Raw genomic sequence first — 56,878 nt, 5'->3', positions numbered from 1 at the left:
TCCTTGTCGAGGAGTTCTCGCACCTAGCGTTTTCATGCGCGGTCGAACCCTTGCGGATCGCCAATCTTGTGAGCGGCGAAGAACTGTACCGCTGGTCCTTTGTGTCCGAACATGGCGAGCAGGCCGTGTGCTCGAACGGATCCATCACGCTGGTGCATTCCGGCCTTCAGGGTCTGGCCAAATGTGATCAGCTGTTTGTCCTGTCGGGCATTCACATGCGTGACCACGTCACCCGCCCCCTGCTTGCAACCCTGCGTCGCGAACGCGCGCGCGGCACGAAAATCGGCGCCCTGTGCTCGGGGGCGTGGGTGCTGGCCGAGGCTGGCTTTCTCGACGGAATGCAGGCAGCGATCCACTGGGAATACCACGACGCGTTCATGGAAGCCTTTCCCGAGGTCAACCTGGTACGCAGCGTGTTCGTGGCCGATGAAAAGCACATTACCGCATCCGGCGGGACCGCAACAGCGGATCTGATGCTGCACCTGATCGAACGCGATCACGGTGAAGAACTCGCCATCGATGTGGCGGATCAGATGGTCTATAACGCGGTACGCAATGCCACGGCCAAACAACGGGTTTCCCTGCAATCACGCAACGGAATGCGCAATGCGCACCTCGCCAAGGCGATCACCATCATGCAGGACAGTATCGAAACCCCGGTTTCCCCCTCGTTCATTGCAGAAGAGCTGGGTATTTCAACCCGGCAGCTTGAGCGGCTGTTTGGAAAATACCTCAACACGTCGCCCAAAAAATACTTCATGGAAATGCGGCTGGAACGCGCCCAGAAACTGTTGCTTCAGACCGAAGCATCCGTCACCGAGGTTGCCGTGGCCTGCGGCTTTGAAAACCCGGGCCATTTTTCGCGCGTCTACCGATCAAGCTTTGGCGTCACCCCGCACGCGCAACGCAACAAGATCGACTGACAGTATCGGGTGGTGGACTTGCCGAAAACGATACGGCAGGGGATGCCGCGCCTTGTCGCCCCATGACGGGCCTGAACGGGCATCCCCCTAACCCTGCCGAGATACCCCCTCATTAAAACCGGACTAGTCAACAGATCGGCAGGATGATGTACCAATAGATTTGGATATTGGCATAAGTTTTGCGAGAACTTGTCATACATGCGATTCTTGTGCCCTTATTCGTTAATCTTTGCCTCAATTGGAGACTTTTGATTCAGCGAAGTCCGGCAACTTCAAAGATCATGACAACTTGTGAAAAGGAAATAATTTTTGGGTTTCGCTCATTGCTGCATTCAAGGACCACATTGAGGAGCAGTTTTTCCGCCTTGAATCCAGCGTGTTCGTTTTCTGCGCAGCCCCAGGCATGGGCGAAGCAGTCTTGGCTCAATTGCTTCGGTTGCGCGCTTCAATACGTCAAACGGGCGTTCACGCACCATCTCTAACGGAATTGCGTCATATCGAGACTGGGCGCGGCGCGCGTGATTTCGTGGGCGCTGGCCGCCGCGCCTGAACCGACGCGAACGTTCAGCTTCTCTGTCCCGCTGAACCGCTGGAAATACGCAAATTCCATCGTGGTCAGCGCATCCATATCCTGACATTGAACAACGTAGTCAGCCTGGAATTCCGAATGTTCGCCCGTTGCGAATGACGTGCCCCCCTCGCCCGCATTTTCCTGCTGCCCGGGAATATCATGCGTCAGGATCACGTTTGCAGATGCGGTAAAGCACACGGCCTCGGGCGGGACGACAAACAGGTCCAGCGGCTTGGACAGCTCGGAAATCGCGATGGCGACACGCGTGCGCTCGTCATCACTTGCCACCGGGGTCTCGAACCCAATGATGTCAATGCTTGGAACCCTAAGGGACAGCGTAAATTCCGTGCCCGTAAACACGATTTCCAATTGACCGGACCCATGTTGATGGGTGGGCGTGATCTGCGTCGCCTGAGCGGCAAGAGCTGCCGGAAAAAGAGACAACGCCAGAACAGAGCACTTCATTAACCAAAAACCGCCTTTAACAGAATCACAACAGTGATTTTACCGCGAATCACCTGCCACGCAACGTTAACCCTCGGATCGGAGCTCGCCAGATTTGGGGAGGAGCGTGGGATTCAACCATCATTACCTATATCCGACAATAAAACTCAGGTTGACATTACCGACTAAATCACTCAGTTATTTCTTCGCGAAACCCGCGGGGCATCCCCGCGCGATCCGACAGTTCTGACAGGAAAGCACCGAACTCTTATGACCAAGTTATTCACCACTGCCAGCGCCCTGACATTTTGCATGGCAACCGCCGCAATCTCGGGTGATGCCCCCACCAAGGCAGATGTACTGAACACCTATGCCAATATTGCGGAAGCCAAATTTGAGGACAGCCTGATTTCAGCCAGGAAATTGCAGGATGCGGTCAACGCACTGATCGCCGATCCCTCGGACGCAACGTTGAACGCGGCGCGCGCGGCCTGGGTAGCTGCGCGTGTCCCCTATCAGCAGACGGAAGTCTATCGCTTCGGCAATGCCATCGTTGATGACTGGGAAGGCAAGGTGAACGCCTGGCCCTTGGACGAAGGGCTGATCGACTATGTCGACGCGGCCTATGGCGGTGCGACGGACGAAAACGAATTTGCCGTGCTGAACGTCATCGCCAACCCCAGCTTCCAACTGTCGGGCGAGACCATTGATGCCAGCGAAATCACCCCCGAACTGCTGAGCGACACCTTGCACGAAGCCGATGGTATCGAGGCGAATGTGGCAACTGGCTATCACGCCATCGAGTTCCTTCTGTGGGGTCAGGACATGAACGGCCATGGCGCCGGTGCCGGCAACCGCCCAGCGACCGATTATGCGCAGGGCGAGAACTGTACCGGCGGCCATTGCGACCGTCGCGCGCAATATCTGAGCGCTGCGACCGAACTGCTGGTCAGCGATCTGGCCTGGATGGCGGATCAGTGGAAAGACGGCGGAGCGGCGCGCGCAGCCCTTATGGAGAACGAAGCAGCAGGCATCAGCGCGATCCTGACCGGCATGGGCTCACTCTCGTATGGTGAGCAAGCCGGCGAACGGATGCGCCTTGGCCTGATGCTGAACGATCCCGAAGAAGAACATGACTGCTTTTCCGACAACACCCACAACAGCCATTACTATGACGGGTTGGGCATCCAGAACGTCTATCTCGGCAGCTATACCCGCATAGATGGCACCCCGGTTTCGGGCGCATCTCTGGCCGATCTGGTCATCGCCACGGATCCGGCGCTGGATACCGAGATGAAAGCGAAACTGGCCGCCACCATGCAGGCCCTGGGCAAGATCAAAACAACAGCCGAGGCGGGATTTGCCTATGACCAGATGCTTGAGCGCGGCAATGAAGGCGGTGAAGCCCTGATCATGGGCGGCGTCAACGGCCTGATCGATCAGACCAAAACGATCGAGCGCATCGTAACCGCGCTGAAGCTGGACGGGGTTGCGTTTGAAGGGTCAGACAGCCTGGATAACCCGGACGCCGTCTTCCATTAATCTTCAAGCGGGCCGGAGAGGGTTTCTTCCCGGCCCGAGCAACCCTTTCTGATCGTCTGTAAAGGCGGCGAAACGAGCCAAGACCAATGATTGTCTGCCACTGCACCAACATATCCGATCATGACATCCGTGCCGCCATCGACTGGATGCGCACGGCGGATCCGCGGACCATCATCACCCCCGGCAAAATCTACCATGCCCTTGGCAAATCGGCGGATTGCGGCGGGTGCATGCCGCTGTTCCTAGACACAATGCGGGCCAGTAGTAATCTGGAAGTCCCCATGCAACTCCGCACTTTGCGTGCCGGAGCAACACAGGAGAAGGCTGATGAAAGGCGATCCGAAGGTCATCGAATATCTGAACAAGTCTCTGCGGCATGAGCTGACTGCCGTCAGTCAATACTGGCTGCATTACCGCCTGCAAGAAGACTGGGGCCTTGGCCATATGGCCAAGAAAAGCCGCGAGGAAAGCATCGAAGAGATGGGCCACGCGGACAAGTTGATCGAACGGATCATCTTTTTGGAAGGTCACCCCAACCTTCAGAAACTGGACCCGTTGCGGATCGGTCAGACGCCGAAGGAAACGCTGGAATGCGACCTGGCGGCCGAGATCGACGCCAGGGCACTTTACAAGGAAGCGCGCGAATATTGTCGGGAGGCCGGCGACTTTGTCTCCATGTCGCTGTTCGAACAGTTGATGTCCGATGAAGAGAGTCACATCGACTTCCTCGAAACGCAGCTCGACCTGTATGAAAGGATCGGCGAAGCCAATTATGCGCAACTCAACGCATCGAAAATGGACGAAGGCGAATAGCCTTCTTGCCTTGTCGGTGGTCGCCCTGGCGGCCACCCCCTGCCTGTCAGCCGAGCTGCGGGACCTGCATCTGAAATTCACCCCCCGCACCGACGAGGAACGCGCCCGCATTGCGGCCGTGACCACGCCCCCGCAGGATTATGGCGTGTCGCAGCCGTTCGAAGAACTCTCTGCCGGGGCGGCGACTGTCCGGGTCCGCAACGACGCGGATGCGTTCTCGCAACCCTCGGGCAATCTGAGCTTCGAGCAGGAGCTGGATTTCAAGGTCGGCAACGGGTTGTTCAAGAAAATCTGGGTGTCGTCACCATCATCCACATTGGCCTCTGACGGGTTGGGGCCGTTGTACAACGCGCGATCCTGCCAGCGTTGCCATATCAAGGATGGGCGGGGGCACACACCCAACGGCCCTGATGACAACGCGGTCTCGATGTTCCTTCGGGTCTCGATCCCCGGTGCGCCGGAAGACGGGTATGCCGGGATCGAAGACTACATCGCCACCCGGCCCGAACCCAACTATGGCGGGCAGATGCAGGATTTCGCGCTTGCGGGACATCCGGCGGAATATCGGCTGGATATCTCTTACGAAGAAGTCCCTGTTGAGCTTTCTGACGGCGAAACCGCGTCACTGCGCCGCCCGACGTACAGGGCCGCTGATCTGGGCTATGGCCCGCTGCAACCGGATGCAATGCTGAGCCCGCGGGTCGCACCGCAGATGATCGGGCTTGGCCTGCTGGAGGCGATCCCGGTCGAAGACCTGCTGGCCAAGGCTGATCCCGATGACGTGGACGGGGATGGCATCTCGGGCCGCCCGAACATCGTCTGGTCTGTTGAATACGGCGCCCCGATGATGGGCCGGTTCGGGCACAAGGCAGGCATGCCGACGGTCATGGAGCAATCCGCCGCGGCCTTTGCCGGGGATATCGGTATTTCAAGCCCGCTTTACCCGGCACCTCAGGGGGACTGCACGGATTTGCAGGTGAACTGCGTCGAGGCCCCGCATGGCGACACCGATACCCGCGCGTTCGAGATCGATCAGCAGGGCATGGACCTGGTGGATTTCTACAGCCGCAATCTGGGCGTGCCCGGCCGCCGTGATGTCGACGACCCCGAGGTGCTGCGCGGCAAAGAGGTGTTTCACACGATCGGCTGCGCATCCTGTCATACTCCGGCCCATGTCACCCACCGGCTGGAAGATCGACCCGAGCACAGCTTTCAGCTGATCTGGCCCTATACCGACCTGCTGCTGCATGACATGGGCGAAGGTCTGGCGGATCACCGCCCCGAGGCCCGCGCGACGGGGCGCGAATGGCGGACGCCGCCTTTGTGGGGCATAGGTCTGACCGAACGCGTCTCGGGCCACACGCAGTTTCTGCATGACGGGCGGGCACGCAATCTGCTCGAGGCGATCCTGTGGCACGGCGGCGAAGCCCAGGCAGCGCGCGATGCGGTTGTGTCGATGCCGAAAACTGACCGCGACGCCCTGATCCGTTTTCTGGAGAGCCTCTGACCCATGCGTATTCTTACCTTTGTTGCCGCGTTGATGATGCCGCTTGCCGCACAGGCGCAGGACCGCGCACCGATTCTGATGGACGTTGCCGAGACACATATCCTACCCAGGTTCGACAAGCTGCCGGAAACGACCGGGGCTCTGGTCAGTGCTTCGCGGGTGGATTGCGATCCGACCTCACCTGCGTTGCGCGCGGCTTATGATGCGGCCTTCGACAGCTGGATTTTCGCCAGTCACCTGCGGTTCGGTCCGACCGAGGTCGATGATCGTGCGTTTGCCATGGCGTTCTGGCCCGACACGAAAGGGTTCACCACCAAAGCCCTGTCCCAGCATATCGCAACCGAGGATGACGCCGTGCAAGACCCGGAAGCCTATGCCGAGACATCCATAGCGGGGCGCGGGTTCTTTGCGCTCGAACGGATACTGTTCGATCCCGCCTTTGCAGAGCAGGGCAATGCGGATTACCGCTGTGCGCTGATTCAGGCGATCGCGGCGGATATTGATGCCAACGCGCGGGCGATGGCCGATGACTGGCAAAGCTATGCCCCCAGCCTGACCCGGCCCGGCGAGAACGGCCGCTACCGAACGCAGGACGAAGCGATGCAGGAATTGTTCAAGGCTTTGTCCACGGGTCTTGAATTCACGGCCGACACTCGGCTTGGTCGCCCGTTGGGCACGTTCGACCGCCCGCGCCCGAACCGCGCCGAAGCGTGGCGGTCGAAGCGATCCTTGCGCCATGTCGAACTTTCGCTGATGGCCCTTCGTGATCTTGCATCGCGGTTGGCCTTTGATCATCCCGATATCGCCGCGGATCTGGATGCTGCTTTTGCGCGCGCCATCGAGAATGCCGAGGCCATTGACGACCCGGCGCTGGCGGGCGTTTCGGATCCGCAGGCCCGGTTCCGTATCGAGGCCCTGCAACAGTCCATCCACGATATTCGCGCCATTGCGTCGACTGAACTTGGCCCGGCGCTGGGCATCAGCGCAGGCTTCAATTCTCTGGACGGGGACTGACCATGACATCGCGCCGCCGTTTTCTTGCAGGGCTTGCTGCAACCTCTCTGCCTCCGATCCATGGATGGGCCTCGGTGGGAAGGCCGGAGTTTCTGGCCGCAGGGCTGTTTCCGGATGGTTCGTATCGACTGGCCGGGCTGGATGCACAGGGAACGCTCCTGTTTTCCGTGCCCCTGCCCGCGCGCGGTCATGCGGCGGCGGCACATCCGGTCAAGGCACAGGCCGTGGCCTTTGCGCGCCGTCCGGGCACCTTTGCCGTGGTGATTGATTGCGTGACGGGATCACCGATCGCGCGGCTGACGGCGCCGGAAGGCCGGCATTTTTATGGTCACGGTACTTTTTCAGCCGATGGCGCGATTTTCTTTGCCACCGAAAACGATTTCGAAGCCGGAGAAGGTATCATAGGCGTCTGGGACGCCGAAACCTTTGCGCGCTTGGGTGAATTCCCCTCCGGCGGCGTCGGGCCGCATGACATGCGGTTGATGCCGGGTGGGAAAACGCTTGTGATTGCCAATGGCGGGATCGAAACCCATCCCGAAACCGGGCGCACGAAGCTGAACCTGCCGACGATGAAGCCCAACCTGACCTACCTTTCCATGTCGGGCCTGGTTCAGGAACAGGTGTCGCTGGCGCCTGCGCTCCATAAGAACTCGATCCGCCATCTGGCGGTCCGTCGCGACGGGCTGGTGGGCTTTGCGATGCAGTGGCAGGGCAGCAAGGCCGAACATCCGCCCTTGCTGGGCCTGCACCGTCAGGGGGAAACCCCGCACCTTCTGTCAGCGCCTGAGCAGGATCAGAGCACGCTGCAAGGCTATGCCGGCAGCATCGCGTTTTCGGCGGATGGTGCAACCGTTGCCATCACCTGTCCGCGCGGCAATGCGCTGCATCGGTTCGACGTGGCCAGTGGCACATTCAGCGATGCGTTCGAGCTTGAGGATGTCTGCGGGCTTGGATCGGGCCCGAACGGCTTGGTTTTCACCACCGGAACCGGTGTGTTCGGCGCGTTGGCCACTGCGCACCCCGTGATCCGGACCCGCGCGAAGTGCCAGTGGGACAATCATCTGGTCCCGATCACCCCAGCGGCATGAAACTCGGATTTTTCCGTCACATAGTTTAGGCTTGGAAGAATCAAACAGCTGCCGTATTGGCGGGCGCGAAACTGGCACCCCTACGTTAAGGACCGACTTGATTGAAACAGACGCCCGACGCACCGCATTCCATCTACGGAGTTGAGAAATGGGGCAAAGGCCTCATCGAGGTGACGGAGCAGGGCGAAATCGGTCTGCGCAATCCCTTGGCTCCCGAGGTTGGCGCGATCAGCCTGCCCGGTATTCTCAGCGATCTGGACGACCGCGGCATCAAGGCCCCGATGGTTCTGCGCGTGTCTTCCTATCTGGAACACGAGATCGCCCATCTGAACGAAAGCTTCCGCGAAGCCATCGCCCGCGTCGGATACAGGGGCAGCTATCGCGGTGTGTTCCCGATCAAGGTGAACCAGCAGGCCCAGGTCGTCGACCGGATCGTCGAATTCGGCAAGAAGTACAACTATGGGCTCGAGGCCGGGTCCAAACCCGAACTGGTGATCGCGCTGGCACATCGGCTGGCCAGCGAAGCTCTGATCGTCTGCAACGGCGTCAAGGATGCCGAGTTCATCCAGCTGGCCATCCTGTCCCGCAAGATCGGGTTCAACACGGTGATCGTTCTTGAAAGCCCGAAAGAGGCTGACACGGTGATCGAAGTTTACGACCAGCTGGGCATTGAACCGCTTATTGGTGTGCGGGTCAAACTGACCAACCAGATCAGCGGCAAATGGGAAGAAAGCTCGGGCGACCGCTCGGCTTTCGGTATGAACACCGATCAACTGGTGGCCACGGTGGACAAGCTGCGCGACGCGGGCCTTCTGCATTGCCTGAAGTTGCAGCACTCGCATCTGGGCTCTCAGGTTCAGGACGTCAACGACGTGCGCCGCGCGGTGGGCGAGGCCTGCCGCTATTACACCGAACTGACGCGCGAGGGCGTGCCGCTGACCCATCTGGACCTCGGCGGTGGTATGGGGGTGGACTACACAGGCGAGAAGAAGGCGGCGGAGAACTCGATCAACTACACGGTCGAGGAATACTGCGCCAATGTGGTGGAAACCGTGGCCTATGCCATGGACGAGGCTGCGGTGGACCACCCGACGCTTGTCACCGAAAGCGGCCGCGCGGTGGTGGCGACGTCGTCGATGCTGGTGTTCAACGTGCTGGAAAGCACGCTCTATGATGCGCCCAACGGCCCCGAGGTTGAAGCCGACGATCACCACATGGTTTCAGACCTTGCCGCGGTGCACGGCTATCTCAGCAAAGACCGTCTTCAGGAATGCTGGAACGACGCCACCTTCTATCGCAACGAGTTGCGCGCCCTGTTCCGCCGTGGGTATGTAGACCTGCGCCAGATGGCCCGGGCCGAACGGATCTACCTGTCGCTGATGGCCCGCCTCAAGGCGCTGGTGGCCAGTGACGATCTGGAAACCGACGTGGACGACCAGCTTGAGAAAGTGGCCGATATCTACCACTGCAACTTTTCTCTGTTCCAGTCCTTGCCAGACGTCTGGGCCATTGACCAACTGCATCCGATCGTGCCCTTGCAGGGCCTGAACCAGACACCCGACCGCCGCGCAGTCCTGTCCGACATCACCTGCGACAGCGACGGCAAGATCGACCGGTTCATCCTGGCCGACGGTGTTTCACCCAGTCTGCCGGTGCATACCCTGCCCGAAAATGATGATTATTTCATGGGCGTCTTTTTCGTCGGCGCCTATCAGGAAACGCTGGGCGATCTGCATAACCTGTTCGGCGACACCAACGTCGTCACCATCGACCTGCGCGCTGACGGAGGGTTCGACCTGCTGCACGAACAAGAGGGCGATACGATCAGCCAGGTGCTGTCCTATGTCGAATTCGACCCCACCGACTGTGTCGCCGCCTTCCGCAAGATGGTGGACGAGGCGATCTCGACCGGTACTCTGAAAGCCAAGGACCGCAAAACCCTGATGAGCGCCTATCGCGACTCGATCAACGGCTACACCTATTACGAATAACCCCCTGTGAGAGGAGATTGCCCCATGGGAAAAACACTGGTTGTCGGCGCGGGCGGCGTATCCCACGCCGCGGTGCACAAGATGGCGATGAATTCGGACATCTTTACTGAAATCACTCTGGCCAGCCGGACCAAGTCGAAATGCGACGCCATCGCCAAATCGGTGAAAGAGCGCGTGGGCGTCGACATCGCCACCGCCGAACTTGACGCCTACAAGGTCGAAGACACGGTCAAGCTGATCAAGGAAACAGGCGCGGAAATCCTGGTGAACCTGGCCCTGCCCTATCAGGACCTGGTGTTGATGGACGCCTGCCTCGAGGCCGGGTGCCACTATCTCGACACTGCGAACTACGAGCCCGAGGACGAGGCCAAGTTCGAATACCATTGGCAATGGGCCTATCAGGACAGGTTCAAACAGGCCGGCCTGACGGCGATCCTCGGCTCGGGCTTCGATCCGGGTGTTACATCCGTCTTCGCCAAGTGGCTCAAGAAACACAAGCTGGACACGATCCGCCAGATCGACGTGCTTGACGCCAATGGCGGCCAGAACGATCAGGAATTCGCCACCAACTTCAACCCGGAAATCAACCTGCGCGAAGTTCTGGCTGAAGTGCGCCACTGGGAGAACGGCGAATGGAAGCACTCTCCCGCCATGACCCACAAGGTCGAGTTCGACTTCCCAGCCATCGGTCCCAAGAACATGTACCTGATGTATCACGAGGAGCTGGAATCGCTCAGCACCCATTTCCCCGAGATCGAGCGCGCCCGCTTCTGGATGACATTCGGAGATGCCTACATCACCCATGCCAAGGTGCTGGAAAACGTCGGCATGACCCGCATCGACCCGGTGGTGCATAACGGGGTCGAGATCATCCCGATCCAGTTCCTGAAAACCCTGCTGCCCGATCCCGGCGATCTGGGGGCGGAGACCAAGGGCAAGGCCTGCATCGGCGACATCGCCACGGGTCAGGCCAAGGACGGTTCGGGCGAAAAGACCTATTACATCTACAACATCTGCGACCACGAGGAATGCTATCGCGAAGTCGGCAGCCAGGCCGTCAGCTACACCACCGGCGTTCCCGCCATGATCGGCGCGGCACAGGTGCTGAAAGGCAACTGGCGCGAGCCGGGCGTGTGGAACATGGAACAGCTCGACCCGGATGATTTCATGGACATGCTCAACACCCACGGCCTTCCCTGGCAGGTCCACGAACTCGACGGCCCCGTCGACTTCTGATCCCTCGGGGCGGTCCGCGCGACCGCCCTGCTTCATCTGGCTAAAAATATCCCGGGGGTCCGGGGGCAGGGCCCCCGGCCTCTCCACCAATCGGAGACGCCGGACATGACTCAATTTATGCAGACACAGGCCGGAGATGCCGGCGCCTTCCGCCACTTCGACCTGACACGCGTGCCGTCACCCTGCTTCGTCGTCGACGAAAAGGCGGTGGAGCGGAACCTTGCGATTCTGGCCGATATCGGTGAGCGCTCTGGCGCGCATGTCCTGTCGGCGCTCAAGGCCTTCTCGATGTTCGCGCTGGCCCCTCTGGTGCGACAGTATCTCGGCGGCACCTGCGCCAGCGGCATCTACGAGGCCCGGCTGGGCCGCGAGGAATATGGCGGCGAGGTCGCGACCTTCTGCGCGGGCTACAAGGACACCGATATCGACGAAATCCTCGCACTGTCGGATCACATCATCTTCAACAGCCCCGCGCAGAAAGACCGCTTTCTCTCCAAGGCACAAGCCGCGGGGCGGCAGGTCGGGCTGCGCATCAACCCCGAGCATTCCGAAGGCGAGGTCGCGAAATACGACCCCTGCGCCCCGTGTTCACGCCTCGGCACCCCGGTCAGCCAATTGGACGCCAAGGCGCTGAAGGGTGTGGACGGGCTGCACATGCACACGCTCTGCGAACAGGGGTTCGAGCCGCTGGCGCGCACCTGGGCCGCGGTCGAACCGAAACTCGCCCCCTTCCTGAACGGCCTGAAATGGCTCAATTTCGGCGGCGGCCACCACATCACCCGCAGCGACTATGACCGCGACGGGCTGGTGGAGTTCATCAAGGCCATCCGCGCCAAATACGGCGTCGAGGTCTATCTGGAACCCGGCGAGGCGGTGGCACTGGATGCGGGCATCCTGGTGGGTGAAATCCTCGACCTGCCGCACAACGGCATGGATCTGGCAATCACCGACATCTCAGCCACCTGCCACATGCCCGACGTGATCGAAGCCCCCTACCGCCCCGCCCTGATGGATGAGGCCGAAACCGGCCACACCTATCGTCTGGGCGGCCCCTCGTGCCTGGCGGGCGACGTGATCGGCGACTACATCTGGGCGGAACCCCTGCGGATCGGGCAGCGTTTTGCCTTCCTCGATCAGGCGCATTACTCGATGGTCAAGACCAACACGTTCAACGGCGTGCCCCTGCCCACGATCGCGCTGTGGAACAGCGAAACCGACGCGCTGAAGATCATCAGGGAATTCGGCTACGACGACTTCAAAGAGAGGCTATCATGAGCATTTTCCTCGACAGCGAACTGACCGACGCCGAACGCAGCGAAGAGGCCCGGTTCCGTGTCATCCCGGTGCCGCTGGAGCGCACGGTCTCCTACGGCTCGGGCACGGCAAACGGCCCTGCCGCGATCATCGAGGCCAGCAACGAACTCGAACGCATCACCGGCCACGCCGAACCCTGCGTCGAAGGCATCTTCACCGAGCCTCCGCTGGATTGCGACGGCCCGCTGCCGGACGTCATGGAGCGCCTCGCCCAGCGCACCGAGGCCGCCGTCCGCGCCGGCAAGGTGCCGGTCACGCTGGGTGGTGAACACTCGCTCAGCTATGGCGCGGTCATGGGTGTGGCCCGTGCGCTAGGCCTGCCCGTCGGTATCGTGCAGATCGACGCCCATGCCGATCTGCGCAACGCCTATCAGGGCGAAAAACACTCGCACGCCTCGGTGATGCATCTGCTGGCCGAGGAAGGTATCCCACTGGCCCAGTTCGGCGTGCGCGCCTTTTCCACCGAGGAAGCAAAAAACCGTCTGAGGAACCGCGTCTTCCACGTGGATGCCGAAGAGTTGGTCACCGGCAACATCCATGCCGTCGACCTGCCCGAGGATTTCCCCGAACTGGTCTATGTCAGCTTTGACGTTGATGGGCTGGACCCGGCGCAGATGCCCGCGACAGGCACGCCTGTTCCGGGCGGGCTGGGATATTATCAGGCGCTTCGCCTCGTCGAACACGCCCTGAAGGGCCGACGCTGCGTTGGTTTCGACGTGGTCGAACTGGCCCCCGACGGCAATGCCGCCTGGGATTTCACCGCGGCGCAGATCGTCTATCGTCTGATGGCAAGCTGCTGAACAGTCAGGCGGGCCGGGCTGGCCCGCCTGATCCGGTTCCTAGCCGGTTTTGCCGTCATCGACGGTTTCGTTCAACTCCATATGGCCTTCGCCCCTGTTCAGGACGCGGCGCAACATGGGTTCGAAGAACTCCAGCGGCTTGGTCGGATAATTCGGGTCGAACGCCTTCTGATCGTATTCATGGCAGAAATAGCGACACTCTTCCCAATAAGGACTGTCGCGGTACTTGTCGCGCGCGTTGCGGTCGCCACCCAGGTGGTGGTTGTAGTAGTACCCCTGAAACACACAATGATGCTTGAGAATCCAATAGGTCTTCTCGCTGACGTAAGGCTTCATCATCGCCGCCGACAGCTCTCCGTGATTGTAGGGCGACAGAATATCGCCGGTATCGTGAATCAGCGCAGCCACCACCAGTTCTTCATCTGCACCGTCCTCGTAAGCACGTGTCGCGGCTTGCAGGCTGTGCTGGTAGCGGTTCACCGGATAGGGCGTCCATTCTTCGTCCAACGAGCGAATGGCATCGAGGATGCGGTCAGGCAGGGCTGCATTATACGCCTCTTCGTACTCCATCACGGCGTCCCAGTCGGCCTTGGTGGCTGTTTCGAAACTGGTCCAGGTGGGTTTGTGGCTTTTGTCCAGCATGGCTGATCCTTTGGCATGTGTCCTAAACGCAAGAGTAGTTCGAAACCAACCTCCAAAAAAATGAATTGATTTTATCACAATGATCAAAAAATACTTTCGACATGCAATTCAAAGCTCTGGAAACTTTTCTCTGCGTGGCCGAAGCCGGTGGCTTTCATGCCGCCGCCCGCAAGTTGAATGTGACACAGACCGCTGTCAGCGCGCGTATTCGCCTGATCGAGGAGGAAACCGGCAGGGCGCTGTTCACGCGCGGTGCCGGCGGAACGGCGCTGACCGAGTTCGGCCGGCAGTTCAAACCCTATGCGGAACAGATGTTGTCCCTTTGGGGCTTTGCATCGCGCGACCTGCCGGTACAGGCACAGAACCGCCCGGCGCTGCGGTTGGGCGGCCAGCTCAGCATCTGGGATCCGTTGCTGGTGGACCTGGCGGTTCGGTTTGAACAGCGCTTTGGCAAGTTGCTGTTGACGCTGAACTATGACCACGACCTGAACATGGTCGAAGCGGTGGCAACCCATGTGCTGGACGCGGCGATCACACATGAAAAGCCGGCGGACCGGCGTGTCACGTGGTACGCGCTTGAACCCGAGCTTTTGTCCCTGGTCCGGACGCCACAGGCTGACGGCACGGACGATGACATGATCTTCGTCAACCTTGAACTGGGCGAGGTCTATCAGGACCATGTCAGATCGGCTGCGCGACGGGCGTCGGGTCAGACAGTGTTTCTTGGCAATTGCATGATGGCGCTGCGATATATTCTGCACCGAGGCGGAAACGGCTATTTCCCCGATTACGTCATTTCCGAACATCTGGCCTCGGGTGCTCTGGAGCGGGTCGAGGACAGTATCAGCTTGCCGCTGCCCATGTATCTGGTCACCCGCGGTGATCGCGAGGAATTTGACGACATTCACAGCTGTTTGGTGGATCTTCGCGGCTAGAACTCAGGCCGGCGTCGGCATGATCTGGGACGCGCGCTGCCGTTTTCGCATCAGCGGCCGACCGGCAACAAGCAGGAAGAGGCCCGAGATCAGCACCCCTATGATTGCGGGAAGGTACAGCAGAAACCAAAGCTCCGGGTCATCGATCACCATTGGGGAAACAAACCCGCGCACACCTTCAAGCAGGACAAGAATGGTGAAGGCGCCCAATATCTGCGGCCACAATCCAAACCGGGAAAAACTTCCCAGCATCAGGGTTGAATACCCGGCCAGAGCCACGGCGATGCATATCGCGATCCACGAGAACCGCTGGTGCAGCTCTTCGATCAGCTTGCCTTGGCTGAACCCTTCCGTGGCTGAAACCTCATCCCGGTTGCGGATCAGGTCCGCCGTTGGAATAGCTTCGAGGCTGCGCCGGGCCATCGGATTTGTATTCGTCAGTTCCGAGATGTCGTAGGACGCGTCTTGGAACAGGGTCGATGACAACACTTTGCCTTCCTTGTTCAGGCGCAATGCAACCCCATCAACCATCACAAGGTGGATGCCGGCATCATTGTTGACCAGATAGGCGGTTACGCTTGAATAGCTGACCGCGTTTTCAGGATCGCGGCGGTCAGACAAGAACACTTCGCGCAGTGTGCCGTCCAGATCAATGTTGCCTATGTAAACCGTGACACCTTCGGCGGGGTGCAGAAACTCGCCTTCGTTCAGCAGTTGAGCCGTCACATCTCCGGCCACTTCAGCCTGCCGGATTTCCAGCTGTTCCACCGAGGCCGGGCGCAGGAACACGCTGATGATCGCCATCATCACCCCGGTAATCACACCGAACAGCAGCACCGCCCGGGCAAGCCGCCAAGGGCTGGATCCGGTGGCCAGCATAACCGTCAATTCACTTTCGCGGCTCAGGCGATTTGTGGCATAGACGGCGGCGGCAAACACCGCCATGGGCATGACCGTGCGGATCAAGGTCGGCAAAGTCAGCGCGGTGAATTCCAGAAAGACCATTGCCGACTGCCCACCGCTGATGACCCTGTCAAACAGGCTGACAGACCGGGTGATCCAGAACACACCGACAAGCACCAAGGTGAAAAAGCCAAACAGAATCAGCAACTGCCGCAGGAAATATCCATCAAAACGCGACATGGGGCCTCGTGCGTGTGTTCGTTTGCAGCGGACACTAGGGCATTAAGCCGGCAGAGGAAACAGGCATTGGACGTCAGGATGCCCCTGTATGCAACCTTGGCGCATACTGGCTTCATCGCACATCCCCGTTTTGGCATCAGAAGGGCCGGGAGATTACGCTTTGTGAAAACAGCGGCTCATGGCACATTTTACGGATTGATTAGAATGGAGTTTGAATAATGGCACTGTTTTTTTCCCGCCGCACCTATCACGCCCCGAAGAAAAAGTTCACGTTAAAGCCGGCGGCAAAGACCAGATATGTTCACATCACCCAGCAAAGCCCCGGTGGAAAAATTCGTAAGGGAAGTATTGTCAAAAAAGCCAAATGGCTGGATCTCGTGCGACAGGAGGGCGGGGATTCGGCCGTCCTGATCTATGTTCACGGGTTCAACACCAGCCAGAAGGACATGCTGGACCGGCTGGGAAAAATAGAAACCAATCTCAGGGGCAACGGGTATCAGGGCGCGGTCGTTGCCTTTGACTGGCCCAGCGACGGATCGGTGCACACCTACGACTCGGACCGCTCCGATGCCAAGGCGGTGGCACCGCATCTGGTGGGGGACGGAATCTTGCCGCTGTTGGGAATGTCGCCACGCCCCAAGGTGCATCTGATCGCTCATTCCATGGGGGCGTTGGTGGTACTGCGCGCATTCTCGGACTTCGGGGATTCGGCCGGGCCCGGCAACAAGATATGGTCGGCGGATCAGGTCATGTTTGCGTCAGCGGACATCGATTCAGAATGGCTGGAAAAGGGCGCATGGGGTGATCTGGTCCTGAAAAAACGGTGCAAGCGATTCACCAATTACTACAGCCGGAAAGACAAAGTGCTGGCCCTGGCCGGCGGGATTGTTCACGGCGGTCGGCGTCGCGCCGGTCGTGTCGGGATGCCGAAGCTGACCTCGAAAGGTCATTGGGATATTTTCTGTGACCACCAATATCAACGAGACGTCCCCAAAGGACAGCGCAAGATGATGAAGTCGCATCGCTGGTGGTTCGACAGCGGCGGGTTTTATGAGGACCTCGCCCTGACGATCGACGGCCATCCGGCAAAAACGATGCCGACCCGGCACAAGACAAATATCGGGGATCTGGCGCTGCTGGCCTGACCGACCGGCCGCCACACGCCTTTCTCTGGTGCAAAGTCCGATTTTTAGGGTTCTGCTCAAGTACCGCCTTTGGGCAGATTCTCTGCACGTTCTGACGGCGTCACTATGCGTTGCTGACCAGAAACGGAAAGGGCGCGCTCGACCACAAGCGCGCCCCAGTCACAAGGGAGAAACTGAAAACCTGCGTTCTGTGCAGAACCTGAACGCCAACTCTTTGACATCCTCAGATAACCAGACTTCCCGATGTCAGTCAGTGACGCTGTTCACACTCTGGGCCGGAATTTTTTGATTGCAAATAGGGTTTGGTTGCACTGCGGCTCACTATGCCTGCATGCGTCCTGATTGCCGGTTCGCCCCTGCCATAGTCGAAAGCCGCGCGCGCTGGAAACGCGCCAAGCACGATTGCCGATTGGTGTTTTTATGCGGATGGCAGGGGCAGCAGGGTTCGAACCCGCGACCTACGGTTTTGGAGACCGTCGCTCTACCAACTGAGCTATACCCCTGTGGTGAGCCCCAGATATGACAGCCGCGCGGCGGACTCAAGAGGCTTTTTCGAATTCCACACCACTATCTGAGCCGACAAACAAGTTGCGCAAAATGTGCAGTGCGCTAAGACAAGGCCCGGTCAGCAAAAGGAACCCCGTGTGAACCTCCGCAAGAAGATCGCAGACAGCGAAGCCGTGCTGAACTGGGTGGCCCGCCGGATCGCCGCTTACATCCGAATGGTCAACCGCAACACACGCTGGCAACGCATCGGATACGAAGAACTGGATCAGCTGGTCGAACAAGGTGAACCTGTCATCGTTGTGCTTTGGCACCAACGGTTGGCGCAGTCGCCCTATTTCTTCCCGCTGGACAAGGGGCGCATCTGTTCGATCACCTCTTCTGCCCGGGCGGGCAGCATGGTGGGGCGCGTACAAAAGCTGTTTGGCATGGACACGATCGCCATGGCCAGCAAGACACGCCACGTCGCCTTGTCACGCCAGGTTCTGGGCAAGATGAAGCAGGGTATCTCTATCGGGATCGCGGCAGACGGACCGCGCGGGCCGGAACGGGTTCTGTCGACGGTTCCTTTGGTTTGGGCGCGCACATCGGGCAAGCGCGTATTCGGTATCACCTTTTCCACGAAACATGGTCGCGAAGCGGGAACCTGGGATCACCTTCTGATGCCCCGCCCCTGGCGAAATGAAGGCGTGTTTCTGTGTCGGGAATGGACTGAAACAGTGCCCCGCAAGGCAAGCGAAGAGGAAATCGAGACCCTGCGCCTGAGCCTGGAGCAGCACATGAACGACATCACGGCAGAAGCTGACCGGATGGTCGGGCGCGAGCCCTGGTCACCTGACGCCTAACCGCCCCTGAGACGTTGCATCAGATAGACCTCGCTGCCTTCGGGAATCGGCTCGGTAAGCCCGGTGGCAATGACGCGCCCGTCGATCGCGATGGAGACCCCCGCATCAATGGGGGCCTGCAACTGCGGGTGGGCCCGGACCAGAGCCCGCAAAAGCTCTCCGGTGGTTTTGGCCTCGACCTCAACCACTTGCTGGCCCCCGGTCAGTGACCGGAGGCCGGACCAGAGGTGGACCTCAACCATTTTCCTTCAGGGCCGCCAGAATGCGCGGCGGAGACATCGGCAGTTGCTTCATCCGAACACCCGCCGCATTGGACACCGCATTGGCGATGGCGGCCAGGGGCGGCACGATGCCCGTCTCGCCCACGCCGCGCACCCCGAACGGGTGGCCCGGGTTGGGCACTTCGACGATCACCGTGTCAATCATCGGCAGGTCACTGGCAACGGGAATCCGGTAGTCAAGAAAGATCGAGTTCTGCAACCGGCCATCTTCGCCATAGATGTATTCCTCGTTCAGTGCCCAGCCGATGCCCTGTGCGGCGCCACCCTGAAACTGCCCTTCCACATAGGTCGGGTGGATCGCCTTTCCGGCGTCCTGAATGACCGTGTACCGGGTGATCGATGTCTTGCCGGTTTCCGGGTCGACCTCGGCATCGACGATATGGGTGCCAAAGGATACGCCCGCGCCTTCGGGGGTTGCTTCGAAATGGCCCGAAATCGGGCCTCCGGTCGATCCCATATCCGCCGTGATGTCGGCCAGAGGCATCGGGTCGAAATCCCCTGCATTGGGCCCCGAGGGCACCGCGCAGCCGTCTTCCCATTTCACCGCATCGACCGGGATGCCCCACTTGGCCGCCGCACGTTCGCACAGTTTCTCGACCGCGTGTCTTGCGGCCTTGATCGTCGCGAGGCCCGACGCGTAGGTCACGCGCGAACCATGGCTCACGTCGTTGTAACCCAGCGTCGCCGTGTCGGCGATGGTCACGCGGATGTTTTCATACGGAATGCCCAGAACCTCGGCCGCCATCAGAGCCATGGATGCGCGCGACCCGCCGATGTCGGGTGTTCCGACCATCAACTGCGCCGAACCATCCTCGGACAGTGCCAGTGAAACGCTGGTCTCTCCCCCGTGGTTGAACCAGAAACCGCAGGAAACCCCGCGCCCCTGCCCCGGCTTCAGCGGGGCCGAGTAATGGGGATGCGCTTTGGCGGCCTCAAGGGTTTCGACCAGACCGATGCGTTCGTAGGTTGGGCCATAGCTGGCCTTCGTGCCTTCATGCGCGGCATTTTCCAGACGCACATCAATAGGATCGAGGCCCAGCTTGTTGCAGAGCTCATCAATGACGGATTCAACGGCGAAGGCGCCCATGGGTGCACCCGGCGCGCGGTAGGCGGCCTGTTTCGGACGGTTCGACATCACGTCGTAACCGATCTGCTTGACGTTGGTCAGGTTGTAGGGCGCAAAGGCACACATGGCCGTCATGTCGCCCGGGGCGCCGGGGAAGGCCCCGCCTTGCAGGCGGAAGACACCCTGCGCCGCCGTGATCGTGCCGTCTTTCTTCATGCCGATCTTCACGTCCATTGACGCCGAAGAGGTCGGCCCAGTGGCCCGGAAAACCTCGGACCTGGTCATCACGATCTTGACCGGTCGGTTTGCCTTGCGGCTGAGCGCCAGAGCAACGGGTTCGATGAACACCGTGGTCTTACCGCCGAAACCACCGCCAATTTCAGACGCAGTCACGCGCAGTTGCGAGGTTTCGATCCCCAGCAACGCCGCACAGGTTTTCTGCGCGATCCAGTGGCCCTGAGTTGTGCACCACAGCTCACCCTTGCCGTCATTGCCCAGCATGCCCAGACAGGCATGCGGTTCGATGTACCCCTGATGGGTCGCCTCGGTCACAAAGCTGTCTTCGATGACCAGATCGGCCTCGGCAAACCCAGCCTCGACATCGCCGTGCCCGCTTTCGTGATAACGCACGACGTTCGGGTGCATCCCTTCCGGCACCGAATAATCCGCAGCACCTTCCCGGATCACCGGCGCATCCGGGGCCATCGCTTTGTCCACATCGGTGACGTGCGGCAGCACCTCGTATTCGACCTCGATCAGTTTCAGCGCGTCACGTGCCGCCAAGGCAGATGTGGCCGCCACCGCAGCAACCGCGTGCCCGTCATAGAGCGCCTTTTCCCCCGCCATGACGTTTTCCAGCACATTCCAGAATTCACCTTCGAGCCCGGGCTTGAATGGGACATCGGCGAAATCGGCACGGGTCACGACGGCTTTGACGTCCTTCGATGCCTCGGCTTTCGAGGTATCAATCCTGACGATCCGGGCATGGGCATGGGGTGAGCGCAGAATCGCGCCGTGCAACATGCCGGGGGCCGAGATATCCGCGCCGAACTTGGCCCGGCCCGTCACCTTGTCCAGACCGTCAGGGCGATCGGGGCGGGTGCCAACGAAGGTGAAATCAGTTTTGCGATCGTCCAGAGCCATTATGACGCCTCCCGCATCTCAGCGGCCGTGTCCATCACGGCGCGAATGATCTTGTCATAGCCGGTGCAGCGGCACAGGTTGCCCGCCAGCCAATAGCGCGTTTCTTCCTCGGTCGGATTGGGGTTCTTCTCCAACAGCGACTTCGCCGCCACCAGAATGCCCGGGGTACAGATGCCGCATTGAAGCGCGGCATATTCGATCATCTTCTTCTGCAACGGGTGCAGGATGTCACCATCCGCAATCCCTTCGACGGTCTCGATCTGCTTGCCTTCGGCCTCGACACCCAGCATCAGGCACGAGCACACAAGGCGGCCATCGACGGTGACCGAACACGCGCCGCAATCGCCGGTGCCGCAGCCCTCTTTGGCGCCGGTCAGGTTCAGCTTGTCGCGCAGACAGTCCAGCAGGGTTTCCCGCGGGTCGCACAGGTATTCGACTGCGTCCCCGTTCACGGTGGTGGATACGTGGAGCTTGCTCATGCGTTTTCTCCCTTCGCGCGGGCATAGGCGATCTTTGCGGCACGCTTGGAAAGAACGCCAGCGACTTCGGTACGGAACGCGATCGTACCTCGTTTGTCATCGATCGGATTGCAGGCGGCCGACGCGGCCGCGGCCAGTGCGTCAAGGGCGGCATCGTCCAAAGTGCTGCCGATGATCGCTTTGGCACAGTCTTCAACCAACAGAACGGTCGGTGCCACGGCACCCAGCGACACGCGCGCCTCGGTGATGACGTCACCATCCAGGCGGAGGTTCACACCAACGCCTACCACTGCAATGTCCATTTCGGTGCGGGGGATGAAACGCAGATAGGCGTCGCCCCCATTCGCACCACGGGCAGGGATGTTGATGGCCGAGATCAACTCGCCCTTCGCCAGCGAGGTCCTGCCGGGCCCGGTCGGGATGTCCTCGACCGCAACGTCACGCGTGCCATCGGGGCCGGTTACGGTGACGGTCACGCCTGCGGCCACCATGGCGGGCACGGAATCAGCCGCAGGTGAGCCATTGCACAGATTGCCCGTCAGCGTCGCGCGGCCCTGAACCTGAGTTGAACCGATCAGGTCCATCGCCTCGACCACACCGGGCCAGTCGCGGCCAAGCTCGGGGTGCTCGCTCATCTCGGCGCCGGTAACGGCCACGCCGATCGTCCAACTGCCGTCGGCATTGCGGGTGATGGCACGCACGCCGTTGATTTTCTTGATGTCGATGAGCGTATCGGGCGTCACCAGTTCCGAGCGCAGTTGCACCAGTACATCCGTACCGCCCGCCAGAAAACGTGTGATGCCCGTCGCGTTCGCGGCCAGAGCCGAAGCTTCGGCAAAGCTGGCGGGGCTGTGATAATCCATGAAGCTACCTCGTACCTGTTGGTCAGGAATATCTGGGTTCGCGGCGACGTTAATTCACCCCTCGTCCGGCGTCCATGGGCCGAGCGACCAAAATTCAACTTCCAAATGTCGCTTTTGGACAGGGTTCAGAGATCGATCTCGATCACCCCACCAGGTTCCGCCGCGCGGCTTTGGCACAGGATCATGGCGCCTTCGCGCTGTTTGCGGGACAAAACGAAATCCCGATGCTCGACCTCGCCCGAAATGACACCGCATTTACAGACGCCGCAGATGCCGTCAGCACATTTCACATCCACATGAAAACCGGATTCGTTCAGAACTTGCGCCGCGTCCTTGTCTGCGGGCACGGGCAGTGTCCGGCCCGAACGCGCAAGCTTGAGCTCAAACGCGTGGTTTTCATATTCAGGCGTTTCAGGAACCGAGAAATACTCCAGATGACGTGATTCTTCGGGAAAACCCTGCTGCTCGGCCGCCTGAATCACGCCGTCCATGTAACGATCCGGCCCGCAGGTATAGACATGCCATCCATCCCGGTAGCCGGACAGAATCACATTCAGATCAGCGCGGGTGCCTTCATCCGAGAAATGGTAATGAACGCGATCCGCCCAGGGCATGGCGGCCAGGTCATCCAGATACCCCGCCCCGCCCCGTGTGCTGGCCGAATAGTGCAATTCGAACTCGCGTCCCAGCGTATGCAGGCGATGGGCAAATGCGATCATCGGGGTGATTCCGATGCCGCCGCCCATGAGGAATGTTCTGGTTGCCGTTTCATCCAATTCAAAGTGGTTGATCGGTTTGGACACGAAAACCTTTCGGCCCTCGGTGAAGATGCGATGCAGCAGCGCGGACCCGCCACGCCCGTCATCCTCGCGCAGCACGCCGATCTGATAGGTCGTACGATCCGATGGGTCGCCCGACATGGAATATTGCCGCAGAAATTCCGGCGCGACCAGGACGTCCAGATGTGCGCCCGCTGTCCATCCCGGCAGGGGCGCACCGTCCAGCGATGCAAATTCGTATTTCGTGACATCCGCCGTCATCTTTTCAACCTTGGTCACGGCGACCCGCATCACAGGTGCATCACCGGCGATCTGATAGCGATGGATGATCGACATGTCCCCGCTTGCCTTGCGGGCCTTGTACTCGTCGGCCGTCACCATGGCCTCATAGGCTGCAATCCCGGCCTCTCGGTCCATTGCAAAGGGATAGGGCCAGGGGTGCGGAGCCAGATAAGCGGGATAGACGGCCAGGGTCTGATCCTCGTATTTCAGGTCCAGATCCTTTTGCAGATCGCGCCGGTTCAACGGGTGCGTCGCGGGGCGATAGGCGCCGTCGGGCTGCAACTCGATATCCCACCACCATTTCTTGATGTCGTTCAGCCCACCATTGCCGACCGCATCGTCCAGCCTGGCCAGCGCGGGCGCGGCGGCGGGGATGTGCATCGCAGCCCAGCGGAACGGGCGCTCGGCGAAGAGACCTTCGAGGTTCCACGGGCAGGTCTTCATGCAGCGCCCGCACATCGCACCGCCCGGGGTCGTCACACGGTACGTGGCGCATTTCTGGCTGTCGGATTTCCAGATTTCGTAACCGTTGAACATCAGCTTCGGTCCGGCGGTGATCGCGCCCGAGGGACATTCGCGGGCGCATTTGTTGCAGGATTCGCAAAAGGTTTGCAGGCCGAAATCGATGGGTTTGTCATGCGCCATCGGCATGTCGGTCGTCACCGCGCCTGATTTCAGGCGCGGGCCCAGATAGGGGTTCAGGATCACTTCTCCGATCCGGCTGACCTCGCCCAGGCCGGACAGCAACAAAAGCGGCGGTTGCAGCACCTCGCCATCCATCACCGTATGCGCCTTGGCCTTGTAGCCCAGGTTGCGGATCTGCTGGGCAATCACGCCGCCCAGCAGCGAAAAGCGCAGATAGGCGCGCATGGATTGGGCGACGCTGATCCAGTCGTCACCGCTGGCCCCTTCCATCGTTTCATAGCCCTGATCGATGATCATGCTGATGGCCTGATCATGCGGCGGCACGATTTCTTCGCCCGTGGCGTCATGAGAATACCACGCCCATTCCGGGCAGCGGCTGAGGCCCAACGCATCGACCCCCAGGAAATAGGTCGCTGCCTTGATGTTCGCCGCATTGCGCTCGGCATCGGTGGGTCCGGCGACCTCAACGCTTTCACCATCCTGCAACAGAACGAATGCACCCAGCGCGCGACGCTGAGCAAAGCTGGGCGCGGCCTTGCGCACGTAGTACCCGCCTTTCGCGGCGTCCTGCAATGACTTGCCCATGTCGCCGAACTGGGCGCGGGCGAACATGTCGGCGCGCTTGGGAACGCGGGCAACATTCTCTTCGTCGATATAGGTTGTCGGAGCCTCGACCCGTTTGAGCTTTTCGAAGGGATGGGCCCCGTCCACATAGCGTCGTTTGGCAAATGGGTCACGGTTGAGGGCGTTCTTGGCAAATCCCGTGCCCAGCCACCATGCCGGACCTTGGGTCCGAAACCACGGCTGTTGCGCCATGGGCCTCAGCGGCCGGTCATGCGCGATGGGCATCTCGGTCGTCACGGCTGCAAGGCCAAACCGGGTGCCCAGCCAAGGCGCAACCAGCTGGTCGCCCTCGACCGAGGCCAGACCGGCAGCCACGGCCAGCTTGCCCAGATCAACTTCGGTCGACATCACGCTGTGCGCGCGGGCGTCAAGACCAAGCAGTCGGATATAGTTGGCGATGACGACGGCATTCTCGGCGGCCAGCAGGCAGGCACGGTGATCCTGCGCGTCGATGATCCAGTCCGCACCGGGTTCGGAAGGGTCAGGGTCGCGATTGTGTTCGTAAAGAAAGACGATGGCGTGACGGTGGTCGTCAATCGGTTTGGGCGCGGCCTCCATACTGTCTTTCAGATCGGCCATGATGAGATCGATCCCAGAGGCCAGCGTTTTGGTCTGGCGCGTGCGCAGCGCGTGGGCAAGCCGGTCGATATCGGGGTTGCGGCGTGGTTCGTCCAGCAGTGCATCCGACGGCAACGGCCCGCAGCCCATCATCGATGCGTCGTTGAAATACCCAAATGCCTTCAGATGGTTGGCGCGCTCCTGCGGATCCGAGGGGATCTCGGATGCAATCGGGTTCACCAACCCGTCGCGGATCGCGTCCAGCATCGCCTGAAACTCGCCCATGGCGTTGACGATGCTGTCGGGCCGCTCCGGCCGGTGGAAACTCAGTTCGCCCATGGCGGGCGCGCGCGACAAATCCGGCATGGTATCTTGTCGGGTCAAACGCTCCAACGGGTATCGCCCCATGTGAACGGGCCGGTTCTTGTCCGAGAAAAAGCGGATTCCCATTATGCGCCTCCTGTTGCCATCCATCCCCTACCCCGTCATGGACAGCGAAACCATTCATGCATAATCATAAGTAATATGAAGAAAATCGATTTCACCGATCTCGACGGCAGGGTTCTGCGCACCTTTCTGACCATTCTCGAGGAAAGCTCGGTTTCGAAAGCTGCGGATCGGCTGGGCGTCACGCAATCGGCCATCAGCCACACGCTGGCCAAGCTCCGGCTGGTGCTGGGCGACCCGTTGTTTGTTCGGTCCGGTCAGGGCCTGACCCCGACCGAACGCGCCTTGTCCCTGAAGGAGCCCGCGCAAAAGGTGCTGGACGGAATGCGGGCGCTGACCGAAGGGCGGCCGTTCGACCCGCAGTCTGAACAGATCAGGATCCGCATCGCCACCAATGACATGCCACGCGAGTTGATCTTTCCGCAGCTGCTTCGAGAAACACGTGCCGAAGACGCAGGTCTGCGGCTGGAATTCATTCCTTCAGGCGTTCCCGACCCCGAGCTGCTGCGCAGTGACAGATGCCAGTTGATGCTGACCCCGTTGCCGCCGGACGGGCCGGACATCTTTCAAAAACACCTGATGACCAGCCCGCTGATGCTGTTCTATGACGCCACACAGCGCACGCCACCGGACAGTTGGGACGCCTATTGCAACAGCGATCATGTCGAGGTTCGCTTTGCCGATGGCCGCAATGCCCGCGCCGTCATGCGTGGCGTCGATCAAAGCCAGATCCGGCCAGCGGTGGTGACCTTGCCGCATTTCAACGCCATCCCGGCCTTCATACTGGGCAGCGACCTGATCTCGACCGACACGGCGCTGATGAAACAGGGCCCGCTGGCCATGCTGGATTGCGCGCCACTGCCCTTCGAATGCGCGCCGGTGTCGATCTACATGGTCTGGCACCAGAGGTCGGCCAATGATCCGGCACATCGCTGGGTGCGGGCCCGGATCGAGGCGATCGCCGCGTCTCTTCAGACCTGAGACAACAGCCAGTCGCGCATGATCCTGACCAGTTGCGGCTGGCGCGGCTTGCGGGGCGCAACCACGTAAAACCCCAGATCTGCAAGCAGGACATCCGCAAGCGGCTGAACAAGACGGCCCGAGGCCACCTCGGGCGCGACAAGAGGCGCATTGGCCAGTGCTATCCCCTGCCCCGAAACTGCGGCATCGATAGCAAGGCTGGTCTGGCTGAAGCTCATCATTCTGGGCTTTCCGCTTGCACCCACCCGTTCAAGGAACAAGGGCCACAATCCGTGGGTATCGTTCAGCAATACCTGCTTCATCAAGTCAGAAGGGGTGCTGATTCCGCCCGCAACAGAAGGGCTGCATACCGGGATGAATTCGGTCGAGAACAAAGGCACCGCCTCCAGTTCCGCCGCAAACGGCGCCCGACCCTGCCTGACCGCAAGATCGACGCCATCCGAACTGAAATCCGCCAGACGCTCGCGCGCATCCACCTGAACCGAGATGTCCGGATACAGGTCCGTGAAGCCCGACAAACGCGGCACCAACCATTTCGAGGCAAAGCTGGGCGTGACCGACAACGTGATCCGCCGGTCCGGAGACAGGTCGGCCACAGCCTCTTCGATCAACCTGAAAGCACGCCGCAGGGGCGCGTGAAACCGCCGCCCGGCATCCGTCAGGCGCAACCCGCGCGGCAGGCGGTCGAACAGAACCTCGTTCAATCGCGCCTCAAGCCCGCGCACCTGCTGCGCCACGGCGCCCTGCGTCACGCCCAGCTCTTCGGCGGCCAGTCGAAAGTTCAAGTGACGGGCAGAAGCCTCGAAAGCGCGCAAGGCGTTTAGGGGTGGAAGGGCGGTCATACTGTTATCCTGTAGATTTTCTACAGAATAGAGGCAGCAGAACTGATTGGTCAAACCACTGTCCGACGGCCATCTTGGGATCAACTGAAAACGGAGATGTCAGATGGAAAAAGTAGCACTTATCACAGCGGGCGGCAGCGGCATGGGGGCGGATTCCGCCCGGAGGCTGGCGGCAGACGGTTTCAAGGTCGGCATTCTGTCCTCCTCGGGCAAAGGGGAAGCTTTGGCAAAAGAGCTGGGCGGCGTCGGCACTACCGGCTCGAACCAGTCCACCGAGGATTTGCAGAAACTTGTCGATGCCGCCATGGCCCATTGGGGGCGAATTGACGTTCTGGTCAATTCTGCCGGTCACGGCCCCCGCGCCCCGATCCTTGAACTGACGGATGAGGATTGGCACACCGGCATGGATGTCTATTTCCTGAACGCGGTGCGCCCAACCCGGCTTGTGACCCCGATCATGCAGACGCAGGGGGGAGGCTCGATCATCAACATCTCGACCTTTGCCGCGTTCGAGCCGGATCCGGTTTTCCCGACGTCGGGCGTGTTCCGCGCCGGGCTGGCCGCCTTCACCAAGCTGTACTCGGACAAATATGCCGCCGCGAATATCCGCATGAACAACGTTCTTCCGGGCTTCATTGACAGCCTGCCCGAGAAAGAAGAATTCCGCAGCCGCATTCCGATGGGTCGTTATGGGCGCAGCTACGACGAGATCGCTTCGGTCGTCGCTCTGCTCGCCTCGGAGGGCGGCGGTTACATCACCGGACAGAATATCCGGGTGGACGGCGGTATCACCCGGTCTGTCTGAGCTTAGAACCGCGCCTTTACAAGATGCGTCAGCGCCGCGCCGGATTCGAAAAAGGCGCGGCGCACGCGCGTCCAGTTTTCGCGGTGTTCCGACACGGCGGGAACCGGCAGAAGCGAGGGATCACCGGCCAGAAGACTTTCGGCCATCATGCGGCCGAACACAGTGCCCGGGCCGATGCCGCGACCGGAATACCCGTGTGCGGCCAAAGCGTTGGGGCCGATCTGCGTGATCTTTGGAATATGATCCGATGTCATTGCGATCCGCCCGTGCCACCCGTGTTCCAACGGCTGGTCGGCCAATTGCGGATAGAGCTCGGCCAGCTTGCGCCGGACCCAACCGGAATGTGCAACCCGGCCGGCATGTCCCAGATCCCCCATGCCGCCAATGATCATCCGACCCGCCTGATCCAGCCGGAATGACGTCATGATCAGCCCGGTATCCCAGCACCCTTCTTTCCTTGGCAGGATACTGGCGCGCAAATTGTCGGTCAGCGGGGCCGTGGCATACTGGAAATAGTAGACCGGCACATAGGCAGGCGCGGTATCCGGCAGCGCAAGATGATAGGCATTCGTCGCCTGAATGACCGATCTTGCCCGAACCGTCCCGCCCGGTGTCACCAGAACCCAGTGCCCGCCCTCATATGTCATGGTCTGCACGGGGCTTTGCATGTGTATCCGCGCCCCGGCCTGTGACGCCGCGCGCGCCAAACCCACCGCATAGGCCAAAGGCTGAATGGTTCCTGCCCGTGGATCGAACAAGGCACCGTGAAAGGCCTGGCTGCCGGTGCGTTCACCCGCCTGGTCCGCCGACAACAGCTCAACCGGTGCTCCGGCTTCGCTCAACTGCGCATGACGCGTATGCAGGTCCTTCAAACCCGACGCGGAATGAGCGCAATGCAGGGTTCCGTTGCGCATGGGCTCACACGCAATGCCATATTCATCGATCAAGGCAAACACATCCGACGGCGCCTTGGCCAGCAAGTCGATCAAACGGTTCCCCGGTTCAGCACCGAGATGCGTGCGGATGTCGTCCGGCGGCAGCCACAGCCCCGCATTGACCAGACCGACATTGCGCCCCGAACCGCCAAACCCGATCTCCTGCGCCTCGAGCAGGCAGACCGACGCGCCGGCGCGGGCTGCGGTCAAAGCCGCTGAACAGCCGGTGTAGCCACCTCCGATGACAGCCAGATCAACCGCTGCGTCAGCGGTCAGGGGCGGTGCGGTGACTGTCTCGGCGCAAGTGGTCTGCCAAAGGGATTGTTCGGGATCGTTCACGTCGGACCTCTGAGTCTTGTCGGCGGATCATCATACCGATACCCCCCCTTTGCAAGCCGCCTTTTGACCCGTGCTGCGACAACGAAACAGGCCCGGAAGGAACGGGCTTTGCCCGGGCCTGCCGGGCCCAACCGGAGGAGTCATTCCGTAAGGAATGAAGACGACGGGCGGGAGAGCCCGGGTGGTGGGCTCAGACGTCGAGCGATCGCGCGATCAGCTCTTTCATGACCTCGTTGGTGCCGCCATAGATCATCTGCACCCTGGCATCCGCGTAAAGACGCGCAATCGGGTATTCCATCATGAACCCGTAGCCGCCGAACAGTTGCAGGCATTCATGCATGATCTCGTTCTGCACCTCGGATCCCCAGTATTTGGCCATCGAAGCAGTTGCCGCGTCCAACTCGCCTGCTTCCAGTTTCCCGATACAATCATTGATGAAACTGCGCAGAACCTCGGCCTTGGTCTTGCATTCCGCCAGTTTGAACCGGGTATTCTGAAAATCCATCACCCGCTGCCCGAAGGCTTTGCGTTCCTGCACGTATTTCACTGTTTCGGCGATGGCGAAATCGATCGCGCCCAGCGCCATGATCGCGATATTCAGCCGTTCCCACGGCAGCTGTTTCATCAGCTGATAGAATCCCTGCCCTTCCTCGGGGCCCAACAGGTTTGTCATCGGCACTTTGACATCTTCGAAAAACAGTTCGGCTGTGTCATTGCCCTTCATGCCCAGTTTCTTGAGGTTCCGTCCCCGGCGAAAACCTTCACACCCGTCGGTTTCCACCACGATCAACGAAACGCCGCGTGCGCCAGCGGTCTTGTCGGTCTTGGCGGCCACGATGATCAGATCCGCAGTCTGCCCGTTCGTGATGAAGATTTTGGACCCGTTCAACCGGTAGGAGTTGCCGTCCTTCTCGGCAGTCGTCCGCACCGCCTGCACGTCCGAACCGGTGCTGGGTTCGGTCATTGCCAGCGCACCGACCAATTCACCCGACGCCAGTTTGGGCAACCACTTCTTCTTTTGATCTTCGCTGCCATAAGCGGTGAGATAGTGGGTCACGATGGATTGAATGCCATAGCCCCAACCCGCATCACCCCGCGCGCCCTGTTCGTAGGCCGTGATGGCGTCAAAGCCCATGCCGCCGCCGACGCCGCCATATTCTTCGGGGATCGCACCCGCCATCAACCCGGTTTCGCCGGCCTTGCGCCAGAAATCGCGATCCACAACGCCGTTTTCAACCCAGGTTTCGATATTGGGTGACAGTTCGTCATCCATGAACCGACCCGCCATTTCCGCGAACATGCGGTGTTCATCAGTGACCCATGCCGCAGTCGAAGTGAAAAGTGACATTGTACGCCCTCCAATCGGTCTTTCGGGAAAGGCTAGCGCCGTGTTCGGTTCACGCCAATCCTTGTGACGCCGCGTCCCTTTGAGGAACAACGCAACGTCTCGGTCTGCGATGACAGAGAATACCTTTTGACTGGCGGGGTTAAGCCAGTGCTTTGGCCAAAAGGTGCTTGGCCGCATCCTTGGCGTCTTCCGCCGGATCGCAGTTCTTGAGCAGAACGGCGGAAACGATGGCTCCTTCCTGCAACAACACGATCTGACTCGCGAGCTTCCGAGGATCATGCGCGCCGGCCTGCTGGGCTATGGCCGTGAAGTGTTCCAGCAAAAGCTGTTTGTGTTCGGCGGCCTGCACATGGATCGGGTGATCCTTGTCCTGATACTCGGCCCCAGCCTTGATGAACATGCAGCCCCGGAACCCGTCCTCTTCGAACCATTCTTTCAGGGCATCGAAACTGACGATGATCTGATCGGCCGGTGTTTCCGCCATCTCGTCGATGCGCTGAAAGAACCAGTTGCGAAAGTTCTCATCCCGCAAGCGCAGCGCGGCGACGATCAGGTCTTCCTTGGTGCGGAAATGCTTGTACATCGACGTCTTGGACACGCCCGTTTCCACAACCAGCTTGTCCATGCCGGTTGCGTGAAACCCGTCGCGGTAAAAGACCTTCAGGGCCTTGCTGACCAACTCATCCCGTTTGTTTGGGCGCATGATTCGGCTCCATGGTGTACCGTTCTGTACATATTATCATGAAGCGTGAAGTACAATGACCCCAAGGCAAGGCATTGTTTTGAAATAGTTTTACCGGGCGCGTTGTCTCACCATGAAATTTCCACTTGCAAAAGTTTACAGATCGGTACACTTTGCTTGTAAGTTAACCGATCTGTACACTCGAGGATTTGACCGATGAAACGTCGCGCCAGCATTTTTCCACCTCAGTACGTCCCCTTCCTTCTGACCATGGCTCTTCTTGCCGCCTCCCTCACCTGAAAGCCTTTTGCGAAATGTCCAAACCCCCCTTGCCCCCCTTCACGTTGGAAACTGCCGCTCAAAAAGTGCGCGCGGCGGAAGATGCCTGGAACAGTCGCGATCCCGACCGCGTGACGCCCGCCTATACGGATGACAGTCAATGGCGGAATCGGGCTGAATTCCTGTCCGGCCACGCCGACATCCACGCCTTTCTGACCCGCAAATGGCGGAAGGAACTGGATTATCGCCTGATCAAGGAACTGTGGGCCTTTGCCGGAAATCGCATTGCCGTACGCTATGCCTATGAATGGCGCGACGACAGCGGTCAGTGGTTCCGATCCTATGGCAATGAAAACTGGGAATTCGCCGATGACGGGCGCATGTCACATCGCCATGCCTCGCTCAACGATCTTCCGATAGCCGAAGATGACAGGCTGTTCCATTGGCCCTTGGGCGAACGCCCCCATGACCACCCCGGGTTGTCCGAACTGGGTCTTTGAAAGGATTTTCCAATGCCCCGCGCTTTTTCCGAACTGACCTTCACACCCGCTGTCCGCGCCCATCAAGAAAGGATGGGATCGGCCAGAACCTATGCCAAGTTCATTGCAGGTGGCCCGCGGCAAGGCCATCTGATCGGAGACCCCGAGAAAGAGTTCATTCAGGCGCGGGACGGGTTCTATCAATCCACCGTGTCCGAGACCGGCTGGCCCTATGTGCAGTATCGGGGCGGGCCGACAGGGTTTCTGAAGGTACTTGGCCCTCAGACCATCGGATATGCGGATTTTTCGGGCAATAAACAGTATATCTCGCGCGGGAATCTGGACGGCAATGATCGTATTGCAATGATCCTGATGGATTACGCCAACCGACGCCGTCTCAAGATCCTTGGGCGCGTAGAGTTCACGGAAGGCGAAACAGCGGCCGCCACCCTTTACCCGGAAGAGGCCGAGGGACCGGCCGAACGGGCCGTGATCATCCGCGTCGAGGCATTGGACTGGAACTGCCCAAGCCACATCACGCCGCGCTTCACCGAAGCAGAGTTGCGCCCTCATCTGAACAGGCTGGGGCAGCAGTTGGCAGAGTTGCAGGCGGAAAACCAAAGGCTGAAACAGCAATTGGCAAAGTCAGGTTGACGTTTCAGCCCTCACAGAATTTACGGATTTCAAGAGAAGGGAGTGTCGCAATGGTTCGCTCGGTCTTTCACCTCTCGGCGGCTTGCCTTGCCGGTACTGCCCTGATCATTCTGATCATCATGTTCGGTTTTTTCGTCTCGCCCAGCGCCGTACGAACGTCGCCGCCATCGGTATTCAGCAAGATTTTGTTCGAACATTTGCAGCAAGAATGATGACCGAGCGTCACTGCGGCAGGAACCCGGCAAGCGCGCTTGTCGTTTCAAGCCAATGCCATCAACTCGGGCTCACGGGGCGCATAGGCTGAAAGACTGAAGAACCTGGCCTAAGAGCGGCCCGGTTCCAGGTCTGCTCTCACCACCAAGAATGGTGAGAGCATAAATAAGCCAGATCAGGCCGTGCTGCGCTTTTTCCGGCGCCCCATCACAAACAAACCGCTGATGCCGCCAAGAAGCAGCCAGCCAGCTGCGGGCAGCGGCACGGGGGCTACCGTGTATTCCCCATACAGCGTTGCGACGTTTTGCATGTTTTCCGTTGTGCTGAAGCCGTTCGAAATGGTGCTGCCGCCGTCCTGAGAGAACCCGAGGACCGAGAACACATAATTCTGTCCACGAAAATTAAAGTTCTGAGAGCCCAAATTGTTGGTAATGGTCACGATGTCATCACAAGGGGTAGAATCCGCCGGACAGTTCGTTGGACGATTCAATGTCTCGTTATGCGTCAGGGCAAACGACGAAGACACCAAAGGGCCACCGCTGATCAATATGTCAACAAGAAGGTCGACGGAGCTTAGGGTTGTTCCCGTGATCGGGAAATTCAGATGCGAGAACTGACCCAGAGCAAAAGCAGTTCCAGGCATCAGACCTGAAATTGGCGTGCCAGTTGGCGTGAAATCGTAACCACTCGAGCTGCTGCCACTTCCCCAGCGAAGAGAAATCGTAGAACCAGAGGTGCTTTCAGTAACGCCGGAACTTGGATTTACGTTTTGCCAAGAGGGCGAGATGCTGGAAATGGTCAGCGCCGACGCACCGCTTGCAGTCATCACACCTGCAACAGCGATCGCAGCTATGTTTCGTATGAATGTCATGTGCCCACCTTACGTACCAATACTCGTTACAAACCACTCTGTGACAGAGTAGCACAACAGAATCATATTTCTAGCTCACGCGCCACATTGACGCCACGTTTTCACCTCAATCAAGGCGAATGACGCCCCAAAGAGCGCCAAAAAGGACACAATCATCTGGCCTGTGCCAATTGTCCAAATTTTGGAAACAGCTACTTCGGATACAAGGCGCCATCTGAACGATTGAACACTCAACCGGGCGCCGCGTGATGGTTCATCAACGGTCGGATCGTACCATTGCTTCGATACCGGCGGCGCAAAAGTCCACCAGACGGTCCATGCCTGATACGTCACCGCCCTGCGACAGGGCTTTGACCCGCCATCCACTGTTGAGATGGGCCAGCATCGCCGAGACCGAATAAACCTGGCCACTTGCCAAAACCGCAGGATCGACATCCGGGTAAAGCGTGGCGATCTCGGTGATGAACAGCTGGGCGGTAGGGTCGAAACACTCCGCTGCGATATCGCGCCACCTGGGGTCAACCGATACGTGGGCCACTAACCGCCCATATGCCATCCATCCGGGCCCACCCGTTTCTGCCAGGTCCACATAGGGTCGGATAAAGCTGTCCAGAATGCTGTGAAGCGTCAGCGGAGCGACGGCCTTGGCCCTGTTCAACGCGTCGATCCGAAGCTGCGCCAGCGCGTCCGCGCGCCGCGCCACGGTTTTGTAAAACAACTCCTCCTTGCCACCACCATGATGGTGCACAAGGCCAATCTGAACCCCCGCCAAGGCCGCGATATCCCGGATAGACGCACCCTCGAATCCCCGTTCGGCAAAGACGGTTTCAGCCGCATCCATGATCCGAGCCTTGGTTTCAAGCGATCGCTTGGAGGGTGCTCTTTGCCTTGGTTTTTCTATGTTTTTTGGACTCATGAATTTCATCTTGCCTTATTTTGGTCGTTCGTTCAAGTTAAGCATCACGAACTTCGGGAGGGTTCATGACACAGACACGCAACGCATTCGCCCTGATCGGGGCGGGGCCGATGGGTTTGGCCGCAGCCAAGGTGCTGAAGGAACAGGGCATCGCCTTTCAGGGCTTCGAATTGCATTCGGATGTGGGCGGTCTGTGGGATATCGACGCCCCCAGATCAACCATGTATGAATCGGCGCATCTGATCTCTTCAAAACGCATGACCGAATTCGAGGATTTCCCGATGGATGAGGCGGTGGCCGAGTACCCCTCGCACCGGGCGATGCGCGACTATTTCCGGGCCTTTGCCGATCGTTTCGGCCTGCGTGAAACCTACAAGTTCAATGCAGAAGTCACCCGGATCACTCCGCTGGGCAAATCCGGTGACGGTTGGCGTGTTGGCTGGCGGGACGCCGAAGGTGAGCATCAGGCCGAATTCGCGGGGGTTCTGATTGCAAACGGCACCTTGTCGGAACCGAATATGCCCAGCTTTCCCGGCACGTTTGACGGCGAGTTGATCCACGCCTCGCAATATCGGTACCCCAGTCAGTTCGACGGCAAGCGCGTGTTGGTCGTGGGCGCGGGCAATTCCGGCTGTGACATTGCGGTTGACGCAATCCATCACGCAGAACGCTGCGATCTGTCCATGCGCCGCGGCTATTACTTCGTGCCCAAATACGTTTTCGGCAAACCGGCCGACACGATGGGCGGCAAGATCCGCCTGCCCATGTGGCTCAAGCGTAAGGTGGACAGCCTCATCCTCAGTTGGTTTGTCGGTGATCCGCAGAAATTCGGCTTTCCCAAGCCCGATTACCAGCTGTACGAAAGCCACCCGGTGGTGAATTCGTTGGTCCTGTACCACGCAGGCCATGGCGACCTGCGCATTCGCCCCGATATCGACCGCCTGGAAGGCAAAACCGTGCATTTCAAGGACGGCACGCGCGCAGACTATGACATGATTCTCGCCGCGACCGGATACAAGCTGCACTATCCGTTCATCGACCGGGGCCTGCTGAACTGGCAGGGCGATGCCCCACATCTGTACCTGAACGCGATGCACCCCGAACGGGACGATCTTTTTGTGCTGGGCATGGTCGAGGCCACGGGTCTGGGCTGGCAAGGCAGGCACGAGCAGGCCGAAATGGTGGCGCGCTATATCAAAGGTCTTCAAAAGGGTTGCCCGGTGGCGGCCGATCTGAAATCCGAAAAACAAAAAGACTATACGCGCGCCACCGGAGGCATGAGCTATATCGATCTACCGCGAATGGCTTACTACGTGGACAAGGCCACCTACAGAAAGGCTGTCACCGGGTGGATCGAACGGCTGCGGAAAGCAGCCGTATGAGTGGTATCGACGAAATTACGCTGAACTTCAGCCCGGCCTCTCTGACGTTGTTGAATGCGATACTGGCGATCGTGATGTTCTCGATTGCGATCGATCTGACACCAAGGGATTTTGATCGCCTCAGACGCGCGCCGAAGCCAGTGATCGTAGGGCTGGTATCCCAATTCCTGGTCCTGCCGGCGCTGACTTTTGCGCTTGTGTGGGTGACGGCCCCGCGACCGTCAATTGCGCTTGGGCTGATCCTTGTCGCAGCCTGTCCGGGGGGCAATATCTCGAACTTCATTACGCACCGCGCCGGTGGCAATGCGGCGCTGTCGGTGTCGATGACCGCCTTTGCCACCATTGGCGCGATTTTCATGACGCCCTTCAACATTGCGCTTTGGGGCGGGTTGTATCCGCCGACACGCGCGATATTGCAACAGACCCAGATTGACCCGCTGCAAATCGCAATCCTTGTCGGGTTGATGCTGATCCTGCCTCTGGTCCTGGGCATTGCTCTGAACCAGCGCCGCCCGGCCCTGACCGCACGGTTGCGTGCGCCGCTGCAATACCTGTCGATGGGTATTTTTGCGGCTTTCATCTTACTTGCCCTGGGCGCGAACTGGGGGTTCTTCCTCAGCTTTGCCGGGGCTGTTGCCGGGCTTGTGATCCTTCACAACGCCCTGGCACTGGGGGGCGGTTGGGTTGTGGCCACTCTGACCCGGCTGTCCCCTTTCGATCGCCGTGCCATCACCATCGAAACCGGCATTCAGAATTCCGGCCTTGGGCTGGTGCTGATCTTTGCCTTTTTCCACGGGCTGGGCGGCATGGCCGTCGTGGCCGCATTCTGGGGCATCTGGCACGCGATCTCGGGGATTGCCCTGGCGTCGGTCATGGCCCGAACTGAGGCCGCGCGATGAGCCGTATCCTGATCACAGGCGCCGCCGGCATGGTCGGGCAGGCACTGTTGCCCGAACTTAAGGGGCACGATGTTTTTGCAACGGATATCAAACGCCCCGACAGCATGCCGGAAAACGTCCACTATCTGCCCTTGGATGTAACGACCGACGCGCCCGCGCGCGCGATCTCCAACGTGAAGCCTGAAGTCATAGTGCATCTGGCCTCCATCGTGACGCCTCCGCCAAAAATGGAACGGGCGGCGGCATATGCGGTTGATGTCGAGGGCACCCGCAAGGTGGTGAACGCGGCCCTTGCCAACGGAGTACGTAGATTGGTGGTCACATCCTCGGGTGCAGCCTACGGCTATCACGCGGACAACCCCGTGCCCCTGCGCGAGGATGATCCGTTGCGCGGCAACCCAGAGTTCCCGTATTCCGATCACAAAAGGCAGGTCGAAGAGATGCTGGCCGAGGTTCGCAAAGCCGCCCCCGATCTGGAACAGGTCGTGCTGCGCGTGGGCACGGTTCTGGGGGCCGGGTCCGAAAACCAGATCACCGCCCTGTTTCACAAACCCCGCCTGCTGGCCGTGGTCGGCAGCGAAAGCCCGTTTGTGTTCATTTGGACGCATGATCTGGCACGCATCCTGAAGCGCGCGGCAACCGACGGGCCGGATGGCGTTTACAACGTCGCCGGGGACGGCGCGATGGGCGTGACCGATCTGGCGCGTGCGATGGGGAAACCGGTTCTGCGCCTGCCCGCTTGGGTGCTGAAATCGGCTTTGGCCGCTGCGCGTCCGCTGGGTCTGTCCCGCTATGGGCCGGAACAGGTGCGATTTCTGCAATATCGACCGGTTCTGGACAACACCGCCCTGAAATCCGACTTCGGTTACACGCCGGAAAAAACCAGCGCCCAGGTATTCTCGCTCTGGCAAAAACAGGCGGGGCTATGAAGACGGCTGTCATATCCGGCGGGGCGGGCGGTTTGGGGCGGGCCCTCAGCCATGCTCTACAAAGTCGCGGGTGGCGAGTGGTGCTGCTGGATCTCGATGTTTCAGGTCTGGACACCGGGCCGAACCAGTTGCCTGTTGGCTGCGACCTGACGGATCCCGACCAGCTTGCCAGAGCAACTCAAAAGGTGATCGCGACCAGCGACAGTATCGATCTGGTCATCTACAACGCCGGTGTCACGCAAATCCGGGCCTTTGAAAAGTCCGACGCGGCCAGCCACCGAACTCTGTTTGACATCAACTATTTTGCGGCCGTTGAAATGGCCCGCGCGTTCTTGCACCCGGTTCGGACGTCAAAGGGGACACATCTGGCCATCTCATCGGTGGCCGGGTTTGCACCGCTTTACCATCGGACGGCCTATGCTGCCTCGAAACACGCGCTGGAGGGGTTCTTCAAATCGCTGCGCTCGGAAGAAGCCCCTCATGGCGTTGAGGTTCTGATCGCTGCGCCGTCCTTTGTGGCCACCAACCCCGGCAACGCACAAGAGCAGGCGGATGGCACAGCGCGGCCCGGATCGGCGAAGGACGGGATGGACGAGATGAGCCCCGAGGCCGCCGCCGAAACGATCCTGCGCGGGCTGGACAAATCGCAGCCCATGATCCCGGTTGGCCGCGTGGCGCGCCTGTCCTGGTGGCTCAACCGTCTGTCACCGCGCCTCTATCAGCGCATGATGGAACGAAACGTGCGCGGCTCGGGGCATTAAAAAACTGCCCCAGGCCCTTGACCTTCCTGTCACTGGAACCCCCATCTGGTGAGTAAGGAAACTTCATGGGCGAGTCGCATGGCGCAAAAAGCACTGACAGAGCTGAAAATCACGGGCATGGGATGCGCATCCTGCGTGGGACGCGTTGAAGAGGCGCTGCGTGATGTGCCCGGGGTGGAAACGGCCTCGGTCAACTTTGCAACCAAGTCCGCACAGGTGGCTTTTGACGGGCCGGTTTCGGCGCTGACCAAGGCATTGGACGCGGCAGGGTATCCGGCCGAGACCAGCCGGGCTGATCTGATCATTGAAGGTATGAACTGCGCCTCGTGCGTGGCCAAGATCGAGCGCGCGCTGAAGGCCAGCCCCGGTGTGATCGAAGCGCAGGTCAATCTGGCGACACAAACTGCCGCGGTGACTTACGCTGTTGGGACAACGACGCCACAGGCGCTGGCACAGGTGGTCACCGACACCGGATACCCGACGCGGCTTCAAGCCGCTTCGACACCCGAAGACCGCGCAGACACTGAAACAGCAGGGCTGACCCGGGCCACGCTGCTGGCGGCCGCTCTTGCCCTGCCCGTGTTCATTCTTGAGATGGGCGGGCACATGATCCCCGCCTTCCACCATTGGGTACACGCCACCATCGGCACGCAGACTAGCCAGTTGATTCAGTTCGCCCTGACAACGGCCCTGCTGCTGGGACCCGGTCGCGTGTTCTATCGCAAGGGCATCCCGTCGTTGCTGAGGGGCACGCCGGATATGAACGCGCTGGTCGCGCTGGGAACCGGGGCGGCCTATCTGTATTCGGTGGTGGCCACATTCGCCCCCGGCGCGTTACCGATGGGAACTGCCAACGTCTATTTCGAGGCGGCGGCTGTGATTGTCGTTCTGATCCTTCTGGGCCGGCTGATGGAGGCGCGCGCCAAGGGCAAAACCGGGGCTGCGATCCGTAAACTGGCGGGCCTTCAGCCCAAAAGCGCGCAGGTCGAAATCAATGGCCGGATAGAAGACCGCCCTATCGCCGAGATTGCGGTGGGCGACATCCTGCACATCCGCCCGGGCGAACGTGTGCCGGTGGATGCCGAAGTGCTCGAGGGCACCTCTTACGTCGATGAAAGCATGATCACGGGCGAGCCGATACCCGTTGGAAAATCAGCCGGCGCGGCTGTTGTCGGAGGAACCGTGAATGGCACAGGCGCCTTGCTGGTTCGGGCGACGCGCGTGGGGGGCGACACGGTGCTGGCCCAGGTCGTTCGCATGGTGCAGCAGGCGCAGGGGGCCAAGCTGCCGATCCAGGGTCTGGTCGATCGGATTACATATCGCTTTGTCCCGGCGGTCATCCTGGTCGCCGTGATCACCGTCGCGGCCTGGCTGATCTTCGGCCCAAGCCCCGCCCTGCCGCTGGCGCTTGTCGCCGGGGTTTCCGTGCTGATCATAGCCTGCCCCTGCGCCATGGGTCTGGCCACTCCGACCTCGATCATGGTCGGCACCGGGCGCGCGGCCGAACTGGGGGTTCTGTTCCGAAAAGGTGATGCCTTGCAGCAGCTTCAGCAGGCACGCGTCATCGCGCTGGACAAGACCGGGACCCTGACACTGGGCCGTCCGGAACTGGACAATGTTCTGACGGCGAACGGGTTTGACAGGGATGAGGTCGTGCGGCTGGCCGCCGCCCTCGAGGCGCGGTCGGAACACCCGATAGCTTCGGCGATCACCCGGGCCGGGCCTGCGACGCTGCCACAGGCGACGGACGTCCTGTCGCTTACCGGGCTTGGCATGCAGGGGCTGGTTGACGGCCGCAACGTGTTGATCGGGTCGCACCGGCTTATGCAACAATGCGGGATCGACCTTGGCCCCCTGGCAAGCGAGGCAGAGGCCCGCGCCGCCGAAGGGGCTACACCATTGTTCGTCGCATTGGATGGGCAGGCCGCAGCCACGTTGTCTGTGTCCGACCCGGTCAAACCCGGCACCGAAGAGGCGCTGGAGCGGCTCCACCAAATGGGTCTGACCGTTGCCATGGTCACCGGAGACAACGCGCGCACCGCGCAGGCCTTGGCTGATCGGCTGGGGATTGATCACGTCACCGCCGAAGTGCTGCCCGACGGCAAGGTGGATGCGATCACCGCCTTGCGGGACCAGTTCGGTACGCTGGCTTTCGTCGGCGACGGCATAAATGACGCCCCGGCGCTGGCAACGGCTGACATCGGCATCGCCATCGGGACGGGCACCGATGTGGCCATCGAAACGGCTGATGTCGTTCTGATGTCCGGCGATCTGCGCGGGGTTGCAAATGCAACCGAGATCAGCCGCAGAACGATGCGGAACATACGCCAGAACCTGGGATGGGCATTCGGTTACAATGTCCTGCTGATCCCGGTCGCCGCTGGTGCGCTGTACCCGTTCGGAGGCCATCTGTTGTCTCCGGCACTGGCGGCGGGCGCAATGGCGCTTTCGAGCGTCTTTGTCGTCTCGAACGCGCTGCGTCTGCGTCGCGTTCAAGCCAGCGTGCCGGAAACCCCGATCCCGCCCGCCAAGGAGGTGCACGCATGAATATCGGAGATGTGTCCGCCCGCACCGGCCTGCCTGCAAAGACGATCCGGTACTATGAAGACATCGACCTGATCAAACCGCTGCGCGACGACAACGGCTATCGCCGATTTCGCGATCAGGATGTGCACAAGCTGAACTTTCTGGGCCGTGCCCGGGCTCTGGGATTCACCATCGGGGATTGCCGGACATTGCTGGCGCTTTACGAGGATGAAACCCGCGCCAGCGCAGATGTGAAACAGGTCGCGCGGGACCATCTGGCGCAGATCGAAGCCAAGATCGCCGACCTGAACGCGATGCGCGAAACGCTGAGCCACCTGATCGACGCCTGCGCCGGGGATGACAGGCCGGACTGCCCGATCCTGCAGGATCTGGGCGGGAAGGGCTGACTTGGGGTTGCCCTTTGGGCGCAGCTTTGCTTTGTCTTCGCCAAACATTTCGGCCAGGCACGTACCGCTGAAGCCGACCGAACAGCGGAGAGGATCACAAAATGGCAAAAGTCGCGTTCCTTGGCCTGGGCGTCATGGGCTATCCTATGGCTGGGCATCTTCAGGCCGCAGGTCATGACGTCACCGTCTACAACCGCACGGCCGCCAAGGCCGAAGCCTGGGTAAAGCAGCATGGCGGATCGATGGCGGCCACCCCGAAAGACGCGGCTGAAGGCGCCGAATTTGTGATGGCCTGCGTCGGCAATGACGACGATCTGCGCATGGTTTGCACGGGCGAGGACGGCGCATTTCGCGGCATGTCCAACGGGGCTGTTTTCGTAGACCACACCACGGTTTCTGCAAAGGTCACGCGGGAATTGTACGCGGCCGGCCAATCACAGGGTATCGCCTTTGTGGACGCGCCGATCTCGGGCGGTCAGGCAGGCGCCGAAAACGGTGTTCTGTCAATCATGTGCGGCGGAGATCAGGCGGCGTATGATGCGGCTGAACCGGTGATGCAGGTCTATGCGAAGATCTGCCGCCGCATCGGCGACAGCGGCGCGGGCCAGATGACCAAGATGTGCAACCAGATCGCCATCGCAGGGTTGGTTCAGGGGCTGAGCGAAGCGTTGCACTTCGCCGAGAAGGCCGGGCTGGACGGAAGGGCCGTGGTCGAGGTGATCAGCCAGGGCGCGGCGGGCAGTTGGCAGATGGCAAACCGGTATGAGACCATGCTGGATGATCAGTTCGAACATGGCTTTGCCGTCGACTGGATGCGCAAGGATCTGGGTATCTGTCTGGATACCGCCAATGAAACCGGTGCGTCCCTGCCCGTCACCGCTCTGGTCGATCAGTTTTACAAGGATGTGCAGAAACTGGGTGGTGGCCGCTGGGACACCTCGTCGTTGATCAAGCGCCTGCGGGCTATGGGGTAACGCGGGGGGGGCTGTCTGCCCCCCATCGCGCCAAGGCGCGATTCCCCCCGAGGATACTTTTGGCCAGATGAAGAGGGCTCCGGCGCGATCGGAGCGGAGACGGGAATGGACGATTTGAGTGCTTTTTGGACGGCCGCGCTGCGGCAGCTCTGGGGGTTGGACGCCCGTTTGACGCGGTTGGATGGTGAATATGATCTGAACTTTCTGGTGCACGCCACCAATGGTCAGGATTATGTGCTTAAGGCCATGCGGGCCGGATGCGATGTGGATCTGGTTGATCTGCAAATCAAGGCGCTGGCACATATCGCTTCTGAGGCACCGGGGCTGCCGTTTCCCAAGGTGTTCCCTGATCTGACCGGCGCAATGCTGCCCGAGATTGCCAATTCTGAAGGACAGCGCAGGCTGGTTTGGCTGTTGGAGTGCCTGCCGGGCCAATGTTACGCGAAGGCCGCTCCAAAATCCGAAGAGCTGATCCTGAAACTGGGCCGCGTATTGGGGGCAACCGACCGGGCCCTGGAAGGGTTTGAGCATGAAGGGTTGCACCGGGCCGGTTTCAAATGGGACCTGATGCAGGCGGGCTGGATTGCTGACAAGTTAAACGCGATCTCTGACTCCGCGCGGCGGGCGCTGCTGACGGAAATCTGTGAGGGGTTCGCTGCAATCGCGGATGTCCTTGCGGATCTGCCGAAACAGGCCATCCACAATGACGCCAATGACTACAACATTCTGGTCGAAGGAGAGCTGTGCGAGCGGCGGCGGATCTCGGGCCTGATCGATCTGGGCGACATGTGCGCCGCGCCGCGCATCTGCGATCTGGCGATTGCCGGCGCGTATGTCGTGCTGGATCACCCCAAACCGGAACGGGCACTGGCTGCGTTGGTAAAGGGCTATCACGCGGCCAATCGGCTGCGGGCGGATGAGGTTGACCTGATCTGGCCGTTGCTGAGGATGCGGCTTGCCGTGTCGGTCGTCAACTCGACCCTGATGGCGGCCGAGAATCCGGATGATCCCTATGTGACGATCTCTCAGGCGCCCGCTTGGCGGTTCCTTGAGAACACGTCAGTCAATGGCGGACTGATGTCGGCGCGGTTGCGGGCGGCTTGCGGCTTGCCCGTGGTTGATGGGGCTGAACGCATCCACGCCTATCTTCAGGAACACCGGGGACATTTTGCCGACATGTTCGGCCAGGACCTGGGCGGTGTGCCCATGGGCTCGCTTTCGGTCGAAAACTGCGTCTGGCCGCAAGACCCATTCCACATGCCTTTGGCCGAGGCCGCGCGCGTTGGCGAGGAATACGGGCAGGACCTGTGGCTGGGTTACTATAACGAGCCCCGCCTGATCTACGCCGAGCCGGGGTTTCGCAAGGGCCCATGGAAAGCCTCGGACCGGCGGACGGTTCATCTGGCCGTGGATGTGTTTGCGCCTGCCGGGACGGTTCTGCATGCACCGATGAGTGGGCGGGTCGAAGTGGTCGAAAACCGCGACCAGCACCTTGATTACGGCGGGGTGATCATCCTGCATCACGAAACGCCCGAAGGCGACCCGTTCTATACGCTCTATGGCCATCTGGATCCGGAATGCTGTGACCGGCTGAAACCCGGCGACCCGGTGGCACAGGGGGCCGCGTTTGCGCGGTTGGGCGATGCCGACCAGAATGGCGGATGGGCCCCGCATATGCATTTCCAGCTGGCCCTGACCACCGATGGCATGGAAGCGGATTGGCCCGGTGTCGGAGACCCGGACGAACTGGAGCTGTGGCACGCGGTCTGCCCGAACCCGGCGGCGTTGCTGAACCTACCGGATGACAAGGTGTTCTATCACCCCACTGACAAAGCGGACATCCTGCACAAACGGCGGGCGCTTTTCGGGGGCAACCTGTCCCTGACCTATGACGACCCGGTCATGCTGGTGCGCGGCTGGAAGCATCACCTGTTCGACGAATGGGGACGCCCCTATCTGGACGCCTACAACAACGTCCCGCATGTGGGACATGCCCATCCGCGCATTCAGGCCGTGGCTGCGGATCAGCTAAGGCGCATGAACTCGAACACCCGCTATCTGCATCCGGCACAGGTGGAACTTGCCGACAAGATCCTGTCGAAGATGCCGGATCACCTACAGGTCTGCTTTTTCGTCAACTCGGGAACCGAGGCCAACGAACTGGCCCTGCGACTGGCCCGCGCCCATACCGGCGCGAAGGGGATCGTGACGCCGGATCACGGCTATCACGGCAACACGAACGCTGCGGTGGCGATCTCGGCCTACAAGTTCAACAAACCGGGCGGCATCGGGAAAGCCGACTGGGTTGAACTGGTCGAGGTTGCCGATGACTATCGCGGGTCATTCAAGCGTGATGATGCGGACCGGGCGCAAAGATTTGCTGATCTTGTCGATCCGGCGATTGCCGCCCTTCGGGATCGGGGACAGGGCGTGGCCGGGTTCATCGCGGAAACCTTCCCGTCGGTCGGCGGCCAGATCATTCCGCCCAAGGGCTATCTACATGCGGTTTACGAAAAAATACGTGCTGCGGGGGGTGTTTGCATCGCCGATGAGGTGCAGACAGGTCTGGGACGGCTGGGTGAGTATTACTTTGGCTTCGAACACCAGGGAGCGGTTCCGGATATCGTGGTGATGGGCAAGCCAATCGGCAACGGGCACCCGCTGGGCGTGCTGGTGACAACCCGCGAGATCGCGGACAGCTTCAACAACGGGATCGAGTTCTTTTCGACCTTTGGCGGTTCAACCCTGTCTTGCCGGATCGGCAAAGAGGTGCTGGATATCGTCGATGACGAAGGGTTGCAGGACAATGCCCGCCGGATGGGGGATCGTCTGATGGCGGGGCTGCGCCAGATCGAAGCCGACTTTGGTTGCGTTGGCGACGTGCGGGGTATGGGGCTGTTTCTCGGCGTGGAACTGATCAACCCCGATGGAAGCGAAGGCACCGAGATTTGCAGCTATGTCAAAAACCGGATGCGCGATCATCGCATCCTGATCGGCAGCGAAGGGCCCAAGGACAACATCCTGAAAATCCGCCCGCCCCTGACCATCGAGGCCGAGGATGTTGACATGATCCTGTGGGCGCTGCGGGATGTGTTGTCCGAGGTGGGCGACTTTACCCCTGCCCCTGTTTGCGATCATGACCTTCACCATGCCGGATGCGGGTGCTGCTGAACGAAAAAACCCCGGCGCATCGCCGGGGTTCAACCGTTTCACACACAGGGTCAGTGGAGCACGGCCGAGGGGGTCTGGTGACCGGTGGTCGGCATTCTAAAACCTGCGGTCATACGTCTGAGAGTCAGCCCCAGTTCTTCCGACAGGGATGCCAGCGCGGGGGCAAAATCCGGACGTACGATCAAAGACGCCAGCATCATCGCATCTTCACGCGCCCCTTCGGACGCTGCCGCGATCATCTGTGCAAAGCAATTCTCATCCGCGCCAAGGCACGCACATCCAAGACCATGCCGGATCAGGGGGCGGCGGCCATGGGTGGCGCATAGCGAGCACAAGCGATCCAAAGTCAGCATTGCCGCACGCCCGCAATCCGCGCCCAGCGCGACTTGGAAATCGCTGGCAGCGTCGGCACGACCGTCCTCGCCTTCGCTCCACATCCGCAGATACATCACGGCGCCCGCTTCGATGGGATCGAGATCGGCAAGGCGGCCAACCGCTGCGCCGCCGCGCTTGAAAGGCGCGCTCATTTCGTCAGGATCAGTTTGCCTGCACGGGTGATGCGCAGGGTATAGAGTTGATCGCCCAGCTCTATATGGGCCAGGTTGCCGCCCTTGGTCAGATCCTCGGCCTTGTGCGCGGGAAGCATCGAGACAGCGTAACCTTGGGTTGGGGTCGGGTTCTGTACGTTCATCGGGACATCTCCAGAGCGTTTCGGCATGGTGCCATATCTATCGCGTTTCAATTGATTTGGCTGACCCCGAAAGGGCTGGCTTTCTGTTCCTGTCACTTAATCTGATTATTTTAGTAAGGATTGTCAAGCATCGTTTTGAAACAGGCGATTGCCCCTTGGAACAGGGCGGGTTAGGTCTTGGGTCGGGCGATGAAGGGCAAGCAAACATGACCGCAGCAGTTGTATTCGATCTGGACGGAACGCTGGTGGACAGCCTGGGCGATCTGGCGGCGGCGGCCAACCGCACGCTGAACGACGTCGGGCATGATCCATTGGCGACGGATATCATCAAAGGATTCGTCGGCAACGGTTTACCCAAGCTGGTCGAACGCATGATCCGGCATTGCGGGCTGCCGCTGGATCGCCACGCGGAACTGACCCAACTAACCCTCAAACACTACAATTCCGCGGCCAGCGAAACGACCGTTCCCTACCCCGGCATCCCAGAGGCACTGACCAAATTGCAGCAAATGGGATGCGTTCTGGGCGTCTGTACCAACAAACCCGAAACACCGGCGCGGCATGTGCTGGAGGCACTGAACCTGTCCCGGTATTTCGACGCGGTTCTGGGTGGCGACAGCCTTTCGACGCGAAAACCGGACCCCAACCATCTGTTCGCAAGCTTCGATGCGCTTCAGACGTCCGGCCCGCGTCTGTTCGTCGGCGACAGCGAAGTTGACGCGGAAACGGCTGCGCGTGCGAAGATACCGTTTTTGCTGTTTACAGAAGGATACCGGAAGACGCCGGTCGCCGAAATTCCACACACCGTGGCCTATGGCGCATCACAAGATTTGCCCGCCCTCGTCGCCAAATTGATCAAAAGCTGACACCGGTCGCAAAGACCATCGCGCCCTTCGACGCCGGCAACGATCCGCATGGCCACTGACCCCGACTGCCATGCCCCCCAAAGTTAAGAGGGGCCGGCCGAGGGGGTGTGGCCAGCCCCTCATCGGGGAAAGTTAATACCGTGTGTGTTTGTGTGGTAAGTACGGTAAGTTATGTTTACCCCTGTTTGTCGCGGCGCGAAATTGGGGGTTTCCCGTAGTTCCCCAAAAAATGCGAAAAATAAGGGATAAATGGCGTTTTTCCGGCCCCGGTCATCTGCAAATTTTCGCATGCAAGACAGGCTTCCGGCCCGCAGCTTCGCAGGGGTGATCTGCAAGCCGATTGCAAGCCAAGGGTAACCCTAGGAAAACCCGTCAGAAATCACGCGGCCCTGAAATTGCCTGAACAGAACGGTGCTCTGTCAAGTGACCGCATGAACCCGCCGGTTCAAATCCCGGACAGCCTGGCAAATGCGTGTGTGTGACACTCGAAACAAACGATTTGCGTCAAACGCGGCTGAATTCCGTGCCTCAACGCGAAATTCCCTGCCGATTCCGACGACCCCGACTGCGCCGTCCGAATCTTCCCTACACCTGACACGCGACGTTCATTCAGTTCTGGCAGCCTTCTACGCGGCAGATGCTTGCGGGGTTGCGCTCAGGATATCAGGCTGTCGGGCACCAACACTCTTTTCATCAGAACCCGACGAATCTGTCGGCCGTTTTCACAGCACCCTGCCGCGCAGGAAAACCGGCTATTGGTAATTCTTCGCCTTGGACATTTTGCCGATACCGGGATTGAACGCGTTGGTCGGGTCACAGCATTTGTAATGTGCCGCCAGGTCGGGCTTGGCCTTGTAAAGGTGCCCCACGTTGTGTTCAGCAGGGTATTCCGCGCCGCGTTCATCAAACAGTTTCAACATTGCGGCCTTCAGAGCTTTTGGGTCAGCCCCTTTTTTGACTATGTAGTCCTGATGCATCACGTGGCACATGAAGTGCCCGTAGTAGAGTTTGTGAACCAACTGGTCTTCGATCTCAGGCGGCAGCTTCTCCAGCCAGTCCCGGTCGTTGCGGCGCAGTGCGACGTCCAGTGCGATGATGTCTTCGACGTCGTCCGAATGGATTGCCATGTAACGCACCGCAGCGCCCGCCGCCGCAAAACGATGAAGGCCTGCGATCCTGGCCTCGCGCGCATCACATTCGAAAAATCCGCCATCCCGGCCACTCAGAAATCGCGGCAACCACTCGGCGGCCTCGGACACACCTTCATCCTTCATTTTCAGGATCAAGTGATGTTCGAACTTGTCGCGAAAATCCGTCATCCGTTTGGGCAGGACGCGGGGCCACAAAGCTATTGCTGCCTGCATGAAACGATCAGTGAAATTTCGCAAAAACGGAATGCGCCGCAGGCGTGCATCCACGGCGCCTTTCATCGCAAAGAACATTGGCAGACGGTCCGTGCCAAGCTTGTCGATCATCACGACCGTGTCCTTGCCATAGCGTGCTGCAATATCGAACGCTTCGCGATGCATGTATTCGGCCGAAACCGGCAGCGATTTGAACTCTGACAATATGTGGCGCCGCAGGTCCGCCAGATCGTCGGGATTGTTGGTGCCCACATAGAACACCTTCTCGACCTCGTTCTTGGGAAAGGTGTCAAGGCGCACCGCAAAAACGGCCAGCTTCCCGGCCGAGCCCGAAGATTCGAAAAGCTTGGCCTTGTCCGCATTGAACCGCGCAGGCGTTTCCGCATTCACATCCCGCACGATCTGTGCGTAGTCGCTGGCCGATGCACGTTTGTTGGTTGCCCCGGGATTGCGTTCGAACCTGCCTGCATCGAGGTTTGCAAGGATCTCTTCCGGCGTGCTGCCCAGATCGATGCCCAGATGGTTGACCAGTTCCAATTCACCCTGTTCGGTGATTTGCGCATAGACGGAAAGTTCCGTGTAAACCGGACCGCGCTCTACCAGAGAACCGCCGGAATTGTTGCATACCCCACCCACGATCGACGCGCCGATGCAGGACGAACCGATCACCGAATGCGGCTCGCGTCCGAACGGGGCCAACAGTTTTTCCAACGCAAAAAGCGTGGCGCCCGGAAAGCTGACGATCTGCTCTGCGTCGTTCAAGGGCACCAGAGTATCCATCCGGCGCGTGTTGATCAGAACTACGTCACGGTCATAGGTGCCGGACGGCGTAGACCCTTCTGTCAGGCCAGTATTGGCCGCCTGCATGATGACGATCTTGTCGGCTGCAACGCAGGCTTGCAGGATCTTCCATTGCTCCAGCAGGGTCCCCGGCTGAACGACGCACAGCGCCTCACCCTCGCCCGAGCGGAAACCGCGCCGAAAGCGCTCTGTCGCGCGCTCTCCAATCAGCACGTGACGCGTACCGACGATAGAGCGGAAATGTTTGATCAACGCGTCATTGGTCATATCGGCCCCTGTTTCGGGTTAGGGATTGCGGAAACGAATATTCTCGCGGCTGAGCTCGCCAACACTGGTGACACCCATCAGTTTCATGTCGCGCTCGATCTCGGCACGCATCAGCCCAAGGGCCCGTTCGACCCCAGCCTGCCCCGCTGCAGCCAGAGGATACAGGTAGTGCCGCCCGATACCCACGGCTTTGGCCCCGATCGACAGCGCCTTGAGCACATGGGTGCCACGCTGAATGCCGCTGTCCATCATCACGTCCAGCTTGTCGCCAACGGCATCGACAATCTCAGCCAATTGATCGAACGGCGTGCGCGATCCGTCCAGTTGGCGGCCACCGTGGTTCGACAGGATGATGCCGGTGCAACCGATCTCAGCCGCTCGTTTGGCATCCTCGACGGTCATGATCCCCTTCAGGCAGAACTGACCATCCCAGCCGCGCACCATCTGCGCCACGTCATCCCAGTTCATCGACGGATCCAGCATGTCGGTGAAATACCCACCGATGGAACTGGCCCCACCGCCCATATCCACATGTTCCTCAAGCTGAGGCAGCCGGAACTTTTCATGGGTGACATAGTTGATCCCCCACATCGGCTTGATCGCAAACTGTATCATGCCGCCCAGCGTCAAGCGGAACGGGATCGAGAACCCCGTGCGCAGATCACGCTCGCGGTTACCGCCAGTGATGCTGTCGACGGTCAGCATCATGACCTCGACGCCCGCCTCTTTGGCGCGCTGCATCATGGCGGCGTTCAACCCGCGATCCTTGTGAAAGTAGAATTGATAGACCTGCGGGTTCTTATGTTTTTGGCGCAGCTCCTCCAGCGAGACGGTGCCCAGAGAGGAAACTCCGAACATGGTGCCGTATTTCTCTGCTGCTGCCGCGACCGCGCGCTCACCCTGATGGTGGAACAGGCGTTGCAACGCGGTGGGTGAGCAATAGACCGGCATGTCCAGTTTCTGCCCCATCACAGTGACGGACATGTCCACGTCCGAAACCCCACGCAGGACCGAAGGCAACAGATCGCAGCGGTCGAACGCCTTGGTGTTTTCCCGGCACGTCACCTCATCATCCGCGCCACCGTCGATGTAATTGAAGATCGGCCCCGGCAGTCGTTGCTTGGCCAGCCGCCGGAAGTCGTGGAAGTTATGACATTGGCTCAGGCGCATCCGATAAGCTCCTTAGTAGGCGACCGACGGCAACCAGGTGGCAAGGGTCGGCCACAGAAACACTAGCGCCAATCCGGTCAATTGCAGCAGGACAAATGGGATGATGCCCTTGTAGATATGCGTCAGCTTGATCTCTGGTGGGCAAACACCTTTGAGATAGAACAAGGCAAAGCCAACAGGCGGCGTCAGGAAGCTGGTTTGCAGCGTCACCGCAACCAGGATCACAAACCACACCAGCGCCGGTTCATCCAGAACGCCAAAGCCGGGGATGTCGATGCCCAGACCGTTCACGATGGGGCGCATCAGGGGCAGCACGATCAGCGTGATCTCGATCCAGTCCAGCACGAAGCCCAGCAGGAAGACGATGAACAGGATGAACAGAATTGTCCCGTTGGCACCAAAGCCGGTGGATTGCACCACATGTTCGATCAACTCATCCCCGCCCAACTCGCGCAGCACGTATGAGAACACGGTCGCGCCGAGGAAGATCGCAAAGATATAGGCGGTGGTGTTGAAGGTCGACACCAACACGTTCCACAGCTTGGCAAAGGTCAGCTTGCGATAGCCCAGCGCCAGCAGGGTCGCACCCAAGGCACCGATGCCGGACGCTTCGGTTGGCGTGGTCAGACCGGCAAAGATCGACCCCAGCACGGCAAGGATCAGCATCAGCGTCGGGATGACGGCGATCAGCACGTCCTTAACGGCTGCCCAGTCGGGGGCTTTGGCGCCTTCGGGCACGGGGGCCGCGTCGCGTTTCACCAGAGCCAGAATGAAGATGTAGGTCAGGTACAGCCCGCCGATGATCACGCCCGGGAAAACCGCGGCCATAAACAGGTCTCCGACGGACAGCGCCATCTGGTCGGCCATGATCACCAGCATGATTGAGGGCGGGATCAGAATGCCCAATGTCCCCGAGGCCGAAACCACGCCCGCCGCCAGCGTCGGCTGGTACTTCTGCTGCATCATCGACGGCAGCGACAGTACGCCCAGCAGAACAACCGAGGCACCAATGATGCCGGTTGAGGCCGCCAGAATGATCCCGATCAGGGTCACGGTGATGGCCAGTCCTCCGCGCACCGTCCCGAACAGGCGCTGCATCGAGGACATCAGACGCTCGGCCACTCCGGATTCGTCCAGCATCAGCCCCATGAAGATGAACATCGGGAGCGCAACCAGAACCGCGTTGGACATGGTCGCGTAGACCCGGTTCACCACAGCACCCAGGGTCAGGTAATCAAGCCCGGTAAAGGTGCTCTCAAGACCCGTCCACAGCATAAGATCGTTGTCGAACAGGTAAGCCAGACCGCAATAAGCCACACCGACACCCGCCAGCACCCATGCCACCGGATAGCCAGTGAACAGCAGCGCAATGAAGGTCAGGAACATCGCTATGACCAGCTTTTCCTCGGTCGTTTCGACAAGGAAGGTCAAGCCAACGCAGACGGCTGCGAATACCGCCAGCACCAGAAGAATACGGCGCAGCGGCGCGCCTTCACGTTCCGAGGCCGGCCCGTAGATCAGCGCGTGCCCGTCATGGATCAACCGTGCCAACGCGGCCAGCGCCAACAGCACAAAGCTGATCGGAATCACCGCCTTGAAAGCCCAACGCGCAGGCAGGCCGGTGGGGCTGTCCGAGCGTTCGTTGACGCGGAAGCTTTCGTAGAAATAATCATAGCCCTGATCGACCATCAGATAGATGAACGGGGTCAGCAGGGTCAGGATGCCGATCACCTCGATGATCCGCTGCGCGCGGCGCGAAAGCTGCATATGCAGGACGTCCACACGCACATGGCTGTCGGTGATCAAGGCATACGAGATGCCGATCATCGTGACGATTCCATAGAAATGCCACTGGATCTCATCCAGTTTCGGGTAGTTCTGGCTTAACAGGTAGCGCAGCGAGACCTGTGCGAAGATCGCGCCCATCAGCAGGACATTGGCCCACATGACGACATGACCCACAGCCTTGACCCCGGCGTCGATCGCGACGGCGATTTTCTGGCGGTCGGAATCGGGGTGTTCCAGGATGCCTTCATAGGCTTCGACCGGATCGTTGAGGTTCTTTTGGGTGGTCATGGTCATTCCTCGCTCAGCAACCCGGAATACGGGTAGTGAAAGGTTAGAAAGTCCGAAGATCGAAAAGCAGGAACCGGAGCGGCGGATCGGGCCGCCCCGGCAACGTCAGTGAGGGAGAGATTACTGACGTGGGAGGAAGGCGTTCGTCTTCCAGAGGTTATAGCCGTCACGGAATTCGTTCATGTCGGCCAGAACCTTAGCAAAGAAGGCATCATTGGCGGCTTCTTCTGCGGCAACCTCTTCCCAGGTCGCGCGGAAGGTATCCAGCATCTCGGGCGACCACTGCTTGATGGTGACGCCGTTGTTTTCAACGTTGTCGATCAGGGCCGCGTGCTGGATGGCTTCGCCTTCGGCAAAGCTGTCCGCCATCGAAGCCTTGCAGGCGCTTTCGATGATTGCCTTGTGCTGATCGCTGGTTTCGTTCCAGACGTCCTTGTTGATCAGCAGTTCAAACACGGTCGCCTGCTGATGCCAGCCGGGGAAATAGTTGAATTTGACCAGCTTGTGGAAGCCCAGGCGCGCGTCGATGGCAGGCATTGAAAACTCGGTCGCGTCAATCGCGCCTTTTTCCAATGCGGGGAAGATCTCGCCACCTGGCAGCAGCGAGGTCGCCACACCCAGTTTTTGCATCACCTTGCCGCCCAGACCAAAGAAACGCATCTTCAGCCCGTTCAGGTCCTCGGGCGAATTGATTTCGGACGCGAACCAGCCCGAGGTTTCCGGCGCGATGATGGCACAGGGCAGTACTTTGACGTTGTAACCGGCCTGATCATACATCTCCTGATACAGGGTCATGCCGTTGCCATAATACAGCCAAGCCATGTATTCGCCCGCCTCGGGGCCGAACGGCACGGCCGAGAACAGCGGCGCAGCCGGGATTTTTCCGGCCCAGTAACCGGCCGTGGTGTAACCCGAGTTGATCTTGCCGGTGGACACGGCGTCCAGAATTTCGAAGGGCGGCACCAGTTTTCCCGGCTCGTACACCTTCATCTTCAGCGTGCCGCCGGACATCAGTTCCAGCTGATCAGCCACACGTGGAATAGGCGAACCCAGGCCCGGCAGTTCGGTCGAAAAGGCAATCGGTGTTTTCAGCAGCAGCTTGTCCGCCGCAACTGCGGGTGCCGCCAGCAGGCTGGCGGCCACGGCCAGGCTTGTCAGGGTCTTCTTCATGAAATCTCCTCCAGGGTTGGTCGGGTTTTCTCCGATCAGTGGCGCAGGCTCTTCCAGCGCCGCTCCGGTGGTAAACTAACTTTACCAGCTTAAACCAGTCAATAACTTTGTTTACCACTGGCGCCGATCGAAACTGGAATCTCGCCTTCTGCAAGCCCTGCGAAATCCCGATACGACTGCCTCAAAAACCAACAGATTCTCCAAAAATCATTCAAAAACAGACATGTGTTTCACATCCGGGAAGAACAGCCTCGCGCTTGAAATCTGAACGGATATGGTTATCTTTGTTTACCAGTTATTCTGGTTATTTCAGCGTCACACGGGGCAATATCTCATGAACACCACGGCGATTTTTGAACCGGTTGGACACGAATCGCTGGCTGATGCGGTGGTTTCACAGGTCGAGGACCTGATCGCTTCGGGCATCCTGAAGCAGGGCCGAAAACTGCCTTCCGAGCGCGATCTGGCCGAGATGTTGCGCGTGTCGCGCCCGAAGTTGCGCGAGGCCCTTCAGGTGCTGGAAGAACGCGGGCTGGTCACAACGCAACACGGTGAGGGAACATTCGTCGCGGCCCTGACCGGACAAGCCATGATGCCCGCGCTTCTTGCTTTGTACGAACGCCACGAGCCGGCTTTCTTCGACTATCTGGAGTATCGCCGCGAGCAGGAAGGTTTCGCGGCCCGGCTTGCCGCACGTCGCGCCACCAAGGCAGACAAGGAACGGATTTCCGAGATCCTTGATGAAAACGAGCGTGCCTGGCAGGAGCAGGACGCCAAGGCTTCGCAAGAGGCGGACTTTGCGCTGCATTCCGCGATTGTGGATGCCAGCCAGAACGCGACCCTGATCCACATGATGGCGTCGATCTACGAACTCACCCGCAAGGGCGTTTTCTACAATCGCGACTTCTTGCGCACGATTGACGGGACCGGCGAAAAGCTGCTGCAACAACATCTCGAACTTGGACGCGCGGTGATCGAAGGGGATGAGAAGCGGGCCGAAAAAGCGGCAAAGGATCACATAGACTTTGTTGAAGAATCTTTCAAACTCGGGATCGAGCAGCGGCGACGCGAAGCCATGGCCGAAAAGCGCCGGATACTGTCACGCTGACGGCTTTGCCACCCATTTGCCCTTCTGATTGCGGGGCCCCAGTCCCCGAGGTGGCCGCGAAAGGCACCTGTTTGGCGATTTGCGACCGGTTTCCAAACTTGCCCGATCCGGCTGTCAGATATCTTCTCCGGGCGGCTCCAGAAGGCCGCCTGGCTCCAACAAGGCCCGCTCGGACAGCCACGGGTTGAGCTCAAGCGCCTCGGACAGTGCTGCGCGCGCGTCTTCCAGGCGTCTCAACCCCAACAGGGACAAAGCCCGCCCACTCAGCGCACCGATATGGTTTGGCGACATTTCGATCGTGACATTCAGGTCGCGCAATGCCGCGTCAAAATCCTGCCTCAGATAGTTTACGAAAGCCCGCTGATTGTAGCCTTCGGCGTAATCCGGGCAATATTCGACAAGTTGGTTGAAATCGTCCAATGCGCCCGACAAATCCCACGCCTCTCGTCGCGCCATTCCCCGATCCAGCAGGGTCTGCGACCGGGCATCCGGCGCGTCTGTCCAAAGTTCCCACATTTGATTCGAGATGGCCCGGGCATCGCTTTGCGATTGCGCCTTTTGGACCTGCTTGATCAGCGCATCCACACCTTCGATATGATCCGGAGCCGTGGGGCATGTCTCGGCCATGGCCGAGCATGAACACGTGATCAGTAAAAACGTTGCAGCACAGGTTCGCATCACGAAACAAGGGTGGGCCATAATTCCGCCGCGTCAAGGCTGATGTTCAAAACCGCCCAGCATACCGGTTTCCTTCACGGCCTCCATCGCAACAAAAGTTGAGGTATTGGCGACATGCGGCAGAGACGAGATCTTCTCGGCCAATACACGGCGGTATTCCGACATCGTGGCGGTGCGCACTTTCAGAAGATAGTCAAAATTGGACGCGATCATATGCGCCTGCTCGACCTCGGCGGTTTTGCGGACGGCTGCGTTGAACTCGGCCAGCGCCTTTTCGCGGGTATCGGTCAAACGCACCTCGACAAACGCGACGTGATCCAGCCCCAGCCGGATCGGATCCAGCATCGCCCGATAGCCCGTGATCACTCCGCTCGCTTCCAGCCGTTTGAGCCGCGCCTGCGTCGGAGATTTCGACAGCCCGATCTCGCGCGCAAGATCGGCCACCGAGATACGGCCGTCCTCGGCCAGAATTCTTAGAATCGACCGGTCAAACCGATCAAGATCAGGAAAACTCATTTGAACTGTCTGCTGCCAAAAATTCAGATCATTCTCCTTCAATTATATCAAACTCAGTCCGTTGTCCTGATTTTTCCGCATTATATTATCGCAAAGACCGGAGGACATATGTCACACAGCCTGCGCACCCTCATCGATACTTCCACCTATGCCG

The 56,878-nt window shown here is 60.0% G+C and carries 51 protein-coding genes, 1 tRNA gene and 1 pseudogene (2 of these 53 only partly in view); 30 read left to right on the top strand and 23 right to left on the bottom strand.

Annotated elements, in window-relative coordinates:
* Window positions 1-923, top strand: the 3' portion of a protein-coding gene (locus tag GS612_RS02560) for a GlxA family transcriptional regulator (protein WP_171206193.1). It extends 28 nt beyond the left edge of the window; only the last 923 of its 951 coding nucleotides appear in the window; its start codon lies beyond the left edge, outside the window; its stop codon occupies window positions 921-923.
* Window positions 924-1,401: 478 nt separating this feature from the next.
* Here GS612_RS02560 and GS612_RS02555 read toward each other — a convergent pair whose 3' ends face one another.
* Window positions 1,402-1,959 carry a DUF2796 domain-containing protein gene (locus GS612_RS02555; RefSeq protein WP_171638991.1) on the bottom strand — a complete coding sequence of 186 codons (558 nt, stop codon included), beginning with the start codon at window positions 1,957-1,959 and terminating at the stop codon, window positions 1,402-1,404.
* Window positions 1,960-2,208: 249 nt separating this feature from the next.
* On the opposite strand from GS612_RS02555, the gene GS612_RS02550 reads away from it, so the two are divergent.
* The 10 genes from GS612_RS02550 (at window position 2,209) to speB (ending at window position 13,243) form a co-directional block, all read left to right on the top strand.
* The gene (locus GS612_RS02550) at window positions 2,209-3,480 is read left to right on the top strand and encodes an imelysin family protein (protein ID WP_171638990.1); all 1,272 of its coding nucleotides are present in this window, start codon (window positions 2,209-2,211) and stop codon (window positions 3,478-3,480) included.
* A gap of 86 nt (window positions 3,481-3,566) precedes the next feature.
* The gene (locus GS612_RS02545; protein ID WP_171638989.1) at window positions 3,567-3,860 is read left to right on the top strand and encodes a bacterioferritin-associated ferredoxin; all 294 of its coding nucleotides are present in this window, start codon (window positions 3,567-3,569) and stop codon (window positions 3,858-3,860) included.
* Window positions 3,808-4,293, top strand: coding sequence for a bacterioferritin (bfr, locus tag GS612_RS02540; RefSeq protein WP_171638988.1), 486 nt, complete (start codon window positions 3,808-3,810; stop codon window positions 4,291-4,293). Before GS612_RS02545 ends, bfr begins: the two co-directional genes overlap by 53 nt.
* A complete protein-coding gene (locus GS612_RS02535; protein WP_171638987.1) occupies window positions 4,253-5,800 on the top strand; it encodes a di-heme oxidoredictase family protein in 1,548 nt (515 codons plus the stop codon). The genes bfr and GS612_RS02535 overlap by 41 nt, the downstream gene beginning before the upstream one ends.
* 3 nt (window positions 5,801-5,803) lie before the next feature.
* On the top strand, window positions 5,804-6,814 hold the full coding sequence (locus tag GS612_RS02530; protein ID WP_171638986.1) for an imelysin family protein: 1,011 nt from the start codon (window positions 5,804-5,806) through the stop codon (window positions 6,812-6,814).
* Between the two features lie 2 nt (window positions 6,815-6,816).
* The gene (locus GS612_RS02525) at window positions 6,817-7,902 is read left to right on the top strand and encodes a DUF1513 domain-containing protein (protein ID WP_171638985.1); all 1,086 of its coding nucleotides are present in this window, start codon (window positions 6,817-6,819) and stop codon (window positions 7,900-7,902) included.
* A gap of 101 nt (window positions 7,903-8,003) precedes the next feature.
* Window positions 8,004-9,893: a biosynthetic arginine decarboxylase gene (gene speA, locus GS612_RS02520; protein ID WP_171638984.1), complete on the top strand. Its 1,890-nt coding sequence runs from the start codon at window positions 8,004-8,006 to the stop codon at window positions 9,891-9,893.
* A gap of 24 nt (window positions 9,894-9,917) precedes the next feature.
* Window positions 9,918-11,129: a saccharopine dehydrogenase family protein gene (locus tag GS612_RS02515; protein WP_171638983.1), complete on the top strand. Its 1,212-nt coding sequence runs from the start codon at window positions 9,918-9,920 to the stop codon at window positions 11,127-11,129.
* A gap of 105 nt (window positions 11,130-11,234) precedes the next feature.
* Window positions 11,235-12,404 (top strand): carboxynorspermidine decarboxylase, encoded by a 1,170-nt coding sequence (nspC, locus tag GS612_RS02510; RefSeq protein ID WP_171638982.1) that lies wholly within the window; start codon window positions 11,235-11,237, stop codon window positions 12,402-12,404.
* The gene (speB, locus tag GS612_RS02505; protein WP_171638981.1) at window positions 12,401-13,243 is read left to right on the top strand and encodes an agmatinase; all 843 of its coding nucleotides are present in this window, start codon (window positions 12,401-12,403) and stop codon (window positions 13,241-13,243) included. The genes nspC and speB overlap by 4 nt, the downstream gene beginning before the upstream one ends.
* Window positions 13,244-13,282: 39 nt before the next feature.
* On the opposite strand, the gene GS612_RS02500 is transcribed toward speB, so the two are convergent.
* Window positions 13,283-13,885 carry an HD domain-containing protein gene (locus GS612_RS02500; RefSeq protein WP_171638980.1) on the bottom strand — a complete coding sequence of 201 codons (603 nt, stop codon included), beginning with the start codon at window positions 13,883-13,885 and terminating at the stop codon, window positions 13,283-13,285.
* Window positions 13,886-13,986: 101 nt separating this feature from the next.
* On the opposite strand from GS612_RS02500, the gene GS612_RS02495 reads away from it, so the two are divergent.
* Window positions 13,987-14,820 carry a LysR family transcriptional regulator gene (locus GS612_RS02495; protein ID WP_171638979.1) on the top strand — a complete coding sequence of 278 codons (834 nt, stop codon included), beginning with the start codon at window positions 13,987-13,989 and terminating at the stop codon, window positions 14,818-14,820.
* Window positions 14,821-14,823: 3 nt separating this feature from the next.
* On the opposite strand, the gene lptF is transcribed toward GS612_RS02495, so the two are convergent.
* Window positions 14,824-15,963, bottom strand: coding sequence for an LPS export ABC transporter permease LptF (gene lptF, locus GS612_RS02490; RefSeq protein ID WP_171638978.1), 1,140 nt, complete (start codon window positions 15,961-15,963; stop codon window positions 14,824-14,826).
* Between the two features lie 218 nt (window positions 15,964-16,181).
* On the opposite strand from lptF, the gene GS612_RS02485 reads away from it, so the two are divergent.
* The gene (locus tag GS612_RS02485) at window positions 16,182-17,108 is read left to right on the top strand and encodes an alpha/beta fold hydrolase (RefSeq protein ID WP_171638977.1); all 927 of its coding nucleotides are present in this window, start codon (window positions 16,182-16,184) and stop codon (window positions 17,106-17,108) included.
* Between the two features lie 427 nt (window positions 17,109-17,535).
* Here GS612_RS02485 and GS612_RS02480 read toward each other — a convergent pair.
* Window positions 17,536-17,611: transfer RNA gene (locus tag GS612_RS02480), tRNA-Trp, on the bottom strand.
* A 141-nt stretch (window positions 17,612-17,752) separates the two neighbouring features.
* On the opposite strand from GS612_RS02480, the gene GS612_RS02475 reads away from it, so the two are divergent.
* Window positions 17,753-18,457: a DUF374 domain-containing protein gene (locus tag GS612_RS02475; protein ID WP_171638976.1), complete on the top strand. Its 705-nt coding sequence runs from the start codon at window positions 17,753-17,755 to the stop codon at window positions 18,455-18,457.
* On the opposite strand, the gene GS612_RS02470 is transcribed toward GS612_RS02475, so the two are convergent.
* From GS612_RS02470 to GS612_RS02450, 5 genes are all read right to left on the bottom strand, one after another.
* The gene (locus GS612_RS02470) at window positions 18,454-18,699 is read right to left on the bottom strand and encodes a MoaD/ThiS family protein (protein WP_152458904.1); all 246 of its coding nucleotides are present in this window, start codon (window positions 18,697-18,699) and stop codon (window positions 18,454-18,456) included. The genes GS612_RS02475 and GS612_RS02470 overlap by 4 nt on opposite strands.
* Window positions 18,692-20,947, bottom strand: coding sequence for a xanthine dehydrogenase family protein molybdopterin-binding subunit (locus GS612_RS02465; RefSeq protein ID WP_171638975.1), 2,256 nt, complete (start codon window positions 20,945-20,947; stop codon window positions 18,692-18,694). Before GS612_RS02465 ends, GS612_RS02470 begins: the two co-directional genes overlap by 8 nt.
* Window positions 20,947-21,426 carry a (2Fe-2S)-binding protein gene (locus GS612_RS02460; RefSeq protein ID WP_152458906.1) on the bottom strand — a complete coding sequence of 160 codons (480 nt, stop codon included), beginning with the start codon at window positions 21,424-21,426 and terminating at the stop codon, window positions 20,947-20,949. The genes GS612_RS02465 and GS612_RS02460 overlap by 1 nt, the downstream gene beginning before the upstream one ends.
* On the bottom strand, window positions 21,423-22,289 hold the full coding sequence (locus GS612_RS02455; protein WP_171638974.1) for a xanthine dehydrogenase family protein subunit M: 867 nt from the start codon (window positions 22,287-22,289) through the stop codon (window positions 21,423-21,425). Before GS612_RS02455 ends, GS612_RS02460 begins: the two co-directional genes overlap by 4 nt.
* Before the next feature lie 125 nt (window positions 22,290-22,414).
* Entirely contained in the window at window positions 22,415-25,627 is a 3,213-nt protein-coding gene (locus tag GS612_RS02450) for a reductive dehalogenase (protein WP_171638973.1), read from the bottom strand.
* 75 nt (window positions 25,628-25,702) lie between these two features.
* Here GS612_RS02450 and GS612_RS02445 point away from each other — a divergent pair, with 75 nt between their 5' ends.
* On the top strand, window positions 25,703-26,605 hold the full coding sequence (locus tag GS612_RS02445; protein ID WP_171638972.1) for a LysR family transcriptional regulator: 903 nt from the start codon (window positions 25,703-25,705) through the stop codon (window positions 26,603-26,605).
* On the opposite strand, the gene GS612_RS02440 is transcribed toward GS612_RS02445, so the two are convergent.
* A complete protein-coding gene (locus tag GS612_RS02440; protein WP_171638971.1) occupies window positions 26,596-27,447 on the bottom strand; it encodes a LysR substrate-binding domain-containing protein in 852 nt (283 codons plus the stop codon). The two genes, GS612_RS02445 and GS612_RS02440, sit on opposite strands and share 10 nt — an antisense overlap.
* Window positions 27,448-27,550: 103 nt before the next feature.
* On the opposite strand from GS612_RS02440, the gene GS612_RS02435 reads away from it, so the two are divergent.
* Window positions 27,551-28,252, top strand: a complete 702-nt coding sequence (locus GS612_RS02435; protein WP_171638970.1) for an SDR family oxidoreductase — start codon at window positions 27,551-27,553, stop codon at window positions 28,250-28,252.
* Window positions 28,253-28,254: 2 nt separating this feature from the next.
* Here GS612_RS02435 and GS612_RS02430 read toward each other — a convergent pair whose 3' ends face one another.
* The 3 genes from GS612_RS02430 to GS612_RS02420 form a co-directional block, all read right to left on the bottom strand.
* Complete coding sequence (locus GS612_RS02430) at window positions 28,255-29,526, bottom strand: FAD-dependent oxidoreductase (RefSeq protein WP_171638969.1); 1,272 nt, start codon at window positions 29,524-29,526, stop codon at window positions 28,255-28,257.
* Between the two features lie 190 nt (window positions 29,527-29,716).
* Window positions 29,717-30,874: an acyl-CoA dehydrogenase family protein gene (locus GS612_RS02425; RefSeq protein WP_171638968.1), complete on the bottom strand. Its 1,158-nt coding sequence runs from the start codon at window positions 30,872-30,874 to the stop codon at window positions 29,717-29,719.
* 139 nt (window positions 30,875-31,013) lie between these two features.
* Window positions 31,014-31,577, bottom strand: a complete 564-nt coding sequence (locus tag GS612_RS02420) for a TetR/AcrR family transcriptional regulator (protein ID WP_171638967.1) — start codon at window positions 31,575-31,577, stop codon at window positions 31,014-31,016.
* Window positions 31,578-31,870: 293 nt separating this feature from the next.
* Between GS612_RS02420 and GS612_RS02415 the strand changes: the two genes are divergently transcribed.
* The 3 genes from GS612_RS02415 to GS612_RS02405 are packed head-to-tail and all read left to right on the top strand — an operon-like array spanning window position 31,871 to window position 33,180.
* Entirely contained in the window at window positions 31,871-32,335 is a 465-nt protein-coding gene (locus tag GS612_RS02415) for a nuclear transport factor 2 family protein (RefSeq protein WP_171638966.1), read from the top strand.
* A 12-nt stretch (window positions 32,336-32,347) separates the two neighbouring features.
* Window positions 32,348-32,968, top strand: a complete 621-nt coding sequence (locus GS612_RS02410) for a pyridoxamine 5'-phosphate oxidase family protein (protein ID WP_171118650.1) — start codon at window positions 32,348-32,350, stop codon at window positions 32,966-32,968.
* Between the two features lie 50 nt (window positions 32,969-33,018).
* On the top strand, window positions 33,019-33,180 hold the full coding sequence (locus GS612_RS02405; RefSeq protein ID WP_162896721.1) for a hypothetical protein: 162 nt from the start codon (window positions 33,019-33,021) through the stop codon (window positions 33,178-33,180).
* A 176-nt stretch (window positions 33,181-33,356) separates the two neighbouring features.
* Here the strand turns inward: GS612_RS02405 and GS612_RS02400 are convergent, their stop codons facing one another.
* Window positions 33,357-34,052: a THxN family PEP-CTERM protein gene (locus GS612_RS02400; RefSeq protein ID WP_171232833.1), complete on the bottom strand. Its 696-nt coding sequence runs from the start codon at window positions 34,050-34,052 to the stop codon at window positions 33,357-33,359.
* A 256-nt stretch (window positions 34,053-34,308) separates the two neighbouring features.
* Entirely contained in the window at window positions 34,309-34,968 is a 660-nt protein-coding gene (locus GS612_RS02395) for a TetR/AcrR family transcriptional regulator (RefSeq protein WP_171118653.1), read from the bottom strand.
* Between the two features lie 65 nt (window positions 34,969-35,033).
* Here GS612_RS02395 and GS612_RS02390 point away from each other — a divergent pair, with 65 nt between their 5' ends.
* The 8 genes and pseudogenes from GS612_RS02390 (at window position 35,034) to GS612_RS02355 (ending at window position 46,017) form a co-directional block, all read left to right on the top strand.
* Window positions 35,034-36,350 carry an NAD(P)/FAD-dependent oxidoreductase gene (locus GS612_RS02390; RefSeq protein WP_171638965.1) on the top strand — a complete coding sequence of 439 codons (1,317 nt, stop codon included), beginning with the start codon at window positions 35,034-35,036 and terminating at the stop codon, window positions 36,348-36,350.
* A complete protein-coding gene (locus tag GS612_RS02385) occupies window positions 36,347-37,249 on the top strand; it encodes a bile acid:sodium symporter family protein (RefSeq protein WP_171638964.1) in 903 nt (300 codons plus the stop codon). The genes GS612_RS02390 and GS612_RS02385 overlap by 4 nt, the downstream gene beginning before the upstream one ends.
* Window positions 37,246-38,178, top strand: a complete 933-nt coding sequence (locus tag GS612_RS02380; RefSeq protein ID WP_171638963.1) for an SDR family oxidoreductase — start codon at window positions 37,246-37,248, stop codon at window positions 38,176-38,178. The genes GS612_RS02385 and GS612_RS02380 overlap by 4 nt, the downstream gene beginning before the upstream one ends.
* Entirely contained in the window at window positions 38,175-38,939 is a 765-nt protein-coding gene (locus tag GS612_RS02375) for an SDR family oxidoreductase (protein WP_171638962.1), read from the top strand. The genes GS612_RS02380 and GS612_RS02375 overlap by 4 nt, the downstream gene beginning before the upstream one ends.
* A gap of 78 nt (window positions 38,940-39,017) precedes the next feature.
* Window positions 39,018-41,486: a heavy metal translocating P-type ATPase gene (locus tag GS612_RS02370; protein ID WP_171638961.1), complete on the top strand. Its 2,469-nt coding sequence runs from the start codon at window positions 39,018-39,020 to the stop codon at window positions 41,484-41,486.
* The gene (cueR, locus tag GS612_RS02365; RefSeq protein WP_171118663.1) at window positions 41,483-41,872 is read left to right on the top strand and encodes a Cu(I)-responsive transcriptional regulator; all 390 of its coding nucleotides are present in this window, start codon (window positions 41,483-41,485) and stop codon (window positions 41,870-41,872) included. The genes GS612_RS02370 and cueR overlap by 4 nt, the downstream gene beginning before the upstream one ends.
* A gap of 95 nt (window positions 41,873-41,967) precedes the next feature.
* A pseudogene (locus tag GS612_RS02360) lies at window positions 41,968-42,846 on the top strand (NAD(P)-dependent oxidoreductase); the annotation flags it as partial.
* Between the two features lie 105 nt (window positions 42,847-42,951).
* Complete coding sequence (locus GS612_RS02355) at window positions 42,952-46,017, top strand: aminotransferase class III-fold pyridoxal phosphate-dependent enzyme (protein WP_171638959.1); 3,066 nt, start codon at window positions 42,952-42,954, stop codon at window positions 46,015-46,017.
* Between the two features lie 50 nt (window positions 46,018-46,067).
* Here the strand turns inward: GS612_RS02355 and GS612_RS02350 are convergent, their stop codons facing one another.
* Together GS612_RS02350 and hemP are read right to left on the bottom strand one after the other, a co-directional pair.
* Entirely contained in the window at window positions 46,068-46,544 is a 477-nt protein-coding gene (locus tag GS612_RS02350; RefSeq protein WP_171638958.1) for a hypothetical protein, read from the bottom strand.
* Window positions 46,541-46,708: a hemin uptake protein HemP gene (hemP, locus tag GS612_RS02345; protein ID WP_083445319.1), complete on the bottom strand. Its 168-nt coding sequence runs from the start codon at window positions 46,706-46,708 to the stop codon at window positions 46,541-46,543. Before hemP ends, GS612_RS02350 begins: the two co-directional genes overlap by 4 nt.
* Before the next feature lie 206 nt (window positions 46,709-46,914).
* Between hemP and gph the strand changes: the two genes are divergently transcribed.
* Window positions 46,915-47,574 (top strand): phosphoglycolate phosphatase, encoded by a 660-nt coding sequence (gene gph, locus GS612_RS02340; protein WP_171638957.1) that lies wholly within the window; start codon window positions 46,915-46,917, stop codon window positions 47,572-47,574.
* Window positions 47,575-48,326: 752 nt separating this feature from the next.
* On the opposite strand, the gene dld is transcribed toward gph, so the two are convergent.
* From dld to GS612_RS02320, 4 genes are all read right to left on the bottom strand, one after another.
* A complete protein-coding gene (dld, locus tag GS612_RS02335) occupies window positions 48,327-50,006 on the bottom strand; it encodes a D-lactate dehydrogenase (RefSeq protein ID WP_171638956.1) in 1,680 nt (559 codons plus the stop codon).
* A gap of 18 nt (window positions 50,007-50,024) precedes the next feature.
* Window positions 50,025-51,176, bottom strand: a complete 1,152-nt coding sequence (locus tag GS612_RS02330; protein WP_171638955.1) for an alpha-hydroxy acid oxidase — start codon at window positions 51,174-51,176, stop codon at window positions 50,025-50,027.
* Window positions 51,177-51,188: 12 nt separating this feature from the next.
* Window positions 51,189-53,252, bottom strand: a complete 2,064-nt coding sequence (locus tag GS612_RS02325) for a TRAP transporter large permease subunit (RefSeq protein WP_171638954.1) — start codon at window positions 53,250-53,252, stop codon at window positions 51,189-51,191.
* A 120-nt stretch (window positions 53,253-53,372) separates the two neighbouring features.
* Window positions 53,373-54,422 carry a TRAP transporter substrate-binding protein gene (locus tag GS612_RS02320; protein WP_152458932.1) on the bottom strand — a complete coding sequence of 350 codons (1,050 nt, stop codon included), beginning with the start codon at window positions 54,420-54,422 and terminating at the stop codon, window positions 53,373-53,375.
* Between the two features lie 334 nt (window positions 54,423-54,756).
* On the opposite strand from GS612_RS02320, the gene GS612_RS02315 reads away from it, so the two are divergent.
* A complete protein-coding gene (locus GS612_RS02315; protein ID WP_152458933.1) occupies window positions 54,757-55,530 on the top strand; it encodes a FadR/GntR family transcriptional regulator in 774 nt (257 codons plus the stop codon).
* 114 nt (window positions 55,531-55,644) lie between these two features.
* On the opposite strand, the gene GS612_RS02310 is transcribed toward GS612_RS02315, so the two are convergent.
* Window positions 55,645-56,157 (bottom strand): hypothetical protein, encoded by a 513-nt coding sequence (locus GS612_RS02310; RefSeq protein WP_371809266.1) that lies wholly within the window; start codon window positions 56,155-56,157, stop codon window positions 55,645-55,647.
* 84 nt (window positions 56,158-56,241) lie between these two features.
* On the bottom strand, window positions 56,242-56,724 hold the full coding sequence (locus GS612_RS02305; protein WP_152458934.1) for an Lrp/AsnC family transcriptional regulator: 483 nt from the start codon (window positions 56,722-56,724) through the stop codon (window positions 56,242-56,244).
* 108 nt (window positions 56,725-56,832) lie between these two features.
* On the opposite strand from GS612_RS02305, the gene putA reads away from it, so the two are divergent.
* A protein-coding gene (gene putA / locus GS612_RS02300) for a bifunctional proline dehydrogenase/L-glutamate gamma-semialdehyde dehydrogenase PutA (protein WP_171638953.1) crosses the window boundary here: on the top strand, window positions 56,833-56,878 show its start. Its footprint extends 3,353 nt past the window's final position; 46 of the gene's 3,399 nt are visible here — the first part of the coding sequence; its start codon is at window positions 56,833-56,835; its stop codon lies off the right edge, out of view.

The organism is Ruegeria sp. HKCCD6157 (assembly GCF_013110685.1).
In the GTDB taxonomy this organism is placed as follows: Bacteria; Pseudomonadota; Alphaproteobacteria; order Rhodobacterales; family Rhodobacteraceae; genus Ruegeria.
Note: the sequence above shows the minus strand (reverse complement) of the source record. Positions and strands in the feature narration are given on the sequence as shown.

What these genes read in the sequence shown, in the direction of transcription:
- GS612_RS02555 (WP_171638991.1), bottom strand. Translation starts at nt 1,959, where the DNA reads ATGAAGTGCTCTGTTCTGGCGTTGTCTCTTTTTCCGGCAGCTCTTGCC.
- GS612_RS02550 (WP_171638990.1), top strand. Translation starts at nt 2,209, where the DNA reads ATGACCAAGTTATTCACCACTGCCAGCGCCCTGACATTTTGCATGGCA.
- GS612_RS02545 (WP_171638989.1), top strand. Translation starts at nt 3,567, where the DNA reads ATGATTGTCTGCCACTGCACCAACATATCCGATCATGACATCCGTGCC.
- bfr (WP_171638988.1), top strand. Translation starts at nt 3,808, where the DNA reads ATGAAAGGCGATCCGAAGGTCATCGAATATCTGAACAAGTCTCTGCGG.
- GS612_RS02535 (WP_171638987.1), top strand. Translation starts at nt 4,253, where the DNA reads ATGCGCAACTCAACGCATCGAAAATGGACGAAGGCGAATAGCCTTCTT.
- GS612_RS02530 (WP_171638986.1), top strand. Translation starts at nt 5,804, where the DNA reads ATGCGTATTCTTACCTTTGTTGCCGCGTTGATGATGCCGCTTGCCGCA.
- GS612_RS02525 (WP_171638985.1), top strand. Translation starts at nt 6,817, where the DNA reads ATGACATCGCGCCGCCGTTTTCTTGCAGGGCTTGCTGCAACCTCTCTG.
- GS612_RS02515 (WP_171638983.1), top strand. Translation starts at nt 9,918, where the DNA reads ATGGGAAAAACACTGGTTGTCGGCGCGGGCGGCGTATCCCACGCCGCG.
- nspC (WP_171638982.1), top strand. Translation starts at nt 11,235, where the DNA reads ATGACTCAATTTATGCAGACACAGGCCGGAGATGCCGGCGCCTTCCGC.
- speB (WP_171638981.1), top strand. Translation starts at nt 12,401, where the DNA reads ATGAGCATTTTCCTCGACAGCGAACTGACCGACGCCGAACGCAGCGAA.
- GS612_RS02500 (WP_171638980.1), bottom strand. Translation starts at nt 13,885, where the DNA reads ATGCTGGACAAAAGCCACAAACCCACCTGGACCAGTTTCGAAACAGCC.
- GS612_RS02495 (WP_171638979.1), top strand. Translation starts at nt 13,987, where the DNA reads ATGCAATTCAAAGCTCTGGAAACTTTTCTCTGCGTGGCCGAAGCCGGT.
- lptF (WP_171638978.1), bottom strand. Translation starts at nt 15,963, where the DNA reads ATGTCGCGTTTTGATGGATATTTCCTGCGGCAGTTGCTGATTCTGTTT.
- GS612_RS02485 (WP_171638977.1), top strand. Translation starts at nt 16,182, where the DNA reads ATGGCACTGTTTTTTTCCCGCCGCACCTATCACGCCCCGAAGAAAAAG.
- GS612_RS02470 (WP_152458904.1), bottom strand. Translation starts at nt 18,699, where the DNA reads ATGGTTGAGGTCCACCTCTGGTCCGGCCTCCGGTCACTGACCGGGGGC.
- GS612_RS02465 (WP_171638975.1), bottom strand. Translation starts at nt 20,947, where the DNA reads ATGGCTCTGGACGATCGCAAAACTGATTTCACCTTCGTTGGCACCCGC.
- GS612_RS02460 (WP_152458906.1), bottom strand. Translation starts at nt 21,426, where the DNA reads ATGAGCAAGCTCCACGTATCCACCACCGTGAACGGGGACGCAGTCGAA.
- GS612_RS02455 (WP_171638974.1), bottom strand. Translation starts at nt 22,289, where the DNA reads ATGGATTATCACAGCCCCGCCAGCTTTGCCGAAGCTTCGGCTCTGGCC.
- GS612_RS02450 (WP_171638973.1), bottom strand. Translation starts at nt 25,627, where the DNA reads ATGGGAATCCGCTTTTTCTCGGACAAGAACCGGCCCGTTCACATGGGG.
- GS612_RS02445 (WP_171638972.1), top strand. Translation starts at nt 25,703, where the DNA reads ATGAAGAAAATCGATTTCACCGATCTCGACGGCAGGGTTCTGCGCACC.
- GS612_RS02440 (WP_171638971.1), bottom strand. Translation starts at nt 27,447, where the DNA reads ATGACCGCCCTTCCACCCCTAAACGCCTTGCGCGCTTTCGAGGCTTCT.
- GS612_RS02435 (WP_171638970.1), top strand. Translation starts at nt 27,551, where the DNA reads ATGGAAAAAGTAGCACTTATCACAGCGGGCGGCAGCGGCATGGGGGCG.
- GS612_RS02425 (WP_171638968.1), bottom strand. Translation starts at nt 30,874, where the DNA reads ATGTCACTTTTCACTTCGACTGCGGCATGGGTCACTGATGAACACCGC.
- GS612_RS02420 (WP_171638967.1), bottom strand. Translation starts at nt 31,577, where the DNA reads ATGCGCCCAAACAAACGGGATGAGTTGGTCAGCAAGGCCCTGAAGGTC.
- GS612_RS02415 (WP_171638966.1), top strand. Translation starts at nt 31,871, where the DNA reads ATGTCCAAACCCCCCTTGCCCCCCTTCACGTTGGAAACTGCCGCTCAA.
- GS612_RS02410 (WP_171118650.1), top strand. Translation starts at nt 32,348, where the DNA reads ATGCCCCGCGCTTTTTCCGAACTGACCTTCACACCCGCTGTCCGCGCC.
- GS612_RS02405 (WP_162896721.1), top strand. Translation starts at nt 33,019, where the DNA reads ATGGTTCGCTCGGTCTTTCACCTCTCGGCGGCTTGCCTTGCCGGTACT.
- GS612_RS02400 (WP_171232833.1), bottom strand. Translation starts at nt 34,052, where the DNA reads ATGACATTCATACGAAACATAGCTGCGATCGCTGTTGCAGGTGTGATG.
- GS612_RS02395 (WP_171118653.1), bottom strand. Translation starts at nt 34,968, where the DNA reads ATGAGTCCAAAAAACATAGAAAAACCAAGGCAAAGAGCACCCTCCAAG.
- GS612_RS02390 (WP_171638965.1), top strand. Translation starts at nt 35,034, where the DNA reads ATGACACAGACACGCAACGCATTCGCCCTGATCGGGGCGGGGCCGATG.
- GS612_RS02385 (WP_171638964.1), top strand. Translation starts at nt 36,347, where the DNA reads ATGAGTGGTATCGACGAAATTACGCTGAACTTCAGCCCGGCCTCTCTG.
- GS612_RS02380 (WP_171638963.1), top strand. Translation starts at nt 37,246, where the DNA reads ATGAGCCGTATCCTGATCACAGGCGCCGCCGGCATGGTCGGGCAGGCA.
- GS612_RS02375 (WP_171638962.1), top strand. Translation starts at nt 38,175, where the DNA reads ATGAAGACGGCTGTCATATCCGGCGGGGCGGGCGGTTTGGGGCGGGCC.
- GS612_RS02370 (WP_171638961.1), top strand. Translation starts at nt 39,018, where the DNA reads ATGGCGCAAAAAGCACTGACAGAGCTGAAAATCACGGGCATGGGATGC.
- cueR (WP_171118663.1), top strand. Translation starts at nt 41,483, where the DNA reads ATGAATATCGGAGATGTGTCCGCCCGCACCGGCCTGCCTGCAAAGACG.
- GS612_RS02355 (WP_171638959.1), top strand. Translation starts at nt 42,952, where the DNA reads ATGGACGATTTGAGTGCTTTTTGGACGGCCGCGCTGCGGCAGCTCTGG.
- GS612_RS02350 (WP_171638958.1), bottom strand. Translation starts at nt 46,544, where the DNA reads ATGAGCGCGCCTTTCAAGCGCGGCGGCGCAGCGGTTGGCCGCCTTGCC.
- hemP (WP_083445319.1), bottom strand. Translation starts at nt 46,708, where the DNA reads ATGAACGTACAGAACCCGACCCCAACCCAAGGTTACGCTGTCTCGATG.
- gph (WP_171638957.1), top strand. Translation starts at nt 46,915, where the DNA reads ATGACCGCAGCAGTTGTATTCGATCTGGACGGAACGCTGGTGGACAGC.
- dld (WP_171638956.1), bottom strand. Translation starts at nt 50,006, where the DNA reads ATGACCAATGACGCGTTGATCAAACATTTCCGCTCTATCGTCGGTACG.
- GS612_RS02330 (WP_171638955.1), bottom strand. Translation starts at nt 51,176, where the DNA reads ATGCGCCTGAGCCAATGTCATAACTTCCACGACTTCCGGCGGCTGGCC.
- GS612_RS02325 (WP_171638954.1), bottom strand. Translation starts at nt 53,252, where the DNA reads ATGACCACCCAAAAGAACCTCAACGATCCGGTCGAAGCCTATGAAGGC.
- GS612_RS02320 (WP_152458932.1), bottom strand. Translation starts at nt 54,422, where the DNA reads ATGAAGAAGACCCTGACAAGCCTGGCCGTGGCCGCCAGCCTGCTGGCG.
- GS612_RS02315 (WP_152458933.1), top strand. Translation starts at nt 54,757, where the DNA reads ATGAACACCACGGCGATTTTTGAACCGGTTGGACACGAATCGCTGGCT.
- GS612_RS02310 (WP_371809266.1), bottom strand. Translation starts at nt 56,157, where the DNA reads ATGGCCGAGACATGCCCCACGGCTCCGGATCATATCGAAGGTGTGGAT.
- GS612_RS02305 (WP_152458934.1), bottom strand. Translation starts at nt 56,724, where the DNA reads ATGAGTTTTCCTGATCTTGATCGGTTTGACCGGTCGATTCTAAGAATT.